Annotated in this window: 60 protein-coding genes and 3 pseudogenes; 51 read left to right on the forward strand and 12 right to left on the reverse strand. The window is 65.3% G+C overall.

Going from position 1 to position 49597, the window contains the following annotated elements:
• From E1288_RS35630 to E1288_RS35655, 6 genes and pseudogenes are all read left to right on the forward strand, one after another.
• On the forward strand, nucleotides 1-650 hold a 650-nt coding region (locus E1288_RS35630; RefSeq protein WP_132493091.1), incomplete at its 5' end, for an amino acid ABC transporter permease.
• A gap of 4 nt (nucleotides 651-654) precedes the next feature.
• Nucleotides 655-1326 (forward strand): MOSC domain-containing protein, encoded by a 672-nt coding sequence (locus E1288_RS35635; protein ID WP_235884049.1) that lies wholly within the window; start codon nucleotides 655-657, stop codon nucleotides 1324-1326.
• Entirely contained in the window at nucleotides 1323-2267 is a 945-nt protein-coding gene (locus E1288_RS35640; protein ID WP_132493092.1) for a PDR/VanB family oxidoreductase, read from the forward strand. The genes E1288_RS35635 and E1288_RS35640 overlap by 4 nt, the downstream gene beginning before the upstream one ends.
• 431 nt (nucleotides 2268-2698) lie before the next feature.
• Nucleotides 2699-2995 carry a transposase gene (locus tag E1288_RS35645; RefSeq protein WP_165968435.1) on the forward strand — a complete coding sequence of 99 codons (297 nt, stop codon included), beginning with the start codon at nucleotides 2699-2701 and terminating at the stop codon, nucleotides 2993-2995.
• A 187-nt stretch (nucleotides 2996-3182) separates the two neighbouring features.
• Nucleotides 3183-3905 carry an IS110 family transposase gene (locus E1288_RS35650; protein WP_207954737.1) on the forward strand — a complete coding sequence of 241 codons (723 nt, stop codon included), beginning with the start codon at nucleotides 3183-3185 and terminating at the stop codon, nucleotides 3903-3905.
• 124 nt (nucleotides 3906-4029) lie between these two features.
• Nucleotides 4030-4932: pseudogene (locus E1288_RS35655) on the forward strand (IS3 family transposase); the annotation flags it as partial.
• Here the strand turns inward: E1288_RS35655 and E1288_RS35660 are convergent.
• The gene (locus E1288_RS35660) at nucleotides 4884-5453 is read right to left on the reverse strand and encodes an N-acetylmuramoyl-L-alanine amidase (RefSeq protein ID WP_132493095.1); all 570 of its coding nucleotides are present in this window, start codon (nucleotides 5451-5453) and stop codon (nucleotides 4884-4886) included. The pseudogene E1288_RS35655 and the gene E1288_RS35660 overlap by 49 nt on opposite strands.
• A gap of 17 nt (nucleotides 5454-5470) precedes the next feature.
• On the opposite strand from E1288_RS35660, the gene E1288_RS35665 reads away from it, so the two are divergent.
• From E1288_RS35665 to E1288_RS35680, 4 genes are all read left to right on the forward strand, one after another.
• On the forward strand, nucleotides 5471-7288 hold the full coding sequence (locus tag E1288_RS35665; protein ID WP_132493096.1) for a toll/interleukin-1 receptor domain-containing protein: 1818 nt from the start codon (nucleotides 5471-5473) through the stop codon (nucleotides 7286-7288).
• 585 nt (nucleotides 7289-7873) lie between these two features.
• Entirely contained in the window at nucleotides 7874-8053 is a 180-nt protein-coding gene (locus tag E1288_RS35670; RefSeq protein WP_132493097.1) for a helix-turn-helix domain-containing protein, read from the forward strand.
• A 213-nt stretch (nucleotides 8054-8266) separates the two neighbouring features.
• The gene (locus E1288_RS35675; protein WP_132493098.1) at nucleotides 8267-8662 is read left to right on the forward strand and encodes a hypothetical protein; all 396 of its coding nucleotides are present in this window, start codon (nucleotides 8267-8269) and stop codon (nucleotides 8660-8662) included.
• Between the two features lie 77 nt (nucleotides 8663-8739).
• Nucleotides 8740-10041, forward strand: a complete 1302-nt coding sequence (locus E1288_RS35680) for an AAA family ATPase (RefSeq protein WP_235884050.1) — start codon at nucleotides 8740-8742, stop codon at nucleotides 10039-10041.
• A 384-nt stretch (nucleotides 10042-10425) separates the two neighbouring features.
• Here E1288_RS35680 and E1288_RS35685 read toward each other — a convergent pair whose 3' ends face one another.
• Together E1288_RS35685 and E1288_RS35690 are read right to left on the reverse strand one after the other, a co-directional pair.
• Nucleotides 10426-11307, reverse strand: coding sequence for a phosphotransferase enzyme family protein (locus E1288_RS35685; protein WP_132493100.1), 882 nt, complete (start codon nucleotides 11305-11307; stop codon nucleotides 10426-10428).
• Nucleotides 11304-12629: an XRE family transcriptional regulator gene (locus E1288_RS35690; protein WP_207954738.1), complete on the reverse strand. Its 1326-nt coding sequence runs from the start codon at nucleotides 12627-12629 to the stop codon at nucleotides 11304-11306. The genes E1288_RS35685 and E1288_RS35690 overlap by 4 nt, the downstream gene beginning before the upstream one ends.
• A 253-nt stretch (nucleotides 12630-12882) precedes the next feature.
• Here E1288_RS35690 and E1288_RS35695 point away from each other — a divergent pair, with 253 nt between their 5' ends.
• The 22 genes from E1288_RS35695 to E1288_RS35795 all read left to right on the forward strand — a co-directional run bounded on the left by E1288_RS35695 (nucleotide 12883) and on the right by E1288_RS35795 (nucleotide 27966).
• A complete protein-coding gene (locus E1288_RS35695) occupies nucleotides 12883-13290 on the forward strand; it encodes a hypothetical protein (protein ID WP_235884051.1) in 408 nt (135 codons plus the stop codon).
• A 200-nt stretch (nucleotides 13291-13490) separates the two neighbouring features.
• Nucleotides 13491-13700, forward strand: coding sequence for a hypothetical protein (locus tag E1288_RS35700; RefSeq protein WP_132493101.1), 210 nt, complete (start codon nucleotides 13491-13493; stop codon nucleotides 13698-13700).
• Between the two features lie 109 nt (nucleotides 13701-13809).
• Nucleotides 13810-14319, forward strand: a complete 510-nt coding sequence (locus tag E1288_RS35705) for a hypothetical protein (protein WP_132493102.1) — start codon at nucleotides 13810-13812, stop codon at nucleotides 14317-14319.
• Nucleotides 14316-14642, forward strand: coding sequence for an RNA polymerase-binding protein RbpA (locus tag E1288_RS35710; protein ID WP_132493103.1), 327 nt, complete (start codon nucleotides 14316-14318; stop codon nucleotides 14640-14642). Before E1288_RS35705 ends, E1288_RS35710 begins: the two co-directional genes overlap by 4 nt.
• Before the next feature lie 179 nt (nucleotides 14643-14821).
• Nucleotides 14822-15169, forward strand: a complete 348-nt coding sequence (locus E1288_RS35715) for a hypothetical protein (RefSeq protein WP_132493104.1) — start codon at nucleotides 14822-14824, stop codon at nucleotides 15167-15169.
• Nucleotides 15170-15385: 216 nt separating this feature from the next.
• Nucleotides 15386-15763, forward strand: a complete 378-nt coding sequence (locus tag E1288_RS50565; RefSeq protein ID WP_165968436.1) for a response regulator transcription factor — start codon at nucleotides 15386-15388, stop codon at nucleotides 15761-15763.
• Nucleotides 15764-15888: 125 nt separating this feature from the next.
• Nucleotides 15889-16269: a hypothetical protein gene (locus E1288_RS35725; protein WP_132493106.1), complete on the forward strand. Its 381-nt coding sequence runs from the start codon at nucleotides 15889-15891 to the stop codon at nucleotides 16267-16269.
• A gap of 97 nt (nucleotides 16270-16366) precedes the next feature.
• Nucleotides 16367-16915: a hypothetical protein gene (locus tag E1288_RS35730; protein ID WP_132493107.1), complete on the forward strand. Its 549-nt coding sequence runs from the start codon at nucleotides 16367-16369 to the stop codon at nucleotides 16913-16915.
• Nucleotides 16912-17337, forward strand: a complete 426-nt coding sequence (locus E1288_RS35735) for a hypothetical protein (protein ID WP_132493108.1) — start codon at nucleotides 16912-16914, stop codon at nucleotides 17335-17337. Before E1288_RS35730 ends, E1288_RS35735 begins: the two co-directional genes overlap by 4 nt.
• 179 nt (nucleotides 17338-17516) lie before the next feature.
• A complete protein-coding gene (locus tag E1288_RS47435) occupies nucleotides 17517-17672 on the forward strand; it encodes a hypothetical protein (protein WP_165968437.1) in 156 nt (51 codons plus the stop codon).
• Nucleotides 17662-18201: a hypothetical protein gene (locus E1288_RS35740; RefSeq protein WP_132493109.1), complete on the forward strand. Its 540-nt coding sequence runs from the start codon at nucleotides 17662-17664 to the stop codon at nucleotides 18199-18201. Before E1288_RS47435 ends, E1288_RS35740 begins: the two co-directional genes overlap by 11 nt.
• Nucleotides 18202-18265: 64 nt before the next feature.
• Nucleotides 18266-18526: a hypothetical protein gene (locus tag E1288_RS35745; protein ID WP_132493110.1), complete on the forward strand. Its 261-nt coding sequence runs from the start codon at nucleotides 18266-18268 to the stop codon at nucleotides 18524-18526.
• Between the two features lie 2 nt (nucleotides 18527-18528).
• Complete coding sequence (locus tag E1288_RS35750; protein WP_132493111.1) at nucleotides 18529-19131, forward strand: hypothetical protein; 603 nt, start codon at nucleotides 18529-18531, stop codon at nucleotides 19129-19131.
• 479 nt (nucleotides 19132-19610) lie between these two features.
• Nucleotides 19611-20573, forward strand: a complete 963-nt coding sequence (locus tag E1288_RS35755) for an NAD-dependent epimerase/dehydratase family protein (protein WP_132493112.1) — start codon at nucleotides 19611-19613, stop codon at nucleotides 20571-20573.
• Between the two features lie 94 nt (nucleotides 20574-20667).
• On the forward strand, nucleotides 20668-21576 hold the full coding sequence (locus E1288_RS35760) for a thymidylate synthase (RefSeq protein ID WP_207954740.1): 909 nt from the start codon (nucleotides 20668-20670) through the stop codon (nucleotides 21574-21576).
• Entirely contained in the window at nucleotides 21573-23288 is a 1716-nt protein-coding gene (locus tag E1288_RS35765; protein WP_132493114.1) for a carbamoyltransferase family protein, read from the forward strand. Before E1288_RS35760 ends, E1288_RS35765 begins: the two co-directional genes overlap by 4 nt.
• The gene (locus E1288_RS35770) at nucleotides 23285-24325 is read left to right on the forward strand and encodes a hypothetical protein (protein ID WP_207954741.1); all 1041 of its coding nucleotides are present in this window, start codon (nucleotides 23285-23287) and stop codon (nucleotides 24323-24325) included. The genes E1288_RS35765 and E1288_RS35770 overlap by 4 nt, the downstream gene beginning before the upstream one ends.
• A gap of 39 nt (nucleotides 24326-24364) precedes the next feature.
• Nucleotides 24365-24895: a P-loop NTPase family protein gene (locus E1288_RS35775; RefSeq protein WP_132493116.1), complete on the forward strand. Its 531-nt coding sequence runs from the start codon at nucleotides 24365-24367 to the stop codon at nucleotides 24893-24895.
• Entirely contained in the window at nucleotides 24892-25686 is a 795-nt protein-coding gene (locus E1288_RS35780; protein ID WP_132493117.1) for a class I SAM-dependent methyltransferase, read from the forward strand. Before E1288_RS35775 ends, E1288_RS35780 begins: the two co-directional genes overlap by 4 nt.
• Nucleotides 25683-26453, forward strand: a complete 771-nt coding sequence (locus E1288_RS35785) for a phosphotransferase (RefSeq protein ID WP_235884052.1) — start codon at nucleotides 25683-25685, stop codon at nucleotides 26451-26453. The genes E1288_RS35780 and E1288_RS35785 overlap by 4 nt, the downstream gene beginning before the upstream one ends.
• On the forward strand, nucleotides 26453-27112 hold the full coding sequence (locus tag E1288_RS35790) for a histidine phosphatase family protein (protein WP_132493119.1): 660 nt from the start codon (nucleotides 26453-26455) through the stop codon (nucleotides 27110-27112). The genes E1288_RS35785 and E1288_RS35790 overlap by 1 nt, the downstream gene beginning before the upstream one ends.
• Nucleotides 27109-27966, forward strand: coding sequence for an aminoglycoside phosphotransferase family protein (locus E1288_RS35795; RefSeq protein WP_132493120.1), 858 nt, complete (start codon nucleotides 27109-27111; stop codon nucleotides 27964-27966). Before E1288_RS35790 ends, E1288_RS35795 begins: the two co-directional genes overlap by 4 nt.
• Before the next feature lie 367 nt (nucleotides 27967-28333).
• Here E1288_RS35795 and E1288_RS35800 read toward each other — a convergent pair whose 3' ends face one another.
• The 7 genes and pseudogenes from E1288_RS35800 to E1288_RS35820 form a co-directional block, all read right to left on the reverse strand.
• Complete coding sequence (locus E1288_RS35800; RefSeq protein WP_132493121.1) at nucleotides 28334-28759, reverse strand: Imm1 family immunity protein; 426 nt, start codon at nucleotides 28757-28759, stop codon at nucleotides 28334-28336.
• Nucleotides 28756-29517, reverse strand: a complete 762-nt coding sequence (locus tag E1288_RS35805) for a DddA-like double-stranded DNA deaminase toxin (protein WP_132493122.1) — start codon at nucleotides 29515-29517, stop codon at nucleotides 28756-28758. The genes E1288_RS35800 and E1288_RS35805 overlap by 4 nt, the downstream gene beginning before the upstream one ends.
• Before the next feature lie 108 nt (nucleotides 29518-29625).
• Nucleotides 29626-30438 carry a non-homologous end joining protein Ku gene (gene ku / locus E1288_RS35810; RefSeq protein WP_132493123.1) on the reverse strand — a complete coding sequence of 271 codons (813 nt, stop codon included), beginning with the start codon at nucleotides 30436-30438 and terminating at the stop codon, nucleotides 29626-29628.
• A gap of 124 nt (nucleotides 30439-30562) precedes the next feature.
• Nucleotides 30563-30697: a hypothetical protein gene (locus E1288_RS49955; protein ID WP_268951993.1), complete on the reverse strand. Its 135-nt coding sequence runs from the start codon at nucleotides 30695-30697 to the stop codon at nucleotides 30563-30565.
• Between the two features lie 199 nt (nucleotides 30698-30896).
• Nucleotides 30897-31076 (reverse strand): annotated as a pseudogene (locus E1288_RS50570) (hypothetical protein); the annotation flags it as partial.
• Nucleotides 31077-32532: 1456 nt separating this feature from the next.
• A complete protein-coding gene (locus E1288_RS35815) occupies nucleotides 32533-32883 on the reverse strand; it encodes a GNAT family N-acetyltransferase (RefSeq protein ID WP_165968438.1) in 351 nt (116 codons plus the stop codon).
• Nucleotides 32884-32887: 4 nt separating this feature from the next.
• Nucleotides 32888-33220 (reverse strand): hypothetical protein, encoded by a 333-nt coding sequence (locus tag E1288_RS35820; RefSeq protein WP_132493125.1) that lies wholly within the window; start codon nucleotides 33218-33220, stop codon nucleotides 32888-32890.
• 50 nt (nucleotides 33221-33270) lie between these two features.
• Between E1288_RS35820 and E1288_RS47440 the strand changes: the two genes are divergently transcribed.
• The 15 genes from E1288_RS47440 to E1288_RS35885 all read left to right on the forward strand — a co-directional run bounded on the left by E1288_RS47440 (nucleotide 33271) and on the right by E1288_RS35885 (nucleotide 44293).
• Entirely contained in the window at nucleotides 33271-33420 is a 150-nt protein-coding gene (locus E1288_RS47440) for a hypothetical protein (RefSeq protein ID WP_165968439.1), read from the forward strand.
• 105 nt (nucleotides 33421-33525) lie between these two features.
• Nucleotides 33526-34743 (forward strand): helix-turn-helix domain-containing protein, encoded by a 1218-nt coding sequence (locus tag E1288_RS35825; protein WP_235884054.1) that lies wholly within the window; start codon nucleotides 33526-33528, stop codon nucleotides 34741-34743.
• A gap of 59 nt (nucleotides 34744-34802) precedes the next feature.
• Nucleotides 34803-35219, forward strand: a complete 417-nt coding sequence (locus tag E1288_RS35830; protein WP_132493126.1) for a hypothetical protein — start codon at nucleotides 34803-34805, stop codon at nucleotides 35217-35219.
• A gap of 740 nt (nucleotides 35220-35959) precedes the next feature.
• Nucleotides 35960-36262, forward strand: a complete 303-nt coding sequence (locus E1288_RS35835) for a hypothetical protein (RefSeq protein WP_132493127.1) — start codon at nucleotides 35960-35962, stop codon at nucleotides 36260-36262.
• The gene (locus E1288_RS35840; protein WP_132493128.1) at nucleotides 36259-36459 is read left to right on the forward strand and encodes a hypothetical protein; all 201 of its coding nucleotides are present in this window, start codon (nucleotides 36259-36261) and stop codon (nucleotides 36457-36459) included. The genes E1288_RS35835 and E1288_RS35840 overlap by 4 nt, the downstream gene beginning before the upstream one ends.
• Entirely contained in the window at nucleotides 36453-36794 is a 342-nt protein-coding gene (locus tag E1288_RS35845; protein WP_132493129.1) for an RNA polymerase-binding protein RbpA, read from the forward strand. The genes E1288_RS35840 and E1288_RS35845 overlap by 7 nt, the downstream gene beginning before the upstream one ends.
• Before the next feature lie 131 nt (nucleotides 36795-36925).
• Nucleotides 36926-37792: a S1 family peptidase gene (locus E1288_RS35850; protein ID WP_165968440.1), complete on the forward strand. Its 867-nt coding sequence runs from the start codon at nucleotides 36926-36928 to the stop codon at nucleotides 37790-37792.
• A 465-nt stretch (nucleotides 37793-38257) separates the two neighbouring features.
• Nucleotides 38258-38962, forward strand: a complete 705-nt coding sequence (locus tag E1288_RS35855) for a cytidylate kinase family protein (RefSeq protein WP_207954742.1) — start codon at nucleotides 38258-38260, stop codon at nucleotides 38960-38962.
• Nucleotides 38962-39888, forward strand: coding sequence for a hypothetical protein (locus E1288_RS35860; RefSeq protein WP_235884056.1), 927 nt, complete (start codon nucleotides 38962-38964; stop codon nucleotides 39886-39888). The genes E1288_RS35855 and E1288_RS35860 overlap by 1 nt, the downstream gene beginning before the upstream one ends.
• 34 nt (nucleotides 39889-39922) lie before the next feature.
• On the forward strand, nucleotides 39923-40483 hold the full coding sequence (locus tag E1288_RS35865) for a P-loop NTPase family protein (protein ID WP_207954743.1): 561 nt from the start codon (nucleotides 39923-39925) through the stop codon (nucleotides 40481-40483).
• Nucleotides 40456-41394: a hypothetical protein gene (locus E1288_RS35870; protein WP_132493134.1), complete on the forward strand. Its 939-nt coding sequence runs from the start codon at nucleotides 40456-40458 to the stop codon at nucleotides 41392-41394. The genes E1288_RS35865 and E1288_RS35870 overlap by 28 nt, the downstream gene beginning before the upstream one ends.
• Nucleotides 41391-42005, forward strand: a complete 615-nt coding sequence (locus E1288_RS35875; protein WP_132493135.1) for a non-canonical purine NTP pyrophosphatase — start codon at nucleotides 41391-41393, stop codon at nucleotides 42003-42005. The genes E1288_RS35870 and E1288_RS35875 overlap by 4 nt, the downstream gene beginning before the upstream one ends.
• Before the next feature lie 21 nt (nucleotides 42006-42026).
• Entirely contained in the window at nucleotides 42027-42158 is a 132-nt protein-coding gene (locus E1288_RS49960; protein WP_268951994.1) for a hypothetical protein, read from the forward strand.
• Between the two features lie 99 nt (nucleotides 42159-42257).
• On the forward strand, nucleotides 42258-43538 hold the full coding sequence (locus E1288_RS35880; protein WP_132493136.1) for an asparagine synthase-related protein: 1281 nt from the start codon (nucleotides 42258-42260) through the stop codon (nucleotides 43536-43538).
• The gene (locus E1288_RS35885; RefSeq protein WP_132493137.1) at nucleotides 43535-44293 is read left to right on the forward strand and encodes a class I SAM-dependent methyltransferase; all 759 of its coding nucleotides are present in this window, start codon (nucleotides 43535-43537) and stop codon (nucleotides 44291-44293) included. The genes E1288_RS35880 and E1288_RS35885 overlap by 4 nt, the downstream gene beginning before the upstream one ends.
• A gap of 24 nt (nucleotides 44294-44317) precedes the next feature.
• Here E1288_RS35885 and E1288_RS35890 read toward each other — a convergent pair whose 3' ends face one another.
• Nucleotides 44318-44638 carry a hypothetical protein gene (locus tag E1288_RS35890; protein WP_132493138.1) on the reverse strand — a complete coding sequence of 107 codons (321 nt, stop codon included), beginning with the start codon at nucleotides 44636-44638 and terminating at the stop codon, nucleotides 44318-44320.
• A 234-nt stretch (nucleotides 44639-44872) separates the two neighbouring features.
• Nucleotides 44873-45493, reverse strand: coding sequence for a TetR/AcrR family transcriptional regulator (locus E1288_RS35895; protein WP_132493139.1), 621 nt, complete (start codon nucleotides 45491-45493; stop codon nucleotides 44873-44875).
• A 65-nt stretch (nucleotides 45494-45558) separates the two neighbouring features.
• On the opposite strand from E1288_RS35895, the gene E1288_RS35900 reads away from it, so the two are divergent.
• The 4 genes and pseudogenes from E1288_RS35900 to E1288_RS35915 all read left to right on the forward strand — a co-directional run bounded on the left by E1288_RS35900 (nucleotide 45559) and on the right by E1288_RS35915 (nucleotide 49538).
• Complete coding sequence (locus tag E1288_RS35900) at nucleotides 45559-45966, forward strand: RidA family protein (protein WP_132493140.1); 408 nt, start codon at nucleotides 45559-45561, stop codon at nucleotides 45964-45966.
• A gap of 274 nt (nucleotides 45967-46240) precedes the next feature.
• Nucleotides 46241-47340: pseudogene (locus E1288_RS35905) on the forward strand (IS256 family transposase); the annotation flags it as partial.
• A gap of 120 nt (nucleotides 47341-47460) precedes the next feature.
• Entirely contained in the window at nucleotides 47461-48234 is a 774-nt protein-coding gene (locus tag E1288_RS48300) for an ISL3 family transposase (RefSeq protein ID WP_207954744.1), read from the forward strand.
• 518 nt (nucleotides 48235-48752) lie between these two features.
• Entirely contained in the window at nucleotides 48753-49538 is a 786-nt protein-coding gene (locus E1288_RS35915) for a reverse transcriptase domain-containing protein (RefSeq protein WP_207954745.1), read from the forward strand.
• The last annotated feature ends 59 nt before the right edge of the window (nucleotides 49539-49597 follow it).

The raw sequence follows: 49597 nt of genomic DNA on the forward strand, positions 1-49597 counted from the left end.
TGTTCGGTGCGGTGTTCGCATCGGCGCGAATCAGCGACCATGCCTGGGTTCGGGCACCGGCCACGGTGGTGGTGGAGACCTTCCGTGCGGTTCCGATGCTGATCCTGATGTTCTTCTTCTACTACGGATCCCTGCAGTACGACCTCCGTTTGTCGCCGATGTGGGCGGTCGTGCTCGGGCTGACCCTCTACAACGGATCGGTGCTCGCTGAAGTCTTCCGAGCAGGCCTCGTGGCAGTCCCGGTCGGACAGCGAGAAGCCGCGTACGCGATCGGCTTCCGGAAGAACCAGGTCGTCCGGACGATCCTGCTACCGCAGGCAGTGCGAACGATGCTTCCAGCGATCATCAGCCAGCTGGTCATCCTGCTGAAGGACACCTCGCTCGGCTTCATCATCACCTACAACGAACTCCTCTACGTGGGGAGGCAGATGGGAGCTCGCCAGGAGTTCGGGTTCCCCTACATTCCGACGTACATGGTCATCGCAGTTGTTTACATCGGACTGTGCGGATTGCTGACCCTGCTGGCGAACCGGCTCGAGGCCAGAAGTCGACGGGCGGTCAAGACGGCGCGTTCGCCGCTCAGCAGTGATCCACCTGCCAATCGGGACACTGCACGACCGGACGACAAGATCCCAATGGGCAAATCTTGACACGTTGTCCCCCACCGGCGTGAACCGCGTGGCAGACGATGCGCTGGCCGATCAGGCGTCGGCCCGCGATCGAGCGCCTGGGTACGAGATCGGGAAGGTGCAAGGACTGATCGCGATGAACGATCCAACACGAGGCGAAGCTGCCGGCCAACCATGGCGTGGAGAGGTGTGCGCTGTCTTCGCCGCCGAAACGGCGGGTGTCGAAATGCACGCGGTGACCGCAGCGCAACTGGTTGCCGGTGTGGGTATGGACGGGGACAGGTACGCACTAGGCAAGGGCCACTACTCGCACCTGTGGCACCCCGACCGCCAGCTCACATTGATCGCCCAAGAAGTGATCGACGACGTCGCCCGTGCCATCGGTGAGCCGATCGACGGCGTCGAGTTGCGGCGCAACGTCGTCACCCGCGGCGTTCCCCTCAACTCGCTGGTCGAGAAGTACTTCGCCGTGGGGGAAGCCATCGTCTACGGCGGTCGGCTCAACGTGCCGTGCAGATACCTGGAACGGCTGATCGACAAGAAGGTGTTCGAGCCGCTGCTCGGGTGTTCCGGCCTCAACTGCCAGATCCTGCGTGGCGGCACGGTCCGCCCCGGGGACGTCGTGCGCCCTCTTCGCCCTGGCGAGGAGAACGCGATCGAAGTTCCTGTGGCTTTGGTGGGGAAGGACGCCGGATGAGTGTGCGGTTGTTGATGGCCGCTCGGCTGAAGGCTGAATCGTGGCCAGCGTCCGACGTCCGCGAACTGACCTTCGAGCCGGTCCACAGAACCGAGTTCCCTCCATTTATCCCGGGAGATCACGTCCAGGTGCAGCACCAGAACGGGACCAGGCGAGATTACTCGCTCATAGGGTCGACCAACGACCTTTCCACTTACCGCATCGCGGTTCGCAGGGAGAGCGGTGGCCGCGGCGGCTCAGTCCTGTTCCAGGACGAGTTGGCGCTGGGGGATCTGGTGTTCGTGTCCTACCCGCAAGGCGGCATGCGGATCGACTCTGCCGCTGCGCACCACGTGTTCGTCGCCGGCGGGATCGGGGTCACGGCAGTGCTGGGGCTGCTGGGCGGATTGCCTTGTGGAGCGTCGAGCGAAGTCCACTACTGTGTGCGCAACCGCGTCGATGCTGCCTACCAGGATGTCCTGGAGCACTCAGGTGCGAAGCTGGTCCTGCACGAGTCCAGTGCAGGTGGCCGGCTCGATGTGCTGACCTTCGTGAAGGACTTGCCTCGGGAGGCCACCCTGTACTACTGCGGTCCACCGAGTCTCATGGCCGCGATCGCCGACGCCACATCCCACTTCGACCCGACGCGCGTTCGCTGCGAGAGTTTTACCGGTGTGACAACCGAACCAGGGGAGAAGCTCGGCGAAGCTTTCGACGCCTGGCTGGTCCTGTCGAAGCGAGTGATTCGCGTCCCGGAGGACGAGTCGCTCCTGCAGGCGGTGCTGCGAGAGAACGTGCCCGTCGACTACTCGTGCGAGGGCGGTGCTTGCGGCAGCTGCGTCCTCGAAGTGGTCGACGGGGAGATCGACCACAGAGATCTGTGTCTGAGCGAGGATGAACGCAAGGAGGTCATGACCTCGTGCGTCTCACGAGGGCGCGGACCGATCTCGCTGCGGGCCTGACCGTGGGGCTGGTGCGGAACCAAATCCGTGCGGTCGGGCACTGGCGGTAAAGGACGGCAAGCGAACGGACATGGGAGGCGCTCCCCGGGCCGAATCGCGTCGACAAATCCGTCCCCTCACCGGTGTGGAGCCCGGGAAGTGGATCGGATGCCGGGAGGGAGTCGGCTGAGGAGCGGTCCTAGGCAGGTTGGTCCCGTGCCTGAGCGTATGAACACGGAACTCGGGAGCGCCCGGCTGAAGGTGACCACCGTCGTGGCCGCACAGTGGGGGTTGCCGGGCGCAAAGCTGGTTGTTGCCAGCGTTCTAGCCGATTTTATTCGCAACTACGCGTGGATGTTCAGCGCGGCGTTGATCAAATGCGTGTGGGCTTCCCCCGTGGGTGTGGACACTCTGATACTGGATCTTGAGGTCCAGGGGAAGGAGTGTCCCGGTTGGGACGGCCATCGAAGTTCAGCGACGAGTTCAAGCGTGACGCGGTGGAGCTGGTGCGTTCCACCGGTCGTCCGATCAACCAGGTCGCCCGCGAGCTGGGCCTGAGTCGTGAGACGTTGCGCAACTGGGTGCGGGCGGCCAAGCGACAGACCGAGGTCGGCGACGTCTCGGGGGCAGACGACGTAGCGGATAAGGATGCCGAGCTGGCCCGGTTGCGTAAGCGGGTCGCGGAGTTGGAGACCGAGAAAGAGATCTTGCGTAAAGCAGCCGCCTATTTCGCGTTAGTGCGAGAGTGATCGGCATCCGGTGGGGCTCGCTCGCTATTTTGCTGCCCCGGCCCGCTGGTGGCTTGTCCTGATGTGCGGCCCCGCCGGATCCCGCGCCGGGCGGTGGAGTGGCTTGATAGAAGCCCGCTGATCGCTCAACTAAGGCATGCCCCCGCTGTCCGTCGTGGAAATCCTTCAGGACAGCAAGGGAGATTCCATGGCAGTGCTGATCGGGGTGGACGCACACAAGCGGACACACACGCTGGTCTCGGTTGACGAGGTCGGCCGCAAGCTGGCCGAACGGACGGTCCAGGCTACGAGTGAAGGTCATCTGAACGCGGTGCAGTGGGCCGGCCAGTGGAGCGACGTCTCGTTCGCCGTCGAGGACTGCCGGCACATGACCCGAAGGCTCGAGCACGACCTGATCAAGGCCGGTTTCCGCGTGATCCGGGTGCATACCCGGTTCATGGCCACTGCCCGCCGGGCAGGCCGCCAGCCCGGTAAGTCCGACCCGATCGACGCCCTTGCGGTGGCGCACGCCGCCTTGCGTGAGCCGGACCTGCCGGTCGCGGCGCTGGACGGGCCATCGAGGCAGGTCAAGTTGCTGTCCGATCACCGCCATGATCTGATCCTGGAACGGACCAAGGTGATCAATCGGCTGCGCTGGCATTTGCACGAGCTCGACCCCCGGCTGACGATCCAGCCACGCGGCCTGCGCAGGTATTCCACAATGGACTCCGTTGCCGTCCGGCTGGAGGGCTTCAGCGGCACAGTCGCCCGCATCGCCAGCGACCTGCTTGCCCGGTGCCGGGAACTGACCCAGCAGGTTAACCAGCTCGAACGGGAACTACGCGACCTGGTTCGCGCGAGCGCGGCAAGACCTACTACGACGGGCTCATCGACAGAGGCAAGACCCGCAAGGAAGCACTACGGCTGCTGAGACGGCGCCTCTCTGACGTGGTCCTGCGAGCGCTGCGCGCCGACGAACGAGCACGCACTCAGCCCGCGACGAACACCGGTCAGGAGGCCGATTGACATAGAAGCATCCAGGAGATGGGTCGATGACTCACCGCTACCGGTTCATCTCCGCCCACCGTGCCGTCTACGGCGTCCAGCGGTTATGTCGCGTGCTCGAGGTGGCCCGCTCGGGCTTCTACGCCTGGCTCGGGCGTGGGCCCGCTCGCCAGGCGAGGGCCGCTGAGGAGGCTGAGCTGGTGGAGGCCATCGTTGAGATCCACACCGGGTCCCAGGGCACCTATGGGTCGCCTCGGGTGACCGCTGAACTCCGCTCGGCTGGTCGACCGGTGAACCACAAGCGTATTGAACGGTTGATGCGCGAGCAGGAGGTCGTGGGGCGCCACCAGCGCAGACGCAAGCGCACCACCATCCCGGATGCGGCCGCGCCACCGGTGGCGGACCTGGTGGGCCGGGACTTCGCCGCCCGCGGGCTGGATCAACGGTGGTGCGGGGACATCACCTACCTGCCCATCGCCGGCGGCGAGTACCTGTATCTGGCGACCGTGATCGATATCTGCTCTCGCAGGCTCATCGGGTGGTCGATCGCCGACCATCTGCGTGCCGATCTGGTCTGCGACGCCCTGGACGCTGCCGTGCGCGCCCGCGGCGGTGGGGTCGAGGATGTGATCTTCCACAGCGACAGGGGAACCCAGTACACCTCGGCCTCCTTCGCCGCGGTGTGCGACCGCCACGGCGTTCACCGGTCGATGGGCCGAGTCGGCTCCAGCTACGATAATGCTTTGGCAGAAGCATTTTTCGCGACACTCAAACGCGAACTACTCCACCATGGACGAACCGTGTGGGGCAGTGAAGCCGAGGCCCGACGGCAGGTCTTCCGCTGGATCGCCTTCCACAACCACCGGCGCCGGCACTCGGCACTGAACTACCTCAGCCCCACCGACTACGAACACCGGCTCACATCAACTACAGTGCAAGACCTCGCAGCATGAAACCCGGTGTCCACGCCCCCGGGGGAACCCCAGTTGGTTTCCACCGCGTAGACCGGGCCTGCCGCGCTCTCGCCGCCGACTGTTTGCCATTTCTGGTGGATCGGCCCGCTGCGCCAGTCGCCGGCGAGTTGCGCGGCGCGGTCGCGGACTGATCCGAGGGAGTTGTAGCCGAAGTTGCCGGGGCAGGTGGTTCTTCCGACGTCGCGGTGGGCGAAGATGGTGGGCAGCGTAATCGCGGTGCCCGTGGCGTATTTCGAGGTGCGGCCTCCGGCGCTGACGAGTGTGACGCTGCCGAGGGGATCGATGTAGCTGTTGGCGAGCTTCCACGCGATCATCTGCGACACGGATTCCAGCGTTGCGGCGCTGGACGGGATCGCGTCGTGGTTGCCGATCATCGAGATGCCGAAGACGTGTCGGTTGAATCCGCCGGTGTGGGCGCCGATGGTCGGCAGGTGCAGGCCACCGGTGCGGCCTTCGAAGCGATCGCCGGCTGGTGACCTCGCACTTTGCTGATTCGTCATGGACGTGGCGGTGAAAGGTGCGCAACACTGCCACGGTGCCCCAGCACTCGAGGGTTTTCGTCTCTTACGCCTCGCACGACCGAGCCGACGCTCTCGCGCTTCGCAGCCTGCTCGCTGGGCGCGGTTGCGAGGTCTGGCTCGACGTTTTTGATATCAATCCCGCTGGGCGGCTGCGTGCTGAACTAGTCGACGCGCTGCACCGGTCCGACCTGATCTGCGTGCTGCTGTCCCCGTCGTCGGTTGCCTCGACGTGGGTGCGGTTCGAACTGGATGAGGCGATCGCGGATCGGCAGCGGCTGTTACCGATCATCCTGCGTCCGTGCGACCTCCCTGCCCGGCTCGACGGACTGGTGTGCATCGACGCGGAGGACGGCATCGATACCGAGCACGTAGGCCTGCAGATCCTCCGTGCAGTCCTCGGCAATGACGTCGCATCCGGCCAGGAAATCGACGAAGCCTTCCGCCGGATACTCGCCGAGCGCGAGCAGGTGCTCGCCGGGTCGGTGGCGATGCGGGACATCGCCGAGCAGCTCAGGCGGGTCCGTGCGGAGCCGATCCGGAAGCTTGGCATCGCGCTGAATCCGTGGGCGATCCCGGCGTCACAAACACTGGAGATCCGGTTCGTCGTGGAGGAGGACAACTTGTTCACTCCGCCGGTGTCCTTCTTCTTCGCGCGCTTTCGGGAGGGCGCTGCGACCTGGCCGGCCGAGTTGGCGTTCGAGCAGCCTTCGCGCCGTGACTTCCGCACCGGCCAGGCCAGGGTTGACGGGAAGATGCGGTGGATGGAACGGGTCGCGCCCCTCAGTCAGGCGATCAGGGCGCCGGCCTTCGCGGGTGACCCCGCCCAGTTTCACCTCGAGTTCGACGGGGCCGACTGGAGGCCCGAAGGACTCAACCTACGTCGGAACTTTGAGCTCCCGTCCCTGGCCGAGCTGACGGGGAACCGGGCGTGCTTCCAGGTCATCCTGCATGATCAGGTGCGACGTGCCAGCGTGTTGATCGATTCGGAGAAGACCGACCTCGACATCGAGGTCACGGCGACGTTGCCCGGCGAGGCCCGTCATCAGCACGTGCATCTGCGGCTGTTCAAGACCGGCCATGACGCGCTGGAACGGCTGTTGCTCGGCTCTGGCTACCTGTCCATGCGTGAGAGCCCGGTGGAGCGCGAGGTTCTGCTCGGGCGCTACCCGCCTATTCGCGGACGCCCACGACATGGTGAGGAAGAGCGCGGTGCACGCGAGCGACGTCTCCGTGCAGGGGCGGTATACGACGAGGCCGACCTTCGCGATGCCGCTCGTGTCGCGCTGCTCGACGCCAAGATTTTCCGCAACCGCGGAGACGTTGCGGCTACGGACGCGGAGTTGTCCAAGGCCATCGACCGCATCTCCCCGTTCGTGCGCAACGGCGAGGAGCCGGATCCCGATGATGTCGAGCTGGTCTGCGAGGCATATTTCGGCAAGGCCGAGGTCATGGCGACCATTCGGCGGTACGACCAAGCACAGGTCTGGGGCGAGCGGATCATCGAGATCCGCAGACGTCAGGCGGAGAGACGCCCGTACGACTCGGCCAATCACCGCCGGCTTGCCTTCATGCTGCGGCTGCACGCGGAGGAAAAGCTGAACTCGGGCGACCCCGCCGACGCGTCCCCACTGCTGGTGGAAATGGCCGGCCATGCGCGGCAGGCATTCGCGGTGACGCGAGATCTTCGCGACGCGCGCGAACTCGTGGACATCCTCAGACACGCGATAGCGCTGGCGGAGCGCGCGGCGATCGTCGGCCTGCCGATCGCCGAGTGGACAGCCGAGATCGAGCGTTTATGCGTCGACGGGCCCTGAACGACGTCAGCCGCGCTTGGCGCGCACGCCGCAGGGGTGCTTGCCCGAAGATGGCCTCCATGGCGGCAGCGATGCGGAACAATCTGTTGGTCAGCTCGCGGAATGACAGGTGGCGGTGACGCGCTGGACGGTGTCGCGCAGGTGCGCGCGGGCTTGCTGCGTACGGGAGTCCAGGATGGTCACCTGGATGGTGAAACGAGGGCGTCCTCCGGCGGTGTCGGTCCAGCCGTAGCGGCCGGCGATCTCGCGCAGGGGCGCGGCGGTCTGGGTGGCGCGGGGGCCGTGGTCGAGGCGGGGGCTACGGGGAACTTCCCTCCGAGACAGCCCGCCGGAGGTAGAGCCGCCGTAGGCACAGCCACTCAGATCAACCGCGAGCAAACAGTCCAACCGTGCTCTGTCTGGTTTGTGTTGCTGGTAAAGACACGTTCCTGGCCAATCCGGACACACGGACTCCCTTCCGTTCTCCGGATTTGTTGGTTAGTCATGGGTATGTAACAGAACTTGCCACGAGAAGTAGTGATTTGCGGTTGGTGATGATGCATGACTCAAGTTCTTCGAGACCCCGCTGAGGTGGAGCCTCGCGCGGTGACGGTCGCTGTTGCTGCGACGATGTTGTCTCTGTCGCCGTGGCAGGTCAGGAAGTTGATCGCTGACGGGAAGCTGCGGGCGCGAAACACCGGCAAGGCCTACATTATTCCGGTCCGCGCCATCAGTGAGTTCTTGGATGGTTCGGATGCGCCGATGCGGCACCCTGATTCGACTTGATCAGCTCGGGCTGTCGTGAGTGTTGGTTTTCTGGTGCGGTCGGCGAACGCTGCCGCCATCGAACGTTGGCGGCTGGCGATCCATCGGTGTTCGGCGGTGTTCTCGTGCGTGGAGATGCCGTTCGAGTGTGTGGGGAGCGATGTGTGTCCGAGGGTCTTGTCTCGTTCGGTTCTTGAGCGGGGGCTGGGCGGTCTCGCGACGGGGGAGTGCGTGATGGCGGAGATCGGTGATCGGATTGCCGTTCCGCGAGGGGTGTACGACCGCCTCCTCGCAGATGCCGCGGCCTGGAGGGATTTCGCGGAGCGGTTGCACGACGAGTTGCTGGTGCTGGCGCGGTTGATCGAATCTCCGCACCTGCGTGAGCTGATCCGGGACTGGTTTGAATGGGAGAGGCGTAGTCGCATGGTTCGGTCGTCTCATGCGATCAGCGCCGTAGCGGACTGGTCGTTGCTCGCCGGCGTTCCCACGTATGCCGACCTGCAGCGTCGGCGTGCGCAGCCTGGGGAAGTCGCTGCTGAAGCGCGCCGGCGTCGTGGGGAGTACGTCGGTGGTCCGGTGGATTGGCATACGGGGTTACCGATCCGTGTGGACTGCGGTCGGTCAGCATGAGGTATGGGAGGGAGAATTCGGATGCTGCTTCCTGGTACGACCCGGCCGATGGCGTGGTGTATCCCGCCGGGAACACGGTGAACGCAGCGTTGGAGGAAAAGGCGCGGCGAGAACAACAAGACCGCGAGGCCGCGAAGGTCCTCAGGATCGACGGCGGGAGGCCGACGGAGCCGGTGCGCCGTGTCGCATGGCGCAAGGCCAGCGATTTCGACATCAAGCGACGCAAGTGGGCTTGGCAAGACCGTGTTCCGCTGGGGGAGGTCACGTTGTGGGTCGGTCATGCCGGCATCGGCAAATCGCTGGCCGCCGCGTGGTTGTCGGCCCAGATCACCCGTGGAGCTCTTGCTGGTGAGTTGCGTGGCAAACCGGCGCCGGTCATGTATCTCGCTACGGAAGATTCCTGGGAGCTCTCCCTGGCTCCTCGGCTGCTGGCTGCGGGAGCGGATATGGACAACGTGCTTGCGCTGCATACCGAGACCTTCGTCGGTGAGGACATTGCTGAGGGAACGCTGTCGCTTGCTGTGGACATCCCTTCCTTGCGTCAGGCGGTGGAGAAAACGGGAGCGCGTGTGATCGTGCTCGATGCCCTGCTATCAGCCATGAGTGGGTTCGATCTGGCCAAGCAGGGGATCGTCCGGTCGTTGTTGGAGCCGTTGTCCAGGCTCGCTCAGGACCTGGCGGTGGCGGTGGTCGGTGTCGCTCATTTCCGGAAATCTGGAGGTACCGAGCCGTTGCTGATGATTTCCGGGTCCGCGGAGTTCGGGCAGGTGGTGCGATCCGCGGTGGGGTTCGCCCGCGACCCTGATGCGGAAGACGGGTCGTGTGTGATGTCGATGATCAAATCGAACGTCGCGTCGCTGAGGACTCCGTCTCTGCGGTACGTCGTCGCCCCGGCTTCGGTACGCGCCGAGGATGGGCTACCGACTGAGGTGGGGCGGTTCGAGCTCGTTGGTGAATCGGACCAGGACGTGTCGGCGTTACTCAATCACGGGCCGGTGTCGGCGGATGAGCAGTCGGAGCGGTCGGAGTCTCGAGCGTGGTTGATGGCGTATTTGCGGGACTGCGGTGGCCGTGCTGAGGCTGGTGACGTGATCCGGGCTGCCGAGGCGGCCGGCCTGTCGAAGGACAAGGTCAAGAAGGCGCGGGTGAAGATCGGCGCCAAGACGGAGAAGGTGGGCTTCGCAGGGCGGTGGGAATGGGTTCTCCCCGAAGGTGCCGTAGAAGGTGCCGAAGATGCCAGAGATATAGCGCAGGCACCTCCGGCACCTTCAGGCACCTTCCAGACCTTATGCGCGGGTGCTTGCGGCCTTCCGCTCGGTGACGAACCGGACAACCAGGGCGGCTTCCACGCCGAATGCCACCCTGTCGGCAGGCAGTGATGCGTCGGTGTGCCGCGTGCGGCAACAGAATGAAGCTTGAGGGCGCCTACCACCCGTGGTGCGACCCGGAGGTGCGTGCGGATTTTCGGAACGTGGTCTGCTGCAGGGTGTGCGGGGAGCAAGTGAAGGAGCTGACGGACGACGGTGAGTGCGGCTGGTGCCGCGATCGACGCACTAGGTGAGTTGCCTGCTCAGGCGTCGGGCAACGGCCTCGGCGGAGGAGCGAGGGAGTTGCGCTACACGGCCTGGTTGCTGCACGACTACGCGGAAGATCAAGAGGGAAAGGTGATCAAGGCGGCGGAGGCAGTACCGGGCCGCGCGTTTGACCGTGCTCGTCAGTTCTTGATTCCTTCATCTCGGCGATTGTTGGTCCTGACTTTCCGTTCAGGGGATGGGATGCCAACCTGGCCAGGGTCGGCTTCCGTGTTCGCCGCGTAGGCAGGCGAGTCGGTGGGCAAACTGGGGCTGGATAGCGGGGTTTGTGCTGGCAATCTGTGCTGCCATAGTGGTCATTCGCAGCTCGCGGATGTCTCGTAGTACCTCGAAGCCATCCCACTCTGTGACGTCGTATCCGTAGATCTTGCAGTAGGCAAGCCATGCTTCGGAGTCGATCATTTGCGTTGTGACGTACCCGACCGCCGTCGACACGAGGTCCCACTCAGGAGGCCCGAACGAGCAGCGTTCGAAGTCATGGAGAACGGGGCCGGCCGCTGTCAACGCGACGTTTCCCCGCCATGCGTCCCCGTGGACCACACGTCGGGTCATACCTTCCGGCAGGTCAGCGTAGGCGCTTTCAAGCTCAGACAGCCGTTGGCTCATCCACGCACGATCACCCGAGGGCAACGCGCGTGCGTTGTCGATCCGATCCGCCAGACGGACGAATGGAGCCAGTTCGGGAAGGCTGAACTGGGGAGTCGGAAGGCTGTGAAAGTCGCGGAGCACCGTAGCGACGTCGGAGGTCGTTCCTTGGGTGTGTGGTGGCAGCTCATGCCAGAACGTGACCGCGCGACCGAAGGCGGCGACAGGCTGTTCGACGTCGCGAAGAGGGCGCACGGCAGCCACGCCGTTATCCTCCAGCCAGGTGGCGACTTTGATTTCCTTTGCTGCCGCCGCGTCTTGGCCTGACCGTGCGATGCGTGCGACTACACCGTTGGGAAGACGGAAGAGAGCGTTTTCGCCAAGCCGGATCACCTCGGCGTCGTCAGCCCGCAGGCCGACCCGGGCGCTTGCTGCGTTGAGCACTTCTGCAAGAGACAAGCCGTTCATGCCGTCGCCACCGCGGACCCGATCCGGCTGCAAAGCTCGGCGACCTCGTCGAGGTGCACATGGGGCTTGCCGACCCGGCGAAGTTCCCTGAGATCGTCGGCAGCTCGCCGTGACTTGATCGGCCCCGCCGCCTGAAGTGCTTGGGTGCCGAGTTGAGAGGCCTCGGTTGGGTCGCCGGCGACCATCGTCAGAGATGCGAGCTTTGTCAGACTGATCGCACGTGATCGAGCGTGGGCGTCGGCGTGTGCAGCCACAGACGCAGCGAGACGGCTTCGAGCCTCCGTGATGAACTGTCCGCGCACCCCGAGTTCCCACAACGCATGTCCTGTGTCACCAGCATGTTGGGCAGCGTCGTAGTACATCATCCATGGTGGGTTCTCTACCGGGTTCGCGTTGCTGAATGAGTCATCGGCGAGCCCGACCGCGGTCAGGGTGTCCTGAGTCCGACCGAGCTTTCCGAGAGCACGGGCTCGGGCGGTGTGCAGCATGGCGCGTTCAGTCGGTACGAGCCGGTCGGCTCGAACGAGTGCCAGTTCGGTGTAGGTCAATCCTGCGTCAGGGTCTCCACACCAAATCGCCTGCCGTGCCATCGAGGACAGGACTTTGGCACGCAAGTGCCAGTCTCCGGCCTCCTCGGCGCACGCCAGCGCAAAGCGGAACATACGGCGGGCATCGTCGTGGGCGTAGGCGTCAAACGCCATAAAACCTGTGACGTGAGCTAGATACCCAACCGCCGACAACAAGTCATTCCGAACTGCTGGAGCGCACCGTCCGTTGAGAAGCTCCGCGGAATAACGCAGTTGCGCGGCTACGGCTTCCCGGACCAGGCCACCCCCGTAGCGCGCATCCCAGCCGCCGAAGGCTTGGGCAGCGGCACGAACGTCCGCCACCTCGGACGCGCCAACGACGGATGGAACTGGAGTCGGCTCGCTAGGGGCGAGCATGTTGAGGATCGAAGGGCCGACTAAGGCGGCAGTGCTGACGCCGACGGCCGCACGCAAGAATTCCTGACGGTCCACGTCTGCCACCGTAGAACGGCTGCGTCGAGGACGTCGAAACCCCAACTCCCGATCGGTACGGACTCCGAGTACCGCGCGTAGTCCTGCGCGCCGGTCGGCGTCCTGTGGCCATCTGATCTTTCCCTGTTCAAGCTTGCCGATGTAGTTCGCGTTCAGCGCGGTCACGCGAGGTGGGTTCGTGTGCTCGTAGACCCACGTGTTGACCAGGTCGGCAAGCTCTTCGCGCGACAGCGGTTCGCCCGTTGCGTTCGGTGACTCGGAGCGCTCACGAGCGCGGCGAAGTAGATCGTTCGGCTCAGACACGGTTGTTCTCCTCGAAGGGCAGAGCGTGCCCATGTTTGCACAATGAGTAACCGACGTCACGCTCGAAGCTCCCGGCTATCCTCCCGCAAACATCCCCTTGACAACCCAGTTATGCACCGTTCCGGTGCCTCCACGCCACCGGCAGAGTCGGCTCCATGTCGGGATGTCGGAAAGCGGAGACGGAGGTTGCACAGGTGCGATGGGTGCGTAGGGGGCCGGCGAAAGCGGTCGCGGCAGGGGAGGCATCAGTGCGATGACCAATCTGGTGAACACCATCCTTGAGCTCCGCATGCTGCCGGCGTGGCTCGAACAGCACATCCAGGCGATCGACGACACACGTCGAGCTGGATACAGGTTTCTCTACCTTCCGAACTTGGAGAACCTGACGATGTTGCAGGCATTCCACCTGGCGCATGGAGCCACTGACTGGTACTGCGCGGGCTCGGCGACGGAAGCGATCGGGGCTCGGTTCGTTCTGGAATTCGGTCGGCCGCGCCAGTTGTGGCAGGCGTGCGGTTCGGTCACTGACGTGATCGGCGAGCTGCTGCAACTGCCGCCGCACGGTTCCCCGGGTGCCCCGCGTCTCGCGCTTTCGGGGCCCAGCGACCTGTGGGTGCCCTCGTTTGCGCGGTCGTCGTTCGGTGGCATCGGGCTTTCCTGACGCCGTTGCGCGGCGATTGCGTTCCAGTAATTGGGTTTTCTAAGACGGCGGCGGGCGGCGCCGATGGCTTGTGACCGCCGGACCGAGCTGCCTCCCCGCGCGTATCGGGTGACTCCTTTGTGCGCAGGGAGGTCTTAAACCCGGCCGGGATGCCGGTGCCCCCGTCTCGGCGTCCCGGCCGTTCTCAAGAGGAGGGAATTATGTTGGAAGGGCTGAGAGAAGTCTCGTGTCGCGATCGCGCGGGCCGGGAGAGCGACGTCGTGGTCGGTCACATGTCCTCGGCCGTGTGGCTGCGTGTGGCCGGTGAGGAGCGATTGCTCGACCTGACGCAGGCCAAGGCGTTGCACGTTGCGATCGGCATTCAGGTCGCTGCCCTGCAGACCGTTCGCCGTGAGGCGGTGCGGGGATGAGCGATCTCGTATTGCCCCTGATCGTCGTCGCGGCTCTCGCCGTTGCACTGGGAGCGGGTTTGTGGTGGCTGCTGGTCGGAGTGGAGTCGGAGCAGCCGGAGGGAAAAGAGTGAGCCGCCCGCGTCTGCCGATCCGGTTGTCCTCCATGGAACCGGCCGAGATCGACGACTTGACGTGGCTGGCGAGCGCGACCGAATCCGTGATTCACGCCTGCGGCCCCGGAGGACACCTGCTGTGCGGGCACAAGGTGGTCGACGAGCCGGAGACCTGCACCGGGTATCTCCCGGCATCCCGCTGGCCCGGTCATCAGCCGCACCTTGCATGCCTGGCCGCCGCTCCGGCGTGGGTCGACGATCTCGTCGAGCCGCGCGCCACTCGCCCGTTCGGCGAAGAGGAAGCGGTTACGGGGCGGCACGCCATCGAGACCGTGACAACCCTGCGGATGCAGGGTCTCGCGCAGGGCATCAAAGTGTTCGAGCGCGCGATGGCCGTGCCGCCGCCAGGACCCGCCAACGAAAACGGCCCCGGCAGTTCCACCCTGCCGGGGACGCGAGCGGAGTCTAGTCGGACGTCGACCGCGGAGTCGACTGCGCCGTACGAGCTCGGGGAGGTCGCGTGACGACGCTCCGCGGTAGCCGCGGCTTCACGCCCAGCTTCTCCAAACTGCGCGAAAAACCTGCGTCGCGCCGGATGGTCCGCTACGCCTGCCCCAAGGGCCACGAGTTCGAGATGCCGTTCGCTGCCCACGCAGAGGCGTCGCCGCGTTGGGCCTGCCGCCAACACGGCGTCGAGTCGACGTGCATCGACGGTGGCGAGCTGGAGCAGACGAAGGCCAAGCCGCCCCGAACCCACTGGGACATGCTGTGGGAACGGCGAACGCTCCCGCAGCTGCAGCAGCTGCTCGATGAGCGGCTGGCGCTGTTGCATTCGCGCACCGAATAGCGCCCTCAGCTCGGTCTGGCGACGAAGCCCCCCGAGTCGCCGGGTCGAACCTGGGCACCCGCACAACGAAGTGCGGGTGCCCAGGATCTAATTGCCAGAAGGAAAGAGTAGTGTTGTCAAAGAAAATAGTCCCATGGCAGAGAGTAGTTCTCCTGAGTTATCTGTGGGAGACGCTGTGCGTGTTCAATCTGTTTATTTATCTTCGCGCGGACAGAATTGCTCCTTGTCAAGCGGCTTGGTGGTGGGTAGTCGTGGCCCACTCCATCGCTTCGGTCGTACTTGCGGTGGCCATTCAACTATTCCAGGTGAACTGGCTTCGAATCGTCCTGGCTGCAATGGGGATCGTAAGTGTTTTCCTTGCGATCTACGCGGGCCTGCATGCTGCAACCTTGGAAATGATCCTGCAAATGGTCCTTGTGGGTTCAGTTCCTTGGCTGTTTAATCTGGATCGAGGTTCCGTGAAGTCGCCTGATCGGCCAGGTGTCGATGCTGCCGAGGAAGCGATGTCGCACGAGGGGGCGCAGTGAAATACGTGCTAGCTGCCGTCCTGCTTTATGGTCTGATCGTGGTCTCGATGCTGGTTGGTGCCGCGTCTACCGTGGCTGACATGGACAAAAAGATGGCCTACGTTCGACCGACGGTGTGCGAAGCCGGGGTCTAGGTCGGCCGAATTTCGCGACTACATGGAGTCGGCGCGGGGGAGAGGCTGCAGTGTCTCCGCGCCGAGCCCTGAGGAAGAGGAAATGAAAGTTAGTCAGCTCAGGCGCATCAGACTGCGACTGAACGGCAACAGATCACGATTCAATCCGCGGCATTTGCGGTATGTTACCCCAGCTGAGGAGCTTATTATTCTTGGTGTCGCCAGCGGGTGTCGCAATTCGGAAATTGCGGACTCTCTGGGAATCTGTACCTCTTCCGTTAAAACGCACGTGAAAAACATTCTTGCGAAGTTTGACCTGCGTGGGCGTGCAGAGATTGTGGTCGTTGCTTACGAGGTGGGGCTCGTGGTTCCGGGATGGGTCGCCTCCGCTGAATTCGTTCGCAAGCCTCAGGTTGGTCGAGAGTATTACCCCAGTGAGGTCTCGCCGAAAGAGAGGCCGCTGGTGCCGCTGCGTCCATAACGTCGCAGCCCTTTGCGGAGAAGGATTTCATGTTTCGTTTCTTTGCGCGCTCCCCTCGCGGCTACGCCACACCGTTCGTGCACGTGCGAAAACCGCCACAACGATGGCTCGTGACCGCTATCGCTGTGGTCGCCGCCGAGATGACCCTGACTCTCGCTTTGGTTCTTTACGGTGAGATCGCCGCACTTTTCGTGGTTCCGTTCCTGGCTGTCGCCGTCACACACGGCATCGTCCTCGTCGAGTCGCGCACCTACGCCATCGGGCGTGACTGGATTCGGCGCGGATTTCGTGCTGTCGGCTTGGACGACCTTCGTTCAGCGGACGTCGTCCGGGGCAGCGTGGTACTCCGGGACGGCCGGGGGTACGTGCGTTTCCCCGTGAGCGTGTTGCGTGCCGAATTGGAGTTCTGGGACCCGATCGACGCAGCACTCTGCCGGTCGGAGGACACCGAGGTGTCCAAAGCGGTGTGCGACCTCCTTGACGAGCTCGCGGAGGCAGCAGCGTGAACCACGGTCCTCGCGCATGCTCACCGAGGCTTTACCCGCCTGCGTGCGAGCTCTCGCGTGGCATCCGGCGGTGTCCTGGCACTGAGGGGCCGGTCGGGTGAGCAGTCGACTTGATGAGGCGGCTGCTCGGCTGCAGCGGCTTGCCGACCAGTTGCCCTACGCCGTGGTGCACGGTGTCGGCGACGAGTTGGAGACCGTCGCGGAGCTCGCGAACGAGCTCGTCGCCGATACGGACCATGCCGACCTCCTCCCGGTGGTGCACAACGTGCGCGCCGAGATCGAATCCACAGGGACCAGCGGACTCGACAGCGTGCGAAAAGCGTTGCAGGACACCGCTCACGCGATCCGGAAGGCCAGCAACCACGCCGGCTCAACGTCCAGCCAACCGGCGCCTCCCACCAGCCCGACAAAAGCGCACAAGCTGGCGGGAGCGAAACGCCCCCGCCACAACCGCAAGGACCTTGAGCGGCAGTTCTGCGCGCTGGAAGCGAAGGGCTGGGCCATCCAGAAGACCACTAGTCACTGGACGGCCTGGTGTCCCTGCGGGAAGCATCGAACCGGCTTCAGCTCCACGCCTTCAGGCCAGAAAGACATGCACCGCGCGAACGCCGCGCTGCGACTTGACTGCACAGGAGAAAGCTCATGACCTCGCCCCCAACGCCATCGACCTTTATCGCGTTGGTACTCCACTACACCACCGACACGGTCACCGGCGACGACCTGCATACCTTCGTCGAGCGTGTCACCGAGAACTGGATTGGCCTTGTCGGCACCAACGACCACGGATCATGGGTCGATCTCGAAGAGCGGCTGATCAGACTCGAAATGGCGCACCCCGACGAGGAGATCGGTGTCACTATCGCAACAGGTGCAGCGCTGCGCCTCCGAGCTTCGTCGTTCGGTGTTGAAGGCGTCCGCTTCGACGGCAGGTGGACGATGGACGTCGTCCTCGACGCGGGCCCCGACGATGAGCGCGTCACCGCGTACCTCCACACCACGAGGGAACGCAACACCGCCTACCGGGCTGAACGCGAGTACGAAACGCGTGACACGGCCACCGAGCCGTGATCAGTGACCGCGACGGACAACACCGGATGGCCCAGCGAGCACAGGCATACCGCAGCAAGCTAGCTGACGGTTTTCCATGCAGTACAAAGGAAAATCTCCAGCACTACAACAGAGGCTTCACTCAGACGTGGCTAGCTGACGGACTGTCCAGTGTTGTCCAAACATCGGGCGCGCAGAACATGGTCACGTTCATCCATGTGAGTAGCGCCAGCAGCCCGCGTGAAGCCGTGAACCGGATGTGGACCTATGTCGACGGCGTTGTGCGCACCGGTCCCCGTGTCGGCGTTGTGATCAGCTCGATCGACGCGCGCACCGGGGAAGGCGATGAAAGGTGAGCCCTACACCTGGAACAGCGGCAACTGCTCTTCCGCCTCCGTGCTACAGAAGGCAGGCGATGGGATGAGATCGCAGTCTTATTTCCCGACCGGAGCTTGCAGTCACTCCGAAATCGCTACTTCGCCGACCGTGAAGCCCGCACAATTCGGCGCAGCGCCGAAGAAGCCGACGTCACCGAAGTTACGAGCAGCCCGGTTCGATCCACTCATCGTCGCCGAGCGCCTCCATGAACGCCACCAACTGATCTGCTACGAGGACAGGAAGAAAGCCGAAATGTCAGACGTGAGCCAAGCAGCCGCCCAACTGGAGGCGCTGGCGGACTCGCTTCCTTACGGTGCGGCGCAAGTTGTGGCCAACGCCTTGGATGAGATCGCGACCCAAGCCAGCAGCCTGGTCGCCGAGACCGGTCACGCCGACGTCGTCGGCGTAATCAACAACACCGGAAACCAGATCGCCGAGCACATCACCACCCAACTCGGCGCGCTGGCCGCGCAGCTGCGAGACAAAGCCACCGCAATCCGGACGTAGACGGCGCTTCAAGACCAATCCGCCACCCACAGCCGACAAGTTCTGTTGCAGCAGAAGGAGAAACGTGCCCGGTATTGAAGAAGTTCGTGCGGCAATCGCTCTGGTGAACCAGAAGATGCAGGAAGGCATCGCCGCCCTGCAGCAAGGCAACCTCGCGCTCGACGAGGCGCGGGCGGCCTTGGTGCCGGCCACCCAGGGCAGCACTCAGGAGGAGATGCAGCACGCGCACGGCTCGCTCGCCGAGGTGATGCAAGTGATCAGCAGCGTGCAGGCGCAGATCAGCGCCACGATCAACGCCACCGAGGGCTACGCGGGCAGGCTGTGACGATGGCACCCCGCGATGCCCGGCGCGGATGGCTTTCGAGCGCTGCGCTACTTGCCGCCACGGTCATGGGGTGCAGTAGCCCGGCCGCCGATCCGACAGGAGACCGGTTCACCGCGCTACCGGACATCTGCGGCCTGGTCTCGCCGGCGACGATTCACGCATTCGTCGGCGAACGAGCCCGGACCGACCCCTTCGACATCGAGGACACCGGCTCCTGCACTTGGATCCACCGGAACCGGGACGTCGATACCGAAAACACCAAGCCGTTCGAGCGGGTCCTGTCGTTGAACGTCGTCGTGCACCGCACCGTCGGCACGGCATCCGGCTCCGATACCGCGAAACTCCACCAGCGGATGCAGTCCGACGACATGCCAGGCGCGCTCACCGATGAGCCCGGCATCGGTGACGGCGCCATGCTCTACGCCCTGGACGGGCAGAGCGACGCCATCATCACCGCAGACAACCTCTATCTCTGGATCACATACTCCGGGCGCGACTTCAACCCCGTGGGCGAACCCGTCTCGATTTCGCGGCAGCAGGCGACCGAGGTCGCGATCTTGACGGCCCGCGAGATCACGCAGCGCCTAGAACGGCTTCCAAGATGACTACTCGCCAGAAGCAATGCTCCAGCGAATCTCTAATTGCCCTTTCGTACCAAGGCACGCACCCCACTGGCCGGTCCAACACTGGAAGAGGGTATTGTCGACGATGCGATGGCGGCAGGCCAGGCGTACGCAGATGCACTGACGTTGTTGACCGAGGCGCAAGACCGCCTTACTCAGGGGCATACGGCCGCCGCTCGTTACCGCGACGAGAGACCCTAGTAGTCGTTTGCCACGGAGAACTACGCGTCGTGCGGCATCCAATGGTGACCCTGCACCTGGTTTCCGCGGTTAAGGCCCTGAAAGCCTTGGGCAGGCCCTAAAACCGGACCAGCGCGTCCGCCATTCCTTCCGTGCTGGCCCTGGTTATTGAACCCGATCCGAACCAGACGACATCGAGGTATCCCATGTCGACAGTGCTCATGACCGGCTCAACCGCCTCGGGTAGCGCCGTCCACGATGCGTGTGGCGGTACGAATCCGATGCGGCGGGTGGTCGTTACCGGTGCTGCTGGGTTTATCGGTGGGCATCTCGTGGAACGGTTGGTCAGGGCCGGGGTGCTGGTGATCGGCGTTGACCGGCGAGATCCGGACCGCGATGTCGCCGCCGCGGCGAATGTGGAGGCTGTCCGGGCGGCGCCGAACTTTGTGTTCGTCCCGGCTGATCTGGCCCACTGCGCGGTGGAATCGCTGGTGTTGGGCGCCGACGTGGTGTTTCACCTGGCCGGTGTGCCGGGGGTTCGGCCCTCGTGGGGGCTGGGGTTCGCGGAGTACGCCGAAAGCAACATCGTGGCGACCCAGCGCTTGATGGAAGCGGCCGTGCGGTTGAAGGTCCCGCGAGTGGTGCTGGCGTCCTCATCGAGCGTGTACGGCCGGACCGGTGGTGCCGCGTCACCGGAGACCTCTGCGACGGCGCCGTTGTCGCCGTACGGGGTGAGCAAGCTGGCCGCCGAAACGCTGTGCCTGGCGTACGCGCGGCGAAGCGACTCGGCGACAAGAGTGTCGGCGTTGCGCTACTTCACCGTGTTCGGGCCGCGCCAGCGTCCGGACATGCTGATCGGCCGGGTGCTCTCGGCTGCACTGGGTGGCCCGCCCGTGCGGTTGTTCGGTGCGGGCGACCAGCGACGCGACTTCACCTTCGTCGACGATGCGGTGGCGGCCACGCTCACGGCCGCCACCGCCCCAGTAGCGGGTGTGTTCAACATCGGCGGCGGCCGGGCGGCCAGCGTCGCCGATGTTGTGCGTATCGCCGAAGACATCACAGGTACCCGCATCCCAACCCGCCCCGTCGCCGCCCGGGACGGTGATGTGCCCGCCACCTTGGCCGACCCGACCCGCGCTCGTGAGGAGCTGGGGTGGCAACCGCGGGTGAATCTGGTCGAGGGCATGACCCGGCACTGGCAGTGGCTCAACGCCCAAGCCGGCCACGCCGAAGCCGCTTCCTGACGAAAGGACCTGATCAGTGCACACATTGTCAGCAGGATCGGCCACCGAACTGTTCACCGCGGCCTGCCGTTGCCTTCGTACGCACGGTTCAGCGGTGGCGCCCCGTGGATTGGCCACCACTGAACTCCTCGGCACGCACCTGCACTTGACGCGGCCGCGGTACCGGTTCGTTGATGAGGCCCCGGCAAGGGTGATCAACGCCGCGTTCGCGGCCGCCGAGGCGGTCTGGATCCTGTCCGGATCCGACGAGCCGTGGATCTTCGACTTCAACAAGCGGCTGCGCCGTTTCACCGACCACGGCCGCCTGCAGGGAGCCTACGGGCCACGGCTTCGGAACTGGCAGGGACGGGATCAGCTGGACACGGTGCGGCGGGTGCTGGAAGACGACGACCAGTCTCGGCAGGCGGTGATCCAGCTGTTCAACCCCGCTCGTGATTTCTCCGGCCACCGTGATGTGCCGTGCACCTTGGGCTATCGCTTCTACATCCGGTCCGGGCGGCTGGTCATGTTCACCACGATGCGCAGCCAGGACACGTGGCTGGGTTTTCCCTACGACATCTTCACCACGACCTTGCTGCAGGAGCTGCTGGCTGGATGGCTGGGCGTCGGCCTCGGCGAGTATCACCACCTGGTCGACTCGCTGCACCTCTATGACGACCACCTGGCCTTGGCCGAAACACTCGACACACTGCCCGTGGGCCACCAGGCCGAGGCCGGGGCGCAGCTGGATCTGCGGGTGCCGTGGGAGGACTTCGACACGCTGCTGGCCCAGATCACCGCAGGGGAACTCGTGGGCCACGCTGGTTGGGATGACTTCGCGATCGTGCTGGCCAGCTACCGCCGCTGGAAGGCCGGTGATCGCGACAATGCCCGAGCGCTGCTGACCGGCTCGGATCAGCTGCTGTCGGCCGCGCTGCGCCGGTGGTACGAGCTGCTGGAATCCGAGCCGCACCGGATCGCGTCCGCACCGGCCACGCCCAACGCGCGCGGGAGGCTGGCATGAGCCGATCGGTTCCGAGCGTGGTGCTGGGGCTGTGCGCGTTCACGCACGACTCGGCCGCCGCGCTGCTGATCGACGGGCGCCTGGTGGGCTTTGTCGAGGAAGAACGGCTTTCCGGCGTCAAACACGACCGTTCGTTTCCCCAGCACGCGGTGCAGTGGCTGCTGAGAGAGCAGGGCTTGAGCGCCGCCGATGTCGATGAGGTCGCCTACAACTTCGTGCCGGCCCGCTACCTGCCCGCCGCGCTCCCGGCCCCGGCGCGACTGGTCCGCGACCCGCGTCGGGCGATGGCGCGGTCGCGGTCGTTCGTCAAGGTCGCCGCCCGCACCCACGCCCGGCTGGCCGAGTTGCGTGCACGGTTCCCCTGCGCCGGGTTGCGGGCGATTCCGCATCACCGTGCCCACGGGCTGTACGCCTTCGCCGCATCCGGTGCCGACGACGCGGCCGTGCTCATTGTCGACAGCCTCGGCGAGACCGAGACCACCACGATCGCCTCCGCACACTACTCCGACGGTCGGCTGGTCTTCCGGCAGCGTGAGGCGCTCACCGACCCTGCCTCGCTGGGATACGTCTACGGCGCGGTGACCGAGCACCTGGGATGGCGCCGTGGTGATGAGGAAGGCACTGTCATGGCCCTGGCCGCGCTGGGCGACCCGACCCGGTTCCGGCAGCTGCTCGCCGACGCGGTGCGCATGACCAGCCGCGGGTTCACTGTCGACCCGCGGCTGATCGCGCTGCGAGTGCTCTCGGGGCGCACGCAGCGGCTGACTCCGGAATTCATCGCCCGCACCTGTCCACCTCGGCACAGTGACGAGCCGGTGACCGATGTGCACCAGGATCTGGCCGCGGCTCTGCAGGAGCGCACGGAGCAGATCATGCTGCATCTGGCCCGGCGGGCACGGCAGGCCACCGGAGCCTCCACGCTGTGCGTCGGCGGAGGTGTGGCGATGAACTGCGTGAGCATCGGCCGAATCGCCGACGCCGGAATCTTCGAGGCCGTGACCGTCCCGCCCGCACCCGGTGATTCCGGCACCGCCATCGGGGCTGCGCTGGCTTCCTGGCACCACCACAGCGGGCACATGGCCACCGGAGCCGGAAACGCCTGCTACCTCGGCCCAGCCTTCGGCGGCCTCACCCTGCCCACCACGCCACGGCCCGGCGCCCGCGCCCGACGGCTGCACCACCGAGCCCGCTACCTCGCCGAACAACTCGCCGCCGGCCGCATCATCGGTGTATTCACCGGAGCACTGGAAGCCGGTCCCAGGGCACTGGGCCACCGGTCCATCCTGGCCTCACCGCTGGATTCGTCGGTCGTCGACCGGCTCAACAGCACCGTGAAATACCGCGAGCCGTTCCGGCCGTTCGCGCCGGTCATCCTCGCCGACAAGGCATCCGACTACGTCCGCCTCGGCGCACCCTCGCCGTTCATGTCACGAGCGCACCCCGTCACCGACCTGGCGCGGGAGCGGATCCCCAGCATCGTGCATGCCAACGGCACCGCTCGCGCGCAAACCGTCGATGCGGCCCAGAACCAGTTCCTGACCGAGGTGCTCACTGAGTTCGCCGCACTCACCGGCACCCCGGTGCTGATCAACACCTCGCTGAACGTCAAAGGTAAACCCATCTGCGGCACCCCGGAGATGGCGCTGGACTGCTTGGCTGATTCCGGAATCGATGCGCTGCTCCTGGAGGACTGGTGGGTGGTGCGCCAGTGAAGATCGGCTACAGCTTCTGGGGATTCCTCGGCGCCGGGGTCACCGACACCCCAGACGGCGGGCGCAGCCACCGCCGCACCCTCATCGACGGACTGCGCGAGGCCGGGCACGACATCGTGTTCCTGCAAACCAACCGCGACCTCACCGAAGCCGGGACCGACCTGAGGCAGACCTACCGCTGGGACACCGGGTTCCCCGAGATCGACGCGCTGTTTCTGGAGTGGCGCTGGCCCATCGCGGGCCGCAACACCACCCCGTGCGGCGCACCCGGGCACACCTGTGACCTGCACCGGCAACAGCAGCTGGTCGAGCATTACACGCAGCACGGTCTGCCGACCCTGCTCTGGGATAAAGACCAGCAACTCTCCGCCGACGACCCGTTACGCGGCCATTCCGCGGTACGGGTGTGCGAGCCAGCGCTGTACCCGAGTCAGGGGGCACACAGCCTGCTGTTCCCAGTCGCCGACGACACGCTGGACACGGTTGACCCCTCCGAACTCGCGCGAGGCCGGAGGTCATGGCCGCTGTTGTATATCGGTAACCAGTACGGCCGTGACGAGGCGTTCGGCACCTACTTCGCGCCAGCCGCCGCCGAGCACCATCACCAGGTCGCTGGGAAATGGACAGACACCGACCGGTGGCCGCACGTGCATTTCATCGGCCGGATCCCGTTCACCGCGGTGGACCCGATGTATCGCGATGCGTTGGCGACAGTGCTGCTGTTGCCGCCGCGCTACGCCGCCAACGGCCAAATGACCCAGCGGCTGTTTGAAGCCGTCCTCGCCGGATGCCTGCCGCTAGCCCCGGCCACCATCCGCGGGGTCGAGCGCTACGTGCCGGCCGACCTGCACATCACCAGCGGCCAGCACGCCACCGAGCTGATCAGCGAACTGCGCCTCACCGGGACAGCTCGGCACGCCGATCTCCTGGCCGAGTGCCTGCACCACCTGAAGGTCTTCCGGCTACATCACCAGCTGGACGTGATCGACACGCTGCTGAGCCAGTCCCGACGGATACCACCGAGACTGCCACGGTAAACAACCGGGCAGAGAGCTGACCAACCGGAACGGAGGACCATGCGCAAGATCATGATCTGCGGGTGCGGCGGCAGCGGCAAATCCGAACTGGCGCGCCAACTCAGCCAGCGACTCGGGTTGCCGGTGACGCACCTGGACACGGTGTTCTACGACGCCGACTGGAAACCCCTGGGCCAGGAGGCTTTCTCCGACAGGCAACGCACGTTGGTAGCCCGGCCAGGGTGGATTATTGATGGCAACTACGCCAGCACCATGCCGATCCGGCTTACCGCCGCTGACACCGTGATCTTCCTCGATCTACCCGCGCTGACATGTCTATGGGGCATCCTGCAGCGCCGCCTCCAGCACCGCGGCGACGACGAACTGTCGCGTCACCTGCGTGGCCGGATCACCTGGGGATTCATCAAGTACATCCTCGGCTACCGGCGCACGATGCGTCCGAAGGTCGAAACCCTGATCGCCGAGCATGCCAGCGGCACGGCGATCACCCTGCGCTCCCGCCGCGAGATGCGCCGGTTCCTGCGCTCGGTGCCCAGCAACGGCGGCCACTCCGACTCGGCGCGCGCATGAGCACTAACCCGTTCCTGAGTGGGCAGGAGGAGCTGTACGGCACCAGCCGGCGGCTGGCCAGGCGCACTGGCGCGCTGCATGGCGCCAAAATCCAGGGTCGACCGGTGCCCGAAGTCATCAGCGAACTACCCGATCCCGAACGAGCCCGTGCAACCGTGGTCGACGTTGGCTGCGGCCGCGGTTCCACCACCGCGCACTTGGCCCAGCGGTGGAACCCCGTGCTTCTGGCCGGCATCGACCTCTCCCACGCGTTGCTGGTCGACGCCCGCCGACGCCTTCCGCAGCAGGCCCGTGCGCGGTTCTTACGTGCTGACTTTCACGCACTGCCCCTGGCCGAAGCCAGCGTGGACGTTGTGGTGGCGGCGTTCTGCCTCTACCACGCACCCCAGCCTCAGCGGGTCATCGCTGAGTTCGCCCGCTGCTTGCGTCCTGGTGGCCAGGCAGTGCTGGTCACCAAGTCCGCCGACAGCTACCGCGAACTCGACGAGCTCGTCACCGCAGCAGGACTCGACCCACACGCCACGCGCCGGCCCAGCTTGTACGAGACGTTCCACAGCGGCAACGTCGAGCACATCACCACACACCACCTCGCCGTGCGCAAGACGGTCAATCATCAGCATGTGTTCCACTTCCGTGATGCCGCGCACGCGGCGCGTTATTTGACCACCACCCCGAAATACGACCTCGCCGCCGACGAACAAGCCATCACTACCGCACTTCATCCCCTTGTCGGCCAGTCCGGGGTGACCGCGACCTCGAGAGTTACTTACGTCCTGGCGGAGCGGCGATGACCACCCGGCGATTCATCAAGACCTACCGCGACGCCCGCGCCGCGGACACCGCGCGCGAGCACTACCGATGGCTGACCGGCCTCAACGCCGGGATCGAGTACCCGGAAATGATCGGCGGGACCGACACGACCCTGGGCTTCGCCCACGTCACCGGACGGGCCGCCGAACTCGACGATCTCCCTGCTGTCGCCGCCGTACTGGGGCGTCTGCACTACGCCGCCCGCCGGGCAGGAATAGACCAGGCGCAGGTCAACTCCCGCTACATCACCCCTGGCGGGCGGTGGCTCGCCCCGTTCGCCGGACCCCGCCGCAAGCGGCTGCACCATCAACGCGATCAGACCCCGGACTCGCCACTGGATCATCAGGACATCGACGCATGGCTAGACCACGCCGCGCTGTTCCCTGCCGCGATCTACAAAGACTCCAACCCCCGCAACTTCCTCATCACTCCCGACCGCGGTCCCGTCCTGGTGGACTTCGACTCCCTGACGCTGGCCCCCGTCGGCTATGACCTGGCCAAACTCCTGGTCACCACCGGGATGACCTACGGCCGGCTCCCCCGCAGCGCCGCCGATGACGCGGTGGCCGCCTACACCCACGAACTCGGCGAACCCTGCTCCCACACCGAAATCGCTGTCTGGGCGGAGTTTCACGACCTCCTGACTCGCCGCTACCTCGGCCGCCACGGCTACCGCCATCCGTGGTCGGCCGTACGCCCCTGGCCCGCGCACGACGTGACCAGCACGCCTACTAAACGGAGCCGCTGATGCCCGTCACCACCGAACTGGTCCTCGCACGCCACGGCGAAGCCGCCTGCAACGTCGTCGGTCTCGTCGGAGGCCCGCGTACGTGCACCGGGCTCACCGACCGCGGCCGCGAGCAAGTCGCCCGCCTGGCCACCCGTCTCACGGGAGAGCCTGCCTTCGACGCGCTCTACACCAGCCCCCGGCAGCGCACCCAGGACACCGCCGCCGCACTGGCCCACGCGCTGAACCTCACCATCCGCACCGACGACGAACTCCGGGGACTCGACCACGGCGCGGCCGACGGCTGCGACTGGACCAGCATCAAGACCCGCTTCGGTGGCCGCCCCCAGCGCTATCCGCACCAGCCGATCGCCGAAGACGCCGAAGCTTGGAACACCTACCTCGACCGCACCAGCCGGGTCCTGGCCAGCCTCATCCACCGCCATGAGGGCCAGCGCATCCTCATTGCCGCCCACGGCGAGACCATCGAAGCCAGCTTCGCATTCCTGCTCGGCCTCCCGCGCTCAGAAGCCGAACAACCCGGCGTCGTCACCAGCCACGCGAGCCTGACTCGCTGGCAGCAACACCGCAACCGCTTCGGCCACACCGTGTGGATGCTGGCCGCCCACAACGACATTCAGCACCTCGCCGCTACCGCAGCGGAAACCGCGACCGGATGAACGACCAGAACCTTGAGCGTCTGCGCGCCCTCGCGCGCTCCGTCGGCTACGACCCGGCCGACATCACCTCACCGCCGCTGACGCATGCCACCGGCACAGTCGTGCGGATGCGCAGCACCGAAACAAGCCTCATCGGCAAGATCCACCGATCCCGCACGCTGCACCAACGCGAGGTGAGCGCCTACCGCGCATGGACCCCGCACCTCGCCGACGCCGCACCCCGGCTCCTGGCCGTCGATCCGGACCTGCCCGGGATCGTGATCACCGCAGTCCCCGGTCGGCCGCTGGACGAACTCGACCTTCCCCAAGAAGCCGAACGCGCCGCGTTCCGCCAAACCGGGCAACTTCTCCGCCGCCTGCACCAGATCCCCGTCACCGGCCACGCCCCAGAGATCACGTCCTACCTGGCTGAACGCGCGGAACACTGGATCGCCCGCACCACGCTGCATCTCACCCGCCACGACACCCAGCGCATCCGGCACCACATGCAGCGACTCATGAAGATCACCACAGCACGCGTGACCGCATGCCACCTTGATTTCCAGCCCCGCAACCTGCTCTGGCATCCCGGCGAAAGCCTCCGGCTCATCGACTTCGAACACGCACGCATCGACCTCGCGGCACGAGACCTCGTCCGCCTGACCACCCGCCACTTCGCCCAGCGCCCCGACCTGAAGGCCGCGTTCTTCGCCGGATATGGGCCACTCAACGAATCCGATGCCGCAGTACTGGCCCACTGCACCGTCCTCGACGGCCTCACCACACTGGCGTACGGACACCGAAACGCTGACCCCGCCTTCATTCAGCATGGCCGCGCCTTGCTCAGCACACTGCACCAGCCAACACCCAGATGAGTTCCCCACCCCGCGTGTTGGCCTGCGAGCGGCGGGACCGAGATCAGAGCTGGCTGATCGGACCCCAGCCGGGATCGGTTACCGGGTCTGAGCACGTTTACACCACGTTCCGCGCTGCGTGATCTGGATGTCCGCTGTGCCGCTCCGCGGTCGCGACGGCGTTGCACGCGGCGGCGAGAATGGCGGGGTTGAAGTCGCGTCACAAGCGACTGAGACCACAGCCATGATTGCGCGGGAGATCATCACGAAGCTGGGCATCGAGCCCGGCTGACACCGCTGAGCGCTCCAAGAGCCGAAACCTGCCAGCCCGCACGCCATCGGCGCGAGCTGGCAGGTTTTCACATGCCCGGAACACGCTCCTCAATGTTCACCAGATTCCATCCAGATCAGGATCAGGCGCCCAGACGACGCAGGTCGGCCGTTGCCGAGTACGCGCGAACTCGCGCAGCGCCTCCTGAACCCGCGCGATGGGAACCTCGGCGCCAGGAGACATCACCATCAAATGGCCGTCCATGGTGAAGTAATCGACGTGCTCGGTATTCGTGCCCTCAGCAGGCACGAGGCCGGACGTGGCGTCGAACCACATGAGCGCTCCGGTCGTGCCTCGTACCCCGAGGGTCAAAGTGGGCGTGTCCTCGCCAGGCTCGTGCTTAAAAAACCAGGTCAGTCCAGCTTCGGGACCTTGGCGCTCTTGATCGTGCTCGGCGAGGCCGCGGATGATCTCCTCGATGTCCATGGCCGGGGTGAGCAGAACCTGCCCGTAGTTGAGAACGTCGGCCCCCGAATCGCTCATGCCTGCCCCCTGTAGGTCTTGGAGAACGGCCTGCCGGCCTGGGTGGTGCCGTGAACCGTCAACGTGAACCCCTTCGGCAAAAATCGTTCAATCACTTGATCACACCCGGGCGGCTGCGTCGGCTGCGAACCACACGGAACATGGTTGATCACCAGCTCACTGTGTTGCTTACCGGTCTGCGTCATCATCGCGGCCACCTTCATCTCGACGTGGCTGCTGACGAACCTCGCAAAATGACGAGAGATCCCCACTTCGCGAGCCCGAGCAAGAACCGCCGGCGTCCAGGTCTGATCGATACCCGAGACGAAACTACTAGTCACCGAGCCGTCGACGAAGCCGACCGTCTTCTCACCGGGTTTTCCCTCCTGGACACGACGAGGCAGGACATCGACCACCGTCCCGGCCTCCGGCGGGTACTGGGACCCGTCCTTCGCTATCACGTGCCGCGGCTGACCAACCGAACCCCCTCCACTGGCGGCTGGAGCGCAGGGCTCTGCCGCACCAATGCTTTTGAGATAGGCCGTGCAGGCATCACGTACCTTCAGGCAGATCTGCCACGCCTGATCGATCTCCTCCCGCGCCTCACCAAGGGCAGCAATCACCGCGGCCAGCTCGTCGTCGTTGGTCTCCAGTGCGAGCGGATACAGCTCGGTGCCCGCCTCATCGATGCGCTCGCCGGCCATTTGGAACGCCTCCGGCGGCAGCTTCGCCATCGCCTCGCGAATCTTCGCCGCTACCGCCGCCACGTCATCGCCCACACCAGCCGATGCTCAGCACGACCCCGACAGAATCTCGGCTTCGCGAACAGGCGTCACCGGAACGGACGAGTGTGGATCACCCGGACAGCCTGCCGAACCCGATCAGGGTTACAACGTGGGGCGCTCGTGCTTCGGCGTTGCGGTGCCGCGTCCTCCGCGAGCTTCGTTGATCGATTTCCGTAGCGCCGCTTCGAGGTCCGACACCGGTTCCGCGACCGCCTCGGCTTCGGTGGGGCGTCCGGACAACTTGTCTGCGATCCGCGCTTCGATGGCGTCCCGGTAGCGGTCGTGCCACTGCTCCGGGTGGAAGTCGCCCGACATGGCCTCGATCAGTGTCCGGGCCATCTGCCGCTCGGCGGGGTGCGGCGCGGCGCCCGCTGGGGGTACGTGGTCGGAGGCGGGGGTGATCTCGTCCGGCCAGTACAGCAGGTGCGCCACCAGCAAGCTGCCTTCCTGACGCAGCATCGCCAGCCGTTCCCTGCCACATCGGAGTGACACCTTCGTCACCCCAACGCGACCAGACTTCTCCAGGGTGTCCCTCAAGAGCACATACGGGCGGACGGAGGTCGGCTGGGCGGGATCGAGATAGTAGGTCCGCTGGTAGTGGATGGGGTCGATCGACTCCAGCGGCACGAACTCCAGTACCTCGATCGTTCGAGCTGTCGGCAGGGGCAACGACATGAGATCGTCTTCGGTGACTGGGACGATGCGACCATCCGGAGTCTCGTAACCGCGGCCAACTTCCTCCCACGGCACTGGCCGATTCTCCGCCGTGCAGATCCGCTCGTGACGAAGCCGGGCGCCGTCCCGCAAGTGGATTTGACGGAACGTGATGGCCTTGGACTCGGTCGCGGCCACGACTCGCACCCCGATCGAGACCAATCCGAAGGCGATATGTCCGGTCCAAATGGCCGAAGGCATGCGAGTACCTCCCCTCCGTCATGGCTCAGCATGCCGTCGGCGGCGAGACGCAGGCCTGGGACTTTGGTCCTCACAGAGTGGAGTTTGGTGACTGTTGTTCAGTGAGGCGTGGGCTCGATGCGGATCATGCGTTGGAGGCCGACGTCGTCGGCGTGGCAGCCGGGTCGTCTTCGCGCACCTCACCCCTGCCGTCTTCGGCGGTGTCGAGCTCGATGACGCTGTAGGGCTGCCGTCGCAGTGACCGGCACTCGTATCGCACATAACTGGCATGTCGCGCGGTCCGGCGGCGGAAGCCCCGTGCACGGCACCGCGGGCCCGCGGGGGTCGGACGGTCCCGGCAAGGGCCGGGCAGGTAACGGCTGCCCCTCACCGCAGCCAGCCCGGCGGATACCCCCTGAGCTCCGCGGTCCCTCGGGCTCGCTGCAGCGCCTCGGGGACAACAGCGGCGCGCCGGTGAGGACGGCGCCGGTGAGGTTGACGCCGACGAGTTGGGCGCCGACGAGGCCGGCGCTGCGGAAGTCGGCATTTGGTGAGGTCAGCGTGTCGTGGCTGTGGCCCGATGATGGAGGCGGCGCTGCGACGGGCCGCGGCCTGGTGGGACCCCGCCCGGCCGCACGCGGGATGCGCGGTCGCTTCATGGTCAACACCGTGCCAGCAGCCGCCCGCCGCGGGGGCCGGTTTCGCGGCAGGCCCAGCGACCGGAGTGACCGTTGAGTGAGCTACTAGTCGCCGTGCCGAATCGACACGTGGAACACAGGCCGATCGGGCCTTAGCCCCGGGCGGTGGCGCGGCGGCCCAGGACGGTGAGCGCGGCCTGTACGTCGGTATCGGGGAGCGTCAAGGCTCACGAGCGCTTTCGCGGCCGGAGTTACCGATGGTGCTGGGTCCCGCCTAGTCAAGTTGGTAGCTGCCTAGCGAAGGTTCTCGACGCGGATCATGCGTCGGAGGCTGGCGCGGGCGGCAGCCAAGTCGTCTCGAGCGACCAGTGCCTCACAGCTCCCGGATACTCGTCAGGCACACCAACAGGATCCCCAAGGTGCTCGTATGCCTGAGGCCGGAGCGGACCTCCAGATAACGAAGGAGACCGCTCCCGTCCAGACCGCGACCATGCCCCAACCTTCAGACAGTTCCGGCTTTGATCGAGGGCTTGCCCGGGGCGGGTCTTCGTCGATGGCAGTGGACTGATGGACCCTGTGAGGAGCCTTCCTCTGCGGTTGAGCCCTTCCGCCCCAAGCAAGCCACGGGCCGGTTTCCCGGCTCGACGATCCTGCGCGCGCTGCCGCGTGCGAAACAGGGCACAAGGTCCTTTCCGACACACGCGCCCCGACCGACCGATCGGGGCGCGTTGGTCCGAACTGCTCCTGAGGTGGAGCCGGGCACTTTAGTACCTCACCCTGTGGAGCGCATCTCGTGATTGCTTGCGGCAACAAGTTTTGACCACGTTGCGTACCGATTCGCCCTTTCTGGGCGAAGATCCAGCCAAACTAAGTACAGAGCGTGCCGTGACTTGTAAGCTGACCCGAGTGGGACGGGGGCAGTTGACTAGGGACGCGGGCCATCGGTTCGGCGTCGGGCCGGACCAGAACGCCCGCACCCGACGCCTTCTTACCACCACTTCAAACTGTCACCGAGCAGCCGGACAAGCGCCAGGACGGTCTGAAGTGCACTCAGGAAGATCCCAAGGCGTTCGGGGCGTTCATCCCTTAGCGTCTTGGGGTCTTTCCTTGTTTTCCTTTGGGGCATCGGCCTCTCCTTGTGGGCCGGCCTAGTCGGGGAGTGGAATAATCCACGGGTGGCCGGCGTACCCGGCGGATCGCGTCTTCCGTCGGCTACGAGGTCGAGCCTTTCGGCTTGCAGTGCAAGCACTCGCGATCTTATCGGAAACCTCCTCAGGATCGATGAAGGTTCCTTCGATCCGTGGACTCCTTGCGAATCTGTGGACAGAACCAGGAAGCAACGGTAAGCGCGAAGAGGGTCACCTTGCCGGGGCATAGGCATGAGGGCGCTTCGGAATTTCGCCGATGGGTTGGAAGGTTGCTTTGCGCTGTTTCCGTTCGGCGTATTCCGGTGCAAGCTGCGTCGTAAGCGCCGTCCTCAAGAGATACGGTCGTCGCTCTGGCGCATGTGAATGCACGCGTAAGGTGTACCGAGGGTTCCGGGGTCGGGCCAGTCCAGCGACTTCCAAAAACAGAGTGCCCGGTGGTCGTTGATCGGTGACGTGCTCCAGCTGTAGTTGGGCCAGTCGGTCAACAGCTTGGTGATCGCTCGCGTCGCCAGCCCGCGCCGGCGAAACGGCGGATCGACCCGAACGTGCTCAATGACGCCCAGATGGCAGAGCTCGCAGACGCGGTAGTCGGCGTCGCCCACGGTCACGCCGTGCTCGCGGATCTCGACCACGGCCAGGCCCGCGGGCTGCTCCGCGGGGATGGTGACCAGCTCGACCACGGGCTCAGGATGCGCCGCCGGCGGCCGGATCGCTCTGCGACGCCGGGTTGGTCGCGTCGGGGCGCCGGAGGCTGAACTGATCGTCGGCCAGCAGCAATTGGCAAGAGAGATCGCCCGCCGCGGTCGGGACGGTGAATGTGATCACGCCGAGCCACTGCCCGCGGTCTGACCGCAGCCACCCGAGCTGCCGACCTTCCACACGCTGGAGGGTGAGCCCCTGCGAGCGGGCGATCAGCGGGATCTCGTTGGTTCGGCGGATGCTCGACTCCCGCCGGAACAACAGGGCGTCCAGGTCGATCCAGACCGGCCGCGGAGGGCTGAAAGACTGTGCGAGCATCCGGTGAACGCCTGAAGCGAACACTTGTTCATTATGTGTCGTGTCTGGTCATGATCGGCCGGACCAAGGTGTATGAGCTCAACGGCCGCGACGAGCTGCCGTTCGAGGTGCTCCCCCTCGGCAAGTCCTACCGAGTCGTCACGGCCGACCTACTGCGGGTGCTCGGGGTGGAAGCCGACCGAGGCAAGAACGAGAGCTGATGGTGCTCGTCACTTGATCGCGACCCGGCTACGCTCGATACGTCTGATCGCTAGAGCCTCACCGCGAAGGCGCGCCGGTCGATACACGGAACGTGGTGGTTGCACGTGGAACACAACGATCTGCCCGTCGGTACTCGCATCCGTCAGGCGAGAGAACGCGCCGGTATGAGCCGTCCTGTGCTCGCCGGGCTCGTGGACCGTTCGGCTGAATGGCTGAAGGCAGTCGAATCTGGTCGCCTTCAGACGCCGAAGCTCCACATGCTGACGAAGCTCGCCGAAGCGCTCGGTATCAGCGATTTGGCCGAGCTGACCGGCAACGGCGAAGCGGTTTCGATCTCTCGGTATGCCGTAGGCCCCGCGCATGGTGCGTTGAACGAGGTGCGTGCGGCCTTGATGGACTATCGGCTTAGCTCGGACACGCGCCCTGTGAACCTGGCTCACCTTCGTGAGCGCCTCGTTGCGGCGTGGGATCTGCGCCATTCGTCGCCCGACCACCGGACGAAGGTCGGTGCGATCTTGCCGGGCCTAATCCGGGACGCGCAGCGTGCTGTGCGGTCGCGATGGGGGGAAGAACGCCGTGACGCTCGACGGGTCTTGGCGGGCGTTTACCAACTGGCGGATTTTTATGTTGCCTACCAGCCGGCCCCCGAGTTGGTTTGGCTCGTCGCTGATCGAGCGGTAACCGAGGGTCAGGACGCTGACGATCCGTATGCCATGGCGGCAGGTGCATGGGCACTCGTGCAAGCGCTACGCGAATCCGGGCGTTGGGATGAAGCGATCTCGGTTGCCCATGACGGCGCGGCTCAGCTTGAGCCCTATCTTGAGTCGGCGTCTGATGACTGGCGGGGGATGGTCGGAGCGCTACGAGCGGAGAACGCCCTTACGTACGCCCGAAAAGGGAGGCACGGGGAAGCCTGGCGCTACTGGGAGTCCGCGTACGAGATCGCACGAAAGCTTGGGCCGGACTATCGGCACATCCAATCAAGTTTCAGTCTTGCGATCATGCACGCTAATGCCTTGAGTCTCGGGGTCGACCTCCGTCGCAGTGGTGAGGCGCTGAAGGCGGCGAGAGAACTCGACCCGAACCAGATCGTCTCGGTCCCGCGGCGTTCACGGCACCTGATCGAGGTGGCGCGTGCTTACGCACAACACGACGAGAGTGCATCCGTGTTGGAGATTCTGGCCAGGGCCGAGCGGACCGCGCCGGAGACTGTCCGGTTCAACGGATGGGCGCGTGACCTCACCCTGAAGCTTCGTGATCAACCGCCGACGGGAGAGCGGGCAGCCGTCCGCGAGCTCGCTAGACGGGTCGGCGTCCGCTGATCGGGTAGGGGTACAAAACGTACCCATCTCGGTACTGTACGTACGCGAGAGTTCCGATCATGGACAGCAGTTTGGTTTTGGCGAAGTTGCCTGGTTGGCTTCGCCCACACCTCGCGGCGATCGAGGACACCTGTCGGGCGGGGTTTGTGTTCGCCTACTGGCCAAGTCGTGAGAACCCGTTGAGCTTGCACGCGTTCCACAAAGCGCATGGCGCGATGGACACCTACAGCGCGACCTCGACGGAGGACGCCGTCGCGGCTCGGTTCCGCCTCGAAGATCTGGAAACCGCGAGGCCGCAACCGTTGTGGTACGCCGCCGGGACGGTGACTGACGTGGTGGCTGAGTTGATGCGATTGCCGCCGCACGGTTCGAAGGGCGCGCCACGCCTCGCGCTTTCGGTTCCCAGTGAGTTGTGGGTTCCCTCGATCGCGCAGTCGTCTTCGAGTGTTATCCGCCAATCGTGGCGCATGTTCTGAACTGGCCATTTTTGTTGTCCTTTTTGAGAATTTCTCGAAAGGCTTCCTTGTATTCAGAAATGGGACAAATATGCTTTTTGGGGCGTTTCAGATTTTGGTTCTAATTTTTGTGATTTTGGGGGTTCTCGCATGGGGGCCGACATCGACTCGTGGGCGTCAGGAAGTCAGCGAGGGAAAAGAATGAGCCACCCGGCCGCGCGATCGAGGAAACCGATCCCAACGGTTTGGGTGGCGAGCGCCAAGGAGTCCAGGCTGCATCTCGCGCCACGGGGCGAAGCGGAAGAGGGCGCGGAAGCCCTTGCCGCGCAATGCGAACACCGTGTTCGCGAGGTTGTCGGGGCGTGGGTGGGACGGCCGCCGCGCATCAAGGGGTACGGCTTGTGCGAGCCGTGCTGTGTGATCGCGGGGATCTTCCCGATTCTGTCCGGTCCGGTCGTTTCCCTCGACGAAGCGGTGTCCCGCGCGTTGGACAGCTACCGCCCGAGGGCTCACTCGGCGGACCGGCCGACGGCCTTGATCCCGCGGGTTGCGGACGTCGAGAAGACCGACCGGATTCCGGTGTTACGCGATGGTCTGGACACCCACTGGTGGCCGCCGGTCGACCCGGATCTTGACCCACCAGGCCCGGGCGTTGGTGCCCCCGGCAGTTCCTACCTGCCGGGGACGGGAGCGGAGCCTACCCCGTTCCTGCGGCGGTCGTACAGGCCGCGTCACGCTCTCGAAACCCGGGCGGAGGCGGCGTGACCGAGCACATCGGGCCGACCACGGCCGCCGCGCACAATCGCCGGTTCCGCGCCCTGGTGGTGGACGTGGACCCCGATGCCATCTACCGGGCAGTGCATGAAGCGGGTGGTATCCGCTCGTGGGAAGACCCGACCCGCGACCTGCATTACCTCCAGCCGAATGCCATCGAGGTCTACCAGGTCGGGGGCGGTTGGGTGCTCGCCGTCAACGGTCCGAGCGCCGATGCCGTCCGCGAGGGTCTGCGGCTGCTTCGTGTCGGTGCGGACAGGGACGTGCAGGAACTCGAGGGGGCGGCGTGATCATCGTGCTGTCGGCAGTCCTGTTCGTCGCGTTGGTCGGCGGCTTGGCCGCCGCCTACTACGCGCAGAGCCCGGGACGTCACTCCGGTGCGGGTGTTGGGGCATACAACGCGCGCACGCTGGCCAACCCGGCTCGTTCGTCGATCGGGGGTCGGCACGCCAGAGCGCACCCCGGGAGGTTCGTTCCGGCATGGTGACGTTCAAGGGAGCAAAGGGTTTTCGCGCCTCCTACCAGAACGAAGACGACTACGACGAATCGGCTCCACGGCGTCATGTGACGTACGCGTGCCCGAAAGGGTGCGAGTTCTCGATACCGCTCGCGATCGACGCCGGACGGCCAACGGTGTGGGAATGCCGCGCTCACGGTATCGACGCGGGAATCGTCGGTTCAGGTGGTCGTTTCGAACCGGGAACGGCAGCCCGTGCTCGCGCGCATTGGGACATGTTGCTGGAACGTCGCAGCATTCTCGAACTCGAAGATCTCTTACAGGAACGCCTCGCGCTGCTTCGCAAGTCCAGTCCAGGTGGATAGCTGTTGCCGCGAGAGAAAGCTCGGGCCGGGCGGTTGTCGTCAGCACCAGGACTCGGCCCGTTCCGGCCCTGGCCACCGTCACAACGGTGTGGCGGTGGCCAGGGCCACCAACGAGAAGAGGGAAAGGGAAGTTGAAGAAATCGATAACGTTCGCCGCTGTGGTGTTGGCGAGCGCGTTTGCCTTGTCGTCGGTTGCCGCTGCGGATGAGCCGGCGCCGAACCTCCCGCACACCAGCCCGCGGGCCGTCGAGCCGCTGATCGTCGGCGGCACGCCCGCGTCGTCCGACCAGGGCACCGCGAGTCTGTCGTTGGAGGGGCGCGGCATGTTCTGCTCGGCCACGATCGTGGGCTCGGAATGGGCCGTCGCCGCGGCGCACTGCGCGTACTTTTTGGCAGACCCCGCGCACCCGCCGAAGCCGGTGGAGCAGATGCGGCTGAGGTACGGATCGGTACGGCACGCCGACGGCGGTCGCGAGGTGGCGGTCAAGGCCGTGTTTCCCCATGAGGGTTGGAACTGGGGGCAAGACGCCAGCCCTGCCGATGACATCGCGCTGTTCCAGCTCGCCGAACCTGTTCACGGAGTCCAGCCGGTTCGGGTGACGCCCATCCCGGTCAGGCCGGAAACCGAAGTGCGCGTACTGGGGTGGGGCAGCACCCAGCCTGATGGCCAGGGGGAGCCGTCCGAGCAGTTGATGCGGCTCGACACCCGCACCACCGAGCCGGGTGCGTGCGCGGCCGACTCGATGTTCCGCGACGGGTTCGATCTGTGCATCGCGAACCTGCCGGAGAGCGGTATGTGCTTCGGCGACTCGGGCGGCCCGACGCTCCAACACCGTTGGGGCCGTTGGGAACTCGTCGGCGTGAACTCCCGGGGCACCAACGAGTCCGGGCCGCTGCCGTGCGGCGGGCGGCCGGATGTCGCGACGGCCGTGGGCTCGTACTGGCCGTGGATGGTGAGGACCACCGCCCAGGCCGGCGCCCCGCTCGTCCGCAGCTAGCTCGCCAGTTCTGCCAGCCCTCGCCAGGGCGAGGGCTGGTCGGGCCACGGCGCAGTCACCGACGTCCAAGAAGGGGTGAATTCGTGTCGGACAACCCAGAACCGCAAGAAAACCCGGAAGACGGCGACGAGCAGGTCAGTCCCGTCTACGACACCAACGCAACACCGCATTGGCCGGGAGTCGGACCGCAACTGTGACCCGGCGCCACGACCGGTTGCAGCACTAAGTGATGTCCGGTCAGCGCGGAGCGGGCGCAGTGTTCCGCGCTGACCACCAACCGAAAACAGTTCTTATGCATAAGAAACGGCCGAGGTAGCGGGATGAGCCCCGCGACCGGGCCGAAGCTCTCGCCGCGCGCCTGCGCGCGTTGCAGGACGGCTGACGCCGCGCCGGTACACAACCACCGCAGGCCAAGACCGGAGATCACCAAGAACCGATCAAGATCGCCGATGACTGATGGGGTTGATGATCACGATGTCGTTCACCCGCAATATCGCGTTCGCAGGGCTGACAGCAGCGGGAAAAACCACCCACGCACGGCTGCTCGCGTCTGAGCTGGGATACGAGTACGTGTCCGCCACGGACATCTTGTTAGAGATGCTGGGTGTTGACACCCCCGGTGATCAGGTGTGGTTCGCCAGGCTCCAGGAGATCAACGAAGCACGCGGAGATGGCGCGGTGGACGCCGAGCTGGAGCAGCGGCTTCTGGAGTTGAACAGGACACGCCATGCAACGGTGTTCGACACATGGGCGTTGGCGTGGATCGGCGACGAGCCTTTGGTCCGCATCTGGCTGGAATCTGATGCTGATTCCCGAGCGCGGAAATGCCTTGTCTCCCAACGTCAGCAGCGGCTCGGGCTCGACGAGTGCCGGAACCTGATCGATGACAAGGACACCTTCAACCGAGAGCTGTTCACGCAGCGGCACGGGTTCGATCTGTTCACCGACCGAGACCGGTACGACGTGATCCTCTGTAACAGCCACCTGATCCCCCAGGCAACCGACACCGCCGCTCAGGCGGGGATCGAGGCGTTCGCTCCGATCGTCCACGCTGCCGTGACGTCCGTGCTGACTTCGGACACCACGAGCGCGCGGGAGCTGGCGCGCGCACATCCGCGCGAGGTTCATCGCATCACGGTTCCGGACACGTCGACCGTGGGACGGTGCTGATGTACAGCCTGCTGCATTGCCACTTCGAATCCGCACTCCGCGCCATCGCCCTGGTGCGATCCCGCAAAGTCAGCCACCTGGAAACCGTCGTCGCCTCCCCCTTCTATGACCGCGTCAGCCCAGCAGATCGTCTCTACCTGCTGTGGAACACCGTGCAGGGGTTGACTGATGGCGAGGACCTCTTCACCGAAGAGGTGTTCCGGTCGGTCGTTCGGCGGTTCCTGGACGAGATGACCGCATCGCACGTGGAGCACGTTGACCTGCGCATCGGGCCGATCATGCGCAGGTGGGCGTGGATGCGTAGCGCCGCTGACGGCCTTGACGTTTTCCGGGACGAACTTGCTCAGCATGACGGTCTTTCGGTGTCGTTTCTGGCTGGTGTGGATCTCACGAGGTCGCAGGATCGTCTCGACCGCATCATCGATGTCCTGACCACTGATGGTGACGTGGCGGGTCGCCTGGCTGGGATCGACATCAACCTCCTACCCGGCGATTTACCGAAGTTCGATCGATATCTGCCGGCGCTGCGCGCCCTGCAAGGCGATGGCCTGAAGATCAACATGCATTTGGGTGAGCTGTTCGACAACGCCGTGTCCCGCTACCTCCTGGACCGGCTCACCCCGGACCGCATCGGGCACGGCGTCCTGCTCCTGGAAGACCCGAGCCTGGTCGACCTGGTGCGCGAGCATGGGATCTGCCTGGACATGTGCCCCACCAGCAACACCACGCTCGGGGTCGTCAACTGGCACCGGACCAGTCCAGCGCGCCGCGCGTTGGAGCTCGGTATTCCCGTGTCGATCAATACCGACGATCCGATGCTGTTCAACACCGATCTGGATCGCGAACTCCGCCTCTCGGGACTCAACGACACCGAGTTAGACCAGGTCGTCGCCTACGGACGGAAGCACCGCTATGACGCGATGTGAAGTTGACCTGCACGTCCTGTACGGCATCCCGTGCGTGGGGAAGTCAACGGCGGCAATAGAGTTCGCCTACCAACGTGGCATTCGCACGGTGGTGCCCACGGATTGTCTCCGCGAGACGCAGCGAGCGTTCGCCTCGCCGCATCAGCATCCGGCGTTGTTCGAGGTGACACACACTGCGTGGCAACTGCACGGGCCACCCACGCGGGTCAATATCGAAGCGGGATTCCGTGATCACGCTGATGCGGTCGCTCCGGCGATCCGGCATGTGGCGGCGAAACTCGCCCGAGACGGGTTCGATGCCGTGATCGAAGGGGCCCATCTTCACAGCGGCATCATCGGCGCGCTCCGGACCTCCCTCGAAGCTGCCCGCGTCCACGCGAGCCTGCTGGTCGTCGAATCCGCCGACGAGCTGAGGAAATGCATACGCAGCAAGGAGAATGCGCGGACGTCCTTCGCTGAGCGGAAGTCCTGGGGTGACCACGTCGAGATCATGCTCGTGATCCAGGACTACCTGATCCGCGACGCCCGTGAGCACGGCATCCCCATCACCACCACCGAGGAGTGGTCATGTTCATCGACTGCGATCACGTTGTGACCCGCGACGGGCGTATCCACCGCGTGGTTGGAACCCTGGATTACGCGACCCGCATCCTGGCATACAACGTCTACTCACCCCACCCTGACGGAGACCGGGCGTACCAGGGCAAGCAGTACCGGAAGAACTTCGAGGACACCGCCGCTACGGACGATGTACTCCAGCTCTACCGGCTGCTTCCCGCCGATGACATCGCCCAGCATCACGACCCCGTAGCAGCGGCGCGATACCGCCGCGCGAAGCTGGAATCCACCGTGTGGGCAGACCTCTACGATGAGCTGGCCAACGTGTTCAGCGACGACGCTGTTGGTGTCTTCGGATCCGCGATGCTGGGGATGCACCTCACAGAGCACGGCGCCATCCGCAAGGACGTCGATTTCGTCATCCACGGCAACACGGCGGACACAGTGCCCGTCCTTGCCGAACGGCTGCCTGCAATCCGGTCGAAGCTGGGATTCACCGACGTCACCGTTGATCGCCAGCAGCGGCAACTCGCCCGCTATCAGAAAGTGTTCCGCCACCCCTCCAACTCACTGTCCACCGTCATCTCTCGACGGTGGACCGCGCTTCAGCTCTCCCCGCAGGTGGTGACAACCATCCGCCTACGAGACCCAGCCCGCACCATGCCGATGAACCTGGTGGCGCCGGCGTCTACGAGCCTCACCGAGGTTGTTGTCACCGGAGAGGTGACGGACATCAGCCACAGCGCGCTGTTCCCGATCACCTTCACCCTCCACGGTGACGACGGCCCCGTCGAAGTAGCCGTGTTTTGGTGGAAGTTCACCACCCCGGTCCGCCTCGGTGATCGGGTGTCGGTCTGCGGTAGCTTCCTACCGTCTACCGGTACGGTTCGCGTCACGCACTTCAGCTGCCACTGGCTCACCATCATCGAACCTGCGGAGACCCGATGACCAGCACTCTTACGCTCATCACTGGCAACGTCAACAAGGCGCGGGAGTTCACCGACATCCTGGGGATTGATGTCGCCCTGTTCAAAACCGACCTAGTCGAGATCCAATCCCTCGACGTCGCTGAAGTCGTCCGAAGCAAAGCCGCCGCTGCCTATAACACCGTTGGATCTCCTGTACTGGTTGACGACACAGGGCTGAACCTTCATGCATGGGGTGAGTACCCCGGCGCGTTGATCAAATGGGTCATCAAAGAAGTGGGAGCGCAGGGGCTTCTGGACATGGCCGCAACCGTGACCGACCGGCGGACCACTGTCACCACAGCCATCGGCTACGCCGACGCGAACGGCATCCAAGTGTTCGTCGGGTCGCTCGATGGAACACTGACCACCGAGCCCCGCGGCAGCAACGGGTTCGGCTACGACCCCATTTTCCAGCCCAAAGGTGAACCCCTCACCTACGCGGAGATGGACCCGGCCTATAAGAACGAGATCTCACATCGCCGCAAGGCTGTTGACCAACTCCGCGAAGTTCTCGCTGACGTCTTCCCTGACATCGAACCGGCGTGCCTTGCGGATGAGTGTGACGGGTGGGATCGTCCCGCCGACCGATGACCCTCACGTCTGAAACGCTGGGTGATCACATACTCCGGACACGACACCGACCGCGCAGGCGAACTGGTGCAGATCTCGCGGCAGCAAGCGACGGAGACCACCGTCCGGCTTGCCCGGGAAATCACCACGAACCTGGGCACCGCGCCCGGCTGACACCGCAGAGCGCTCCCGGAAGATTGCCCCGACCCACACCAGCGGGCTCGCTGGCCTGGCGACTACCTCTGGATCCAGGTGGGAGCTAGAGGGGTGGAGATGGAGGCGAGTGCCTACGGCACCGCGCCGATCTACCTCACCGCCACCGAGCAGATCCTGCACGGCTCGTGGTGGTTTCCCGACCTCGCGCCGCATCTGTCCGCGAACCAACTGTGCGACCGAGGTGTTGACCGCCTGTTGAGCCGCCGGCAGCCCTACACATCCGCGACCCCATTCACCGGGGTCTGGCAGCTGACTGAACGCGCGCACGCGACGTTCAGTTCCGCAGGGCTGAGGATCAACTATCCCGAGCCCGCATCCCACGTGCTCCACGCACGTGACGTCGCGCCGGGCGTCGACGTGGTCGAGGCGTTTGAATGCCTGCTCACCGAGTCGATCGCGACCCGGCTGCCGCACGACGGCATCGGCATGGAGCTCTCCGGCGGGATCGACTCGGCCAACGTCGCGCTCTCGCTTCGCGAAGTTCACGACGGGCCGATCGTCAGCGCTGGCCTGATCGTGGACGACGGCGAGCTCGGACACCTCCAACAGCAACGGCGCACGGAGGTCGCCGCGCGATGCCAGCTCCAGGACGAGCCGATCCGCGCCGCGGCGTTTCCTCCGCTCGCACCAGGCGGAATCCGCGTGAGCGGGCGTCCGCACGACGTCGGCGAGTTCTACCGAGAAGGGTTCGCCGCCCTCGGTCGGCACTTTGCGAAGCACGGAATCCAGGTCGGCTTGACCGGAGTGGGGGGAGACGAGCTTTCCGCGCTCCGCCCCGCCGAAGCCACATCTCAACCGCCGCCGCTCGAACCGGTTCCGTGGCTGACCGGCCGCGCCCGGGACGCGGCCGAGGGCACCGATACCGCGCCACACCCAGTGCTGCCGACGTCTGTCCTCACCGGCAGCGCGGTCCACAACCCGGACTATCTCGCGGCCGGCTTGTGGCCGCTGTCGCCCCTGGCGGCACCTGCCCTCGTGCGCTTCGCCGAGCAGTTGCCGGTGCGGTGGCGCCGTTCCAAACGGTTCCTACGTCAACGCCTGGCCCGAGCTGGACTTCCACGATCGGTGACCCACCCGGACCGCACCGAGACCTTCCTCGGGGTCATGCACCTAGGACTCCGACACCACGGCATACCCCTGGCACGGCGGCTCCTGCGGGACGGAATGCTGTTGGTCGACAACGGTTTCGTGAACCCTCCGGCGCTCGCCGCCGCCCTGGACGAGGCCGAAGCCAGCGACCGCGTTCCGGGCGTCCTCTGCGACACGCTGATCACTGAAATGTCCCTGCGCAGCCTGCTAGGGTGTCCCGCTCCCATGCCGATCCTGGAGCCCCGATGACCAACGCGACCGACCTCAGCAGGTGCAGCCTGCTCTACGCGCAGCCCGGCTGGTATGACGAACTCCTGTCGGAGGCCACGGCTCCACTCCAAGCGGTGCGCGGCCTGGTCGCCGACTACCGGCCCGAGGCACGCACGATCCTCGACGTCGGGTGCGGGACCGCTCGGGACCTCGCGCGTTTGGCAGCCGAGGGCTACGACTGCACCGGCATCGATCTTCAAGCGACGATGGTCAACTACGCCCGCAAGCAGCATCCAGGACTGAAGATCGAAGTCGGCGACATGCGCAATGCCCGGCTCGGCATCACCGCTGACGTGATCCTCTGCCTTGGCAACTCCCTGGCCTACCTCCACGGTGACACCGACATCCATGGGGCATGCGAAACGTTCGCCGCACACGCCGCGCCAGGCGCGCTTCTCATCCTGTTCACCCCGGTAGCCCCGCCAGCACCGGAAGCGGCCGAGCCCTTCACCTCCCGCGTGGTCACCGGCAGCCTGCACGCCGAAGTCACCACACGGGTTTGCTGGGACGCCGAGAAGCAGCTGACAACGATGTACCGGGAGTGGGTGCTCGATACGGGAGAACGGCACTCCGATGTGATCACCCGCCGGGTCATGGCCGCCGATGTCCTGGCCGGCTACCTCGACGAGGCCGGGTTCGACGTCCTGGAGCAGTTCGCCGACCCCGCCCATCGCAACGAGCACAGCCAGAACTCGGCGCGGGCACTCTTCACTGCCGCCCGCTACCGCGGATGACAGGCTCGGGTCGACACTGGCCGATCAGGTCCGTCGGGCCGGTGCGTCCGCACGGAGACTCACGACCGCCCGTGGCACCCACATGGTGTGCCAGATCCCGCCGCCGCTGCCGTCACCGCGACGTACCCGAAACTGGACCTCGGCGACGAGATGGCCCGTGGTGTTGCGGCGCCAGGCGAGCAGCTCTCCAGGAACGCGCGCCTGTAGGTCCCAGCCCGCCGGAAACGGCTCGATGGGGCGGGTGACCGGGAACAACCGCGCCAGGTCGACCCATACCGGCGTCGGGGGACGTCGTTCCTCGTCGTCGCCCGAGTGCTCCGGCGGCCGGGCGGCCTGATCGAACATATGGTCTAATATAGGTGGTGCGTGCCCCGACAGCACGCCTTCGTTTCCGATGTGACGGTCAGCGGTACTTGGCACTGTAGCCGCGTTGCGAACAGGACGTCCGGGGCAGAGTGTCACCGGTAGTTGGCACCGTCGGTCAGCGGTACTTGGCAAGGCTGGCGGTTGTCAGAGCTTGTTGTCGCAGCGGTATTTGTCACCTCGACGAGGTCTGAGTGAAGGGTTTGCTTGCCGGGGTCATCGCGGGTGAGGGTTGGGGTGCCAGCCGAGTTCGACTGACCGGCGGCAAGTGTCGGGGTCGTCGCCGCAACTGGTGAACAGGGCGGTGAGCATGGATGCGCCATAGTCGAGCGCTTGGCGCGGCAAGGGGCCGGTTGCCACCAGGGACACCAGTCCGTGGCCAATGGTCCAACTCTGTGTAGCGAGGGCCAGGGGGTCCACATCAGGGCGGAACCGACCGATGTCTTTCGCCCGTTCGACGGCGCGCACCAGGGAGCGCAGAGTTTCGTCCGCGGCCGCGGGGTCCTCCGGTTCGAAGCCGGCGTCGAACATGACCCGGTAGAGGTCGGGGTTGGCCAGGGCGTTGGACAGGTATGCGGCCCCGAGGGCGGCGAGGTCTCGGACAGGGTCCGCGGTCAGCGTGACCGCGTTGAGCATGGCGGCCAGGCGCGTGAACCCCTCCTGGCGCATCGCCTGCCACAGACCGTCCATCCCGCCGAAGTAGGTGTAGACGGCCATGGTCGATAGGCCAGTACCCGCGACGACCGAGCGCAGGGTGACCGGCTCCCGAGCTCGCAGCATCTGCGCGGCCCGCTCAATCAACTGGGTGCGGACCGCGGGGTCTTTCGTTCTGACCATGGCGCCACAATACATAGCAATGCTATGTTTAGGCTTGTCGATCTTGTGCGAGCGAGGAGTGCCTTATGGCCGTGGAGCTGGTCAACCCGGACGGACTGCCGAAACCCGAGGTGTACCGTCAGCTGTCGGTCGCCACCGGATCAAGGCTGGTGTTCCTGGCCGGGCAAGTGGCCCGCGACGCCGATGGAAACCCGGTCGGCCAGGGAGATCTGGCCACACAGGTCGAGCAGGCCTACCTCAACATCGGCACGGCCATGGCCGGGATCGGCGGATCATTCGACGACGTGGCGAAGCTGACCATCTACGTGGTCGACTGGACCCCCGACAAGATGCCGTTGCTGGGCGAAGGCGTGGCCAGGGCAGCCGCGAAGCTGGGGGTCGACCCCGTCAAGCCGATCACCCTGCTGGGTGTCGCCGCGCTGGGCGAACCAGACCTGCTGGTCGAGGTCGAGGCCACCGCCATCATCGACTGACACCTGCGCCTGCCAAAGGGCGAGCACCGACCTCGATGCAGCAGCCGGCGGCCCACGTATTTCTCATGCCGCTGATCGTGCCTCTGGCAACGTGCGTTCATGCCGACGAGCCCATCAAAGGTCGGCCCCGCCAATGACACCTACTGACCCGCTGATCGCCGAACCAGCATCAACAACGATCTTGGTGACAACTATCGCTGGCAAGTGACAACTATCGCTGACCGTCACATCCGAGTAGGGGAAGTACTCGGAAACGCAGAACAGTGCCCCCGGCACAGATCACCTCGGCTATGACAAGGGCGACACCCCGGCCGCCGGCTCGGACGGTAACGCGCGTAACGGGAAGCGGTCGAAAACCGTGATCACCGATGTCGGGCCGATCGACATCGACGTGCCACGAGACCGGGATGGCAGTTTCGAGCCGAAGATCATGGCCAAGCGGCAGCGCCGGCTCACCGGCGTGGACGAGATGGTGCTGTCTTTGGCGGCCAAAGGCCTGACCACCGGGGAGATCTCGGCGCACCTGGCCGAAGTGTATGGCGCGAGCGTGTCCAGGCAGACCGTTTCCACGATCACCGACAAGGTCCTCGCGGGTATGGCCGAGTGGCAGAACCGGCCACTGGACCGCGTGTATCCGGTGATCTTCATCGACGCGGTGCACGTGAAGATCCGGGACGGGCATGTCGCCAACCGGCCGGTCTATGTCGCGATGGCGGTCACCACCGAGGGCACCCGCGACATCCTCGGCCTGTGGGCCGGCGACGGCGGCGAGGGCGCCAAAGACTGGCTGGCGCATTTGACGGAGCTGAAAAACCGTGGCGTGCAAGACGTTCTGATGGTCGTCTGCGACGGGCTGCGAGGGCTACCGGAGGCGATCGGGACGGTGTGGCCGCAGGCGGTGACCCAGACCTGCGTGGTGCATTTGATCCGCAACAGATTCCGGTACGCGGCCCGGCAGCACTGGGACAAGATCGCCAAAGCCCTCAAGCCGGTCTACACCGCGCCGACCGAAGCCGCCGCCATGGAACGGTTTCTCGAGTTCAGCGAGGACTGGGGTGGCAAGTATCCGGCGATCGTCAGACTGTGGGAGAACGCCTGGTCGGAGTTCGTCCCGTTCTTGTCCTTCGATACCGAGATCCGGCGGGTCATCTGCTCGACCAACGCTATCGAGAGTGTCAACGCCCGCATCCGCCGGGCGGTCAAGGCCCGCGGGCATTTTCCCAACGAGCAGGCCGCACTCAAATGCGTCTACATGGCCATCATGTCGCTGGATCCCACCGGGGCCGGCCTAAACGCTGGACCTCCCGTTGGAAGGCGGCGTTGAACGCGTTCGAGATCGCCTTCGACGGACGCCTGTCCGTAGGAAGAAAGTAACCACATCAACGCGATCCACCGTTAACTTGGCTCTGTCGCTGATTGCGTGATCAACTGTCGGCCTGGTGGCTGGTGCTGTTCGGGTCTTTGTGATCATGGTCGGCATGTGATCATCAGTGTTTGGACTCGTTGCTGCCCCACCTGGCCGGCGTGATGGTCGAGCGGATCGAGCGGTCCGGGGCAGGCGTGCTGGTCTGGGCACGTGTCAAGGCCGACGATGGCATCTGCCCGTCCTGCGGCGGTAGGTCGCGGCGGGTTCACAGCCGCTATGACCGCGGGCTGGCTGACGTCTCTATGGCCGGCCAGCCAGTGACGCTGCGATTACAGGTGCGCCGGTTCTTCTGTGATGACCTTGACTGTCCTGTTCGGACGTTCACCGAACAGGTCGACGACCTGACCTCCAAGCACGCCCGCCGAACTACGATGTGCCGCAAGGCTTTGGAACACATCGGGTTGGCACTGGCGGGCAGAGCCGGGGCGCGTTTGGTGGCCCGGCTGGGGATGGCGGCGAGCCGGAGCACGCTGCTGCGCTTGGTCCACGCGCTACCCGAACCCGACGTCGGAACAGTCGCCGTGCTCGGTGTCGATGACTTCGCGATCAGGCGGGGCCGCAAGTATGCGACGCTGCTGATCGACGCGGTCACTCACCGCCGCCTCGACGTGCTCCCGGACCGCAAAGCCGACACTGTGGCCGCATGGCTGCGTGAACACCCCGGCGCCCAGGTGGTCTGCCGTGACGGATCGGCAGCCTATGCCGAGGCCATCCGCCAGGGCGCCCCGAAAGCGGTGCAGGCCAGTGACCGATGGCATCTCTGGCACGTGCGCCGTGAGGCGCTGGTTGATCGAGTGGAGGTGAGAGACCTTCGCCGCTGTCCTGTCGCAGCAGGTCGGTGAAGCTGGGGGCAGCCTGATCCGGGAGGTGCCGGGGAGGGTGGCAAGCGGCCCCGACAAAGCCGGGACGTGTCAGTACTGCCAGATGGTGCGGGTCCGGCAAGCGAGACGGAGAGGTATACGAGAGGAACCGGTGTTTAAAGCCTCCTAAGGTGACATCAGCTCGAATCTGGTAGATGTGGGCTGGTTGCGGTGCGTGCTCGCCCTTTGTTCCAGGACGAGCAACTTCCGGGTGGTGAATGCCAGACCATCCGGGAGGCCACGGTGAAGGACTGCGGCGTAGCCGTGGAGAGGCCGCGGGGGTATAGCCGGGTGCCTACTTCGACGAGCGATCAATCAGTGAACACGGGAACCTCCTCGGTCTTGCCCTTCGCCCATGTGTCCAAAGTGGACTGACTGGGTTGGGCACACCGTCTGCCGATCAGGCCGTGGGAGGGGCGGAGCCGCCGTAGTACTCCGAGCCGGGGAAAGCCTGGCACATGGGGAAGGGCGGCAGCGAGATCGCAAGGGAGAGTACTGCAATGTCCGGAGAATCCGGGGTGGATGCCCCGGTCGCGTGGCCCGATGCCGACACGGCGTGGCTGCGGGTACGGAGGATGCAGACAAAGCTGCACCGTTGGGCGGTAGCCGATCACGGCTTCCGGTTCGACGATGTGTTCAACTTCGTCGGCGACCCGGCCACTCTGGTGGTGGCCTTTGAACGGGTCGCGGGCAACACCGGAGCCCGGGCGGCGGGCGTGGACGGCATGCGAGCCGCCGACGTCGAATCCTCCGGGGTAACAGCGCACCTGAGCCGCATCCGCTCGCAACTGAAGGAAGGGGCCTTCCGGCCTCTGCCAGTGCGGGAGCGGATGATCCCCAAGACCGGCGGGAAACTCCGCCGGCTGGGGATCCCGACGATCACCGACCGGGTGGTGCAGGCTGCGTTGAAGCTGGTGCTGGAGCCGATTTTCGAGGCGGACTTTCGTCCGTGCTCGTATGGGTTTCGGCCGAACCGGCGTGCGCACGACGCGATTGCCGAGATTCATCTGTTCGGTTCCCAGGGATACCGGTGGGTGCTGGATGCTGATATCGAGGCGTGCTTCGACCGCATCGATCACACGGCCTTGATGGACCGGGTTCGGGTGCGGGTGAAGGACAAGCGGGTGCTGGCGCTGGTGAAGGCGTTCCTGAAAGCCGGGATCATGACCGAGTTCGGCGACCGGAACGAAACTATCTCCGGAACACCGCAAGGAGGCAGTGCGACGCGAGGTCGCACGGTTGTGAGTGGATGCACCAAGGGAGGTTCGATGCTGTCGATGGTGTAATCCCCGGTCAGTGTCCGTTGATCGGTCCTCGCCCCGACGTGCGTTGCTGGTAACGGCAG

This window comes from Saccharopolyspora elongata (assembly GCF_004348985.1).
GTDB lineage: Bacteria > Actinomycetota > Actinomycetes > Mycobacteriales > Pseudonocardiaceae > Saccharopolyspora > Saccharopolyspora elongata.

Bases quoted from the DNA above. Each gene is read 5' to 3' on its own strand.
- E1288_RS35890 (WP_132493138.1), bottom strand. From the start codon at position 44,638: ATGTTCGATCAGGCCGCCCGGCCGCCGGAGCACTCGGGCGACGACGAG.
- E1288_RS35765 (WP_132493114.1), top strand. From the start codon at position 21,573: ATGAGCCGATCGGTTCCGAGCGTGGTGCTGGGGCTGTGCGCGTTCACG.
- E1288_RS35735 (WP_132493108.1), top strand. From the start codon at position 16,912: ATGACCTCGCCCCCAACGCCATCGACCTTTATCGCGTTGGTACTCCAC.
- E1288_RS35650 (WP_207954737.1), top strand. From the start codon at position 3,183: ATGGCAGTGCTGATCGGGGTGGACGCACACAAGCGGACACACACGCTG.
- E1288_RS35885 (WP_132493137.1), top strand. From the start codon at position 43,535: ATGACCAACGCGACCGACCTCAGCAGGTGCAGCCTGCTCTACGCGCAG.
- E1288_RS35820 (WP_132493125.1), bottom strand. From the start codon at position 33,220: ATGCTCGCACAGTCTTTCAGCCCTCCGCGGCCGGTCTGGATCGACCTG.
- E1288_RS35685 (WP_132493100.1), bottom strand. From the start codon at position 11,307: ATGAACGGCTTGTCTCTTGCAGAAGTGCTCAACGCAGCAAGCGCCCGG.
- E1288_RS35695 (WP_235884051.1), top strand. From the start codon at position 12,883: ATGACCAATCTGGTGAACACCATCCTTGAGCTCCGCATGCTGCCGGCG.
- E1288_RS50565 (WP_165968436.1), top strand. From the start codon at position 15,386: ATGAAAGTTAGTCAGCTCAGGCGCATCAGACTGCGACTGAACGGCAAC.
- E1288_RS35795 (WP_132493120.1), top strand. From the start codon at position 27,109: ATGAACGACCAGAACCTTGAGCGTCTGCGCGCCCTCGCGCGCTCCGTC.
- E1288_RS35750 (WP_132493111.1), top strand. From the start codon at position 18,529: ATGGCACCCCGCGATGCCCGGCGCGGATGGCTTTCGAGCGCTGCGCTA.
- E1288_RS35790 (WP_132493119.1), top strand. From the start codon at position 26,453: ATGCCCGTCACCACCGAACTGGTCCTCGCACGCCACGGCGAAGCCGCC.
- E1288_RS35870 (WP_132493134.1), top strand. From the start codon at position 40,456: ATGTTCATCGACTGCGATCACGTTGTGACCCGCGACGGGCGTATCCAC.
- E1288_RS35860 (WP_235884056.1), top strand. From the start codon at position 38,962: ATGTACAGCCTGCTGCATTGCCACTTCGAATCCGCACTCCGCGCCATC.
- E1288_RS35675 (WP_132493098.1), top strand. From the start codon at position 8,267: ATGGCGGAGATCGGTGATCGGATTGCCGTTCCGCGAGGGGTGTACGAC.
- E1288_RS35780 (WP_132493117.1), top strand. From the start codon at position 24,892: ATGAGCACTAACCCGTTCCTGAGTGGGCAGGAGGAGCTGTACGGCACC.
- E1288_RS35660 (WP_132493095.1), bottom strand. From the start codon at position 5,453: ATGACGAATCAGCAAAGTGCGAGGTCACCAGCCGGCGATCGCTTCGAA.
- E1288_RS47435 (WP_165968437.1), top strand. From the start codon at position 17,517: ATGGTCACGTTCATCCATGTGAGTAGCGCCAGCAGCCCGCGTGAAGCC.
- E1288_RS35875 (WP_132493135.1), top strand. From the start codon at position 41,391: ATGACCAGCACTCTTACGCTCATCACTGGCAACGTCAACAAGGCGCGG.
- E1288_RS35855 (WP_207954742.1), top strand. From the start codon at position 38,258: ATGATCACGATGTCGTTCACCCGCAATATCGCGTTCGCAGGGCTGACA.
- E1288_RS35845 (WP_132493129.1), top strand. From the start codon at position 36,453: ATGGTGACGTTCAAGGGAGCAAAGGGTTTTCGCGCCTCCTACCAGAAC.
- E1288_RS35915 (WP_207954745.1), top strand. From the start codon at position 48,753: ATGTCCGGAGAATCCGGGGTGGATGCCCCGGTCGCGTGGCCCGATGCC.
- E1288_RS35785 (WP_235884052.1), top strand. From the start codon at position 25,683: ATGACCACCCGGCGATTCATCAAGACCTACCGCGACGCCCGCGCCGCG.
- E1288_RS35900 (WP_132493140.1), top strand. From the start codon at position 45,559: ATGGCCGTGGAGCTGGTCAACCCGGACGGACTGCCGAAACCCGAGGTG.
- E1288_RS35640 (WP_132493092.1), top strand. From the start codon at position 1,323: ATGAGTGTGCGGTTGTTGATGGCCGCTCGGCTGAAGGCTGAATCGTGG.
- E1288_RS35700 (WP_132493101.1), top strand. From the start codon at position 13,491: ATGTTGGAAGGGCTGAGAGAAGTCTCGTGTCGCGATCGCGCGGGCCGG.
- E1288_RS47440 (WP_165968439.1), top strand. From the start codon at position 33,271: ATGATCGGCCGGACCAAGGTGTATGAGCTCAACGGCCGCGACGAGCTG.
- E1288_RS35800 (WP_132493121.1), bottom strand. From the start codon at position 28,759: ATGAGCGATTCGGGGGCCGACGTTCTCAACTACGGGCAGGTTCTGCTC.
- E1288_RS35895 (WP_132493139.1), bottom strand. From the start codon at position 45,493: ATGGTCAGAACGAAAGACCCCGCGGTCCGCACCCAGTTGATTGAGCGG.
- ku (WP_132493123.1), bottom strand. From the start codon at position 30,438: ATGCCTTCGGCCATTTGGACCGGACATATCGCCTTCGGATTGGTCTCG.
- E1288_RS35740 (WP_132493109.1), top strand. From the start codon at position 17,662: ATGAAAGGTGAGCCCTACACCTGGAACAGCGGCAACTGCTCTTCCGCC.
- E1288_RS35830 (WP_132493126.1), top strand. From the start codon at position 34,803: ATGGACAGCAGTTTGGTTTTGGCGAAGTTGCCTGGTTGGCTTCGCCCA.
- E1288_RS35880 (WP_132493136.1), top strand. From the start codon at position 42,258: ATGGAGGCGAGTGCCTACGGCACCGCGCCGATCTACCTCACCGCCACC.
- E1288_RS35755 (WP_132493112.1), top strand. From the start codon at position 19,611: ATGCGGCGGGTGGTCGTTACCGGTGCTGCTGGGTTTATCGGTGGGCAT.
- E1288_RS35775 (WP_132493116.1), top strand. From the start codon at position 24,365: ATGCGCAAGATCATGATCTGCGGGTGCGGCGGCAGCGGCAAATCCGAA.